A 56,538-nucleotide genomic window follows, 5' to 3' on the forward strand; every position below is an offset into this window, starting at 1 on the left:
TTTGATGTTGACTTTGACGTTCAGCCGTTGACCTTGAAGTTAAGCCTTTGAATCTGACTTTAATTCTTTAAAGCCTTTGTCTTAAAAAACAAAATAACCCAAAAAGCCCAGCCGCTCAGGCCCGCTCATCCCCATCATGCAAATGCTCAATAATCGCCGCCACCCGATCTCCAAGATACTTGTTCGCTGACAACTCCAGCGCCCGCATCATCTCCGCTTCCACCGCCACCATCGCCAGCGGGCGGATACGCCAGAGGATGTCCACCAGCCGCGGTACGTCCTGCGGCGGTGGCAGCTTGCCTTCGCCGAAGCGGTCCAGCTCGCGCACCACCATCGCCACGATGCGGTCCGACACCGCTTCGAAATGCCTGCGCGCATGTTCGATGATGGCGAGCACGTCCTCGATCGGGAAACCCGCGCGCGCGATTTCGGCGCCGGCGGCCAGCGTGCGCGGGCTGCGCGCGAGGTAGCCCATGCCGTCCGGCTCCAGCAGCCCCAGCGCGATGGCCTTGGCCAGCGCCGGGCGCGACACCGCGCGGCCGAACAGCCTGGCCAGCGCGAGGTAGGAGTAGTGCCGCGGCACTTCGTCGGTCCACGGGCTGGCGATGGCGGATTCCAGTCCGAGGATGGAGCGCAGGTCGTGGCCCTCGACGATGGCCTTGAGCAGTTCCTGGATGTTGTTGAGCGTGTAGCCGCGCGCCAGCAGGTGGTTGATCAGGCGCAGGCGGCCCAGGTGCGCCTGCGTGTAGATGCCGACGCGGCCGCGCCGCTCGGGCGGGTCGATCAGGCCGCGGTCCTGGTAGGAGCGCACGTTGCGCACCGTGGTGCCGGCCGCGCGCGCGAGTTCGTCGATGGTGTACTCGGCGGGCGCGCCGCCTGTCGCGCCGTCTTTCGCGCTTCTCGGTTTCGCGCTTCCTGGCGCGCTTCTCGGCGCATTGCCCGGCGCATTGCCCGAGGCACTGTCCGGCGGGGAACTGGAGGAGGACGCGGCGCTGCGCTTGAAGAGGGCCATGCGAAAAATTCTACCCGACTCGCGCGGCGCCCGTATGGCCCATGTATGGCGCACGTATGGCGCCCGCGCGGTGTCCAGGAGAAGCCTGCATGGTGCCGGCATGCCGCTACAATGTCCGCGCCGCTTCATCGACCGTCAACTTCACCGCACCTTCCCATGCATATCCGCTGGCTCGAGGATTTCGTGTGCCTGGCCCAGGCCGGCAGCCTCGCGCGCGCGGCCGAGCTGCGCAACGTCACGCCGCCCGCGTTCGGGCGCCGCATGCAGGCGCTGGAAGTGTGGGCCGGCGCGCCGCTGATCGACCGCAGCGTGTTCCCGGTGCGCCTGACCGACGAAGGCCGCCAGTTCCTCGAAGCCGCCGGGGACGCGCTGCGCACGCTGGACGAGGCGCGCCTGTCGCTGCGCGCGGCGCACCGCGCCGATGCCAGCACGGTGGTGATCGCCACCGGCAAGACGCTGGCGCGCTCGATGGTGCCGGCGTGGCTCGCGGGCCTGCGCCACGCGCTGCGCCACGACCCGGTGGCGGCCGGCTTCCGCACGCGCCTGTCGACGTTCCCCACGCACGACGCGCTGGCCATGTTCACCGAGGGCGACGCCGACTTCCTGCTCTGCTACAACTCGCCCGAGCAGCCGGTGACGCTGGACGAGGCGCGCTACCAGCGCTATCTCGCCGGCGAGGAGCGGCTGGTCTGCGTGAGCGCCGCGGCGCCCGGCGGCGGCCCGCAGTACAAGCTGCAGGCGCGCGGCCGGCACGCGCCGGTGCCGATGATCGCGTATGCCGAGACGCTCACGCTGGGCCGCATGGTCGACGGCGAGATCGCGCGGCGCCGGCTGGCCGCGCGGCTGGACGTGATCGCGGTGAGCGATTTCCCCGAGTCGGTGCACGAGATGGTGCGCCAGCGCATGGGCCTGGCGTGGCTGCCGGCGCGGCTGATCGCCGACGACCTCCATGCCGGGCGCCTGGTGCGCGCGGGGCTGGAGGCCGGCGGCGAGTCCGACCTCGCCATGCAGATCCTGCTGTACCGCACGCGCGCGCCCATGCGCGCGCTGGCCGAGGCCTTCTGGCGCGCCGCCACCGCCGCCTAGCTTTTTCCTTTTCCCGCGCCGCCTTGCCGATTCGGCAAGCGCCGTTGCCAAAGCCGCACGTTGCTGCGCCCGCCCGCTCTCTAAGATCGCCGCACATCGCCATATCCGCATATCCATACATGCGCACGGCGGCGAGACCACGAATCCACGAAGGGAGAGAGCCATGAACAAACTGCTGCGCGCGGCCGCCGCCGCGTCCTTGTGCCTGCTTGCCGGCGTCGCCGGTGCGGCGGGCTGGCCCGCCAGGCCGATCTCGCTGGTGGTGGGCTACACCGCCGGCGGCAGCGTCGACCTGGTGGCGCGCACCATCGCGCCGGAGCTCGGCAAGCGCCTGGGCCAGAGCGTGGTGATCGAGAACCTCGGCGGCGCCGGCGGCACCATCGGCGCGGCCAGGGTGGTCAAGGCCGACGCGGACGGCTACACGCTGCTGATGGGCTCGGGCAGCGAGGTCTCGATCGCGCGCCTGACCAATCCCGCCGTGCGCTACGACGGCGAGCGCGACCTCGCGCCCATCACCTTCGTCGGCACGCAGCCGATGGTGCTGGTGGGCAAGCCCGGGCTGCCGGCGCAGAACGCCGACGAGCTGATCGCGCTGGCGCGCGCGCAGCCGGGCAAGCTGGCCTATGCCTCGTCGGGCGTGGGCACGCCGCTGAACCTCGCCGGCGAACTCATCAAGCAGCAGGGCAAGGTCAACATCACGCACGTGCCCTACAAGGGCGCGTCGGCCATGTCGACCGACCTGCTCGGCGGCCAGATCGACCTCGCCGTGATGGTGCTGTCGTCCGCCCTGCCCCATATCCAGGCCGGCCGCGTCAAGGCCTATGGCGTGACCGAGGCGCACCGCGCCCAGGTGGCGCCCGGCGTGCCGGCGCTGGCCGAGAGCAGCGCGCTCAGGGGCGTGGACATGGGCGTGTGGTTCGGGCTGATGGCGCCGGCCGGCACGCCGCGCGCGGTCGTCGAGCGCCTCGACGCCGAGATGCAGGCCGTGCTGGCGCTGCCCGAGGTGAAGAAGAAGCTGGCCGAGGCCGGCGTGGCGGTGGCGCCGGGCGGCCCGGCGCAGTTCGCCGCCTTCGTCAAGCGCGAGACCGGCAAGTACAAGGCCATCGTGCAGGCCGCCGGCATCCACGAATAACCGCAATGCACCAATAATGGCAACGATGGCGGCAAACGGCGGCAGGCGTGCCATTTGCTTGCCACCAGCGGCGCCCGGATTTCCGGCCGCCGGGATTCCCGCTCAAACAGGCAAGCTAGCCAACCCACACACATGCATACCCAAGTCCCTACCTTCGACGCCTATCCGGTCGAAGTCGAATTCCCCGACATCCGCCCCTACGCCGCCGGCAACGCGGGCGTGCCCTACGTGCACACCTTCGACAGCGGCGCGCCCGGCCCGCACGTGATGATCAACGCGCTCACGCACGGCAACGAGGTGTGCGGCGCCATCACCGTCAAGGCGCTGCTGGACGCCGGCCTGCGCCCGCGCCGCGGCCGCCTGACGCTGGCCTTCGCCAACGTGGACGCGTACCACACGTTCGACGCGGCGAAGCCCGACGCCTCGCGCTACGTCGACCAGGACTTCAACCGCGTGTGGACCGCCGCCGTGCTCGACGACGCCGGCCGCGACTCGTCCGAGCTGCGCCGCGCGCGCGCCATGCGCCCGGTGATCGACACCGTGGACCTGCTGCTGGACCTGCACTCGATGCACGAGAAGAGCCTGCCGCTGATCGTCTCCGGCCCGCTCGACAAGGGCATCGAGCTGGCGCGCGCGGTCGGCGCGCCGGCCAACGTGATCGTCGACGAAGGCCACCCCGAAGGCCGCCGCATGCGCGACTACGAAGGCTTCGGCGACGCCGCCAGCGCGAAGAACGCGCTGCTGATCGAATGCGGCCAGCACTGGGAAACCGCTTCGGTGAGCGTGGCGAAGGACAGCACCGCGCGCTTCCTGCTCAACGCCGGCATCATTGACGCGGCCGACGTGCCCGCCGGCTGGCTGCAGCCGCCGCGGCCGCAGCGCGTGGTGCGCGTGACCGAGCCGGTGGTGGCAGCCAGCATGGACTTCCGCTTCGCCGGCCCGTACACCGGGCTGGAGACCTTCCCCGAGGCCGGCACCGTGATCGGCTGGCGCGACGGCGAGCCGGTGGTGACGCCCTACCCGGACTGCGTGCTGGTGATGCCGTCGCTGCGCCAGTTGCGCCCCGGCGTGACCGTGGTGCGGCTGGGCCGGCTGGTCGGCTGAATGGTTGGCTGATTGGCCGGCGGGATGATCGTTCGGGCGTGATCGTTCGGGCATGATCGGGCGCGGCGCGTGGGCAGGACGCGCGGCAAAATGCACCACAACGAAGCGCCGGCTGCACCGCGCGCAAGCTAGAGCCGCGCTTCTAGGCGATTTCGCCGCGCGGCGGTCAAGGCCGCGGCGCGCCCGCCGTAAACCTCCGCAATGGCGACGCGCCGCAGAGCGCGCGCCGCCCGTGCGCCAGGTGGCGCATGGCACTCATTGACGGAGCTGCTCTTGCGTTCAACTGTCACTGTCCATGCCGTGGCGGCGCCCCTGGCGCCGGCCGCCGCGCCGTCCCCGCGACCTGCCGCGCCGTCCCCCGCCTCGTCTTCCGGCAGGCCACCGTCCGCGCGCCCGCTGCGCGCGCGGCTGCACCCCGGCGCCTGGAGCATCGGCACGCGCATCGCCGCGGTGGTGCTGCTGGTGCAACTGGCGGTGTTCGGCGCCTACGCGCTGGCCCTGTCGGCCAGCAGCATGAACCTGCTCGAGGCGCAGGCGCGCAACGCCATCGTGGCCGAGGCCGACACCCTGCGCGAACTGGTGGGCCAGCTCGACGACACCATGCTGCAGGAGTCCGACCGCTTCATGCTCAGCTTCGCCGCGCAGGTGCCCGGCCCGTACACGCTGGACGCGGCCGATACCGTGGAGGTGGCCGGCCAGGCCACGCCGCGCTTCAGGAGCGGCGAGGTCACGCTCAACGGCAACTTCGCCATTCCCGACAGCTTCCAGGCCACCACCGGCGGCGCCGCCGCCACGGTGTTCGCGCGCAGCGGCGAGGACTTCGTGCGCATCACCACGTCGCTCAAGAAGCAGGGCGGCGAGCGCGCCGTCGGCACCGTGCTCGACCGCACCCATCCGGCCTACGCCGCGCTGATGTCGGGCCGCGCCTACCGCGCGCTGGCGTGGCTGTTCGGCAAGCCGTACATGAGCAAGTACGAGCCCGTGCGCGACGCCACCGGCCGCGTGGTGGGCGCGCTGTTCGTCGGCGTCAACGTCAATGCCGAGCTGGCCATGCTGAAGAACCGCATCCGCCGCAAGCAGGTCGGCGGCGACGGCGAGTTCATGGTGATCGACGCGAGCCCCGGCCCCGACCAGGGCCGCCTGATGGTCGGCCGCGGCGCCGCCGAGGGCAGCGTGATCCTGAACGCCACCGACGCCGGCGGCAAGCCCTGGGTGCGCGACATGATCGCCGGCAAGCAAGGCGTGATGACGCACACCGCGGCGCTGGGCAACACGCCCGCGGCCGAGCGCGTGACGGCCTTCACCACCTACCCGGACTGGCAGTGGATCATCGCCGGCTCGGTGCCGGTGCAGACGCTGCGCGCCGGGCTGGTGGCGAGCCGCGACCGCTTCCTGCTGGCCGGCGTGGCGCTGGCGCTGGTGGTGTCGGCGGGCTTCTGGTGGCTGCTGCGGCGCATGGTCAGCGTGCCGCTCGGCACCGCCGCCCAGGCCGCGGCGCGCATCGCCGGGGGCGACCTCGGCACGCGCATGGCGAGCCGGCGCCAGGACGAGATGGGCCGGCTGCTGCGCGCCATCGACGGCGTGGGCCAGGGTTTGTCGGACATCGTCGGCACCGTGCGCGCGAGCGCGGCGGCCATCGCCGGCAGCACCAGCCAGATCGCCAGCGGCAACGCCGACCTGTCGGCGCGCACCGCCGCGCAGGCGACCAGCCTGGAGCGCACCGTGTCGAGCATCGACGAGCTTTCCGCCACCGTGAAGCAGAACGCGGACAGCGCGCACGACGCCAACGAGGCCGTGCGCAGCGCCGCCGAGGCCGCGCGCACCGGCGGCGCCACGGTGGCGCGCGTGGTCGGCACGATGGCCGGCATCCACGGCAACGCGCAGAAGGTGGTGGACATCATCGGCATGATCGACGGCATCGCCTTCCAGACCAACATCCTCGCGCTCAACGCGGCGGTGGAGGCCGCCCGCGCGGGTGAGCACGGGCGCGGCTTCGCGGTGGTGGCGGGCGAGGTGCGCGGGCTGGCGCAGCGCAGCGCCGGCGCCGCCGGCGAGATCAAGACGCTGATCCAGCGCACCGTGGCCGACGTGCGCGCCGGCAACGAGGCGGTGCAGCAGGCCGGCGCCGCCATCGAGGACATCGTGCGCCGCGTGGAAGGCATCGCCGCGCTGATGGGCGACATCACCGTGGCCTCGCGCGAGCAGGCGCAGGGCATCGCGCTGGTCAACGGCGCCGTGAACGAGATGGACAACGCCACCCAGCAGAACGCCGCGCTGGTCGAGCAGGCCGCGGCGGCCGCGCAGAGCCTGCACCAGCAGGCGCAGGAGCTGCGTCAGGCGGTGGAGGTATTCAGGCTGGCGTAGCGGACGCGGCCGGCGCGGAAGGGGCTGCCGGGACCGACGGCGCGGTGCCGGCGGCGGCCGGCCGGGGCCGCATGCCGGGCAGCAGTTGCTCCACCACGTCCTCGATCTTCTGCCCGGGCGGGATCAGGTCGCTCAGGTTGATGCCGCCGGCGCTGCGCAGCGCGTCGTATTTCGCCTGGCCGGCGCGCTCGCCGTTGATGTAGACCACCATGTCCAGCGAGCTGAGGAAATCGCGCCAGTACGACTGCCGCTGCGCGTAGTAGGTGGCGGTATAGGGACAGGCCGCCACCGACGAGCCCGGCGCGAGCTGCTTGAACTCGAAGCCGCGCGCCTCGAGCGACTCGCGCAGCGCGCCCAGGTAGGCGTTGCCGCTGGACTGGTTGGTGATCACGCAGAACAGCGTGCCGTCGGCCGGCTGCATGGAGGCGATACGGTCGCCGCGGTCGACCGGCACGACCGCCTGGTAGGTGGCGCAGCCGGTGGCCAGCAGGCCTAGGCTGGCGGCAAGCAATGCTTTTTTCATGATGTTCCTGGGCGCATGGCGGGTGGGCGCGTGCTCCCGGCACGCGCGCCCGCCAACTTTAGGCGTGTTGCCGCGCGGTCAATCGGTGGAACAGAGCGGGAAAAACGGTCCGCCAGCCCGGAAAAACGCCAGCCGGAGACGGCTGGCGGACAGCGGGAGCTACCGTTGGCGACCCGAAGCGGCCGCGCTGGTCCGCCCGCGGGACGCGTCCCGCAAGTCTCGTGTCCGGCATTTCCGGGCCGGCGCGGGTGGCGCGGGCATCGCAAAGCCGCGGGAGCGGCCTGCCGAAGCGCCGCGCGTGCCGCTCAGCCGGCGGCCGGCGGCGTGGCCATGCTGCCGACCGCCACCAGGCAGATCGCGGCCAGGAACACGCCGACCAGCAGGATCTGCAGGCGGCCGACCGGGCGGCCCTTGAGAAAGGCGTTGCTGATGAACGGCGGCGAGACCAGGCCGACCGCGGTCACGATCAGGATGGTCAGGGCGAGGACGGAGAGCAGGGTTTGCATGCGGAAGCCGGGAAACGGGCGTGGAATCGATGGAGAAAGGCGCCGGCGCCGCTCAGTTGGCGCCGCCGCGGACCAGGCAGCCTTCCAGCAGCGGCGAGCCGTCCACCTGGCCCGCGCCGGTGCATTCCACCGCCACCTTCTGGCCGCGCCGGACCATCGTGGCGCGCGCCTCCACTTCGCAGGTGCGCCCGGCCGGGCCGCAGATCTGCTGGGGCAGCAGCCTGGCGCGCACCGCCACGGCCGGGTTGTTCGAGCGGATGTCGAGGAACACGTTGTCGCCGCTCTCGCGCCGCACGCCGGCGGCCACGCCCTCCACGATGAAATACTGGCCGCGATAGCGGTCGTTCGCGGCGCCGGGGTTGTCCTGGTAGTCGTCCACCAGCGTATCCGCCTGGTATTGCGGCAGCACGTCGGTGGAGCGCGCCGGGTCGATGCTGATCGGGTCGAGCGTGCCGTTGCGCGGCACGCCGCGCGCGCCGCTGGCCGCCTCGGTGGCGGCCGCGGCTGCGGAGGCATCGGCGGCGGCATCCGCCGCGGCCGGCTCGAGCTGCTGCTGCTCATGGTTGCCGGTCAGCCACAGCATGGCCAGCACGGCCACGGCGACGACGCCGATCAGGGTCTTCTGGGTACGGTTCAACATCCGGGGTTTCCTGCGGTAAAGAGGGGGCGGGCAAGAAGGTCGGGCGGGACGGGCGCGGCCGGCACGGGCGGGCAACGCCGCCGGCATGGTGGGGATGGCGGCGTTCGCGGCGGGTTGCCCACAACCTTGCCCACAGCTTTGCCCACAGGGTTATTCGGGCTTCTCCACAGACTTGTCCACAGGCATGGCGCGCGCCTCACAGGTCATGTGGGTCATGCGGGCCACGCCAACGGCCTCAGTGCAGCCGGTGCAGCCCCGGTTCGCCGTCGTCCTCCTCTTCCTCCTCGGCTTCCCAGTCCTCGTGCTCGATGCCGAAGTCCAGCGCCATGTCGAACACCGTGGAGTGGTGCTGCACCGTGAACCACTCGCGGAACTGCTCGAGCGTCAGGGCCGCCGGCCAGGCCGACTCCTCGAACCACTCTCCCAGCATGAACTCGAAGAAGGCGCGCCAGCGCTCCTCCACCCATTGCACGGCCTGGGCGGCGTTGGAGACCTCGTCCGGCACCAGGAAGGTACTCTGGTCCTCGCGCACGTTCTCGAGCGTGAGCGACGGTACGGGGTCGGTGTCCACGGCCATGATCCAGTCGAAGAACGGCTGCTGGGGCACCAGGATGACGAGCGAGCGATTGAGGGTATAACGCGGATAATCGGACATGGCAGTGGCTCGTTCGCTGAAACGGCCCATTGTAGCCCCTGCCGCGTTCCCCATCGCACTTCACTGCGCGGCCGTTCCCGGCGGTATGCCGGCGCGGGACGCCGCAAGGAGGGCATCCGCCATGAAGTTCAGGCTTGCGTTCGCGCTGGCGGCCGAGGCGCTGGTCTTCGCCGCCCTGCTGTTCGGCGCGGCGGGCACGCTGGCGTGGCCCGCGGGCTGGGCGTACCTGGCGCTGTTCTTCGGCGGCGCCGTGGTGGTGACGTGGCGCATGGCCCGCTACGATCCCGCGCTGCTGGCCGAGCGCCTGAAGCCGCCGGTGCAGCGCGGGCAGCCGCTGTGGGACCGCGTCTTCATGGTGGCCGTGGGCGTGGCGTGGTGCGCGTGGCTGGCGCTGATGGGGCTGGACGCGGGACGCTACCGCTGGTCGGTCATGCCGGCGTGGCTGCAAGGCGCGGGCGCGGTGCTGCTGGTGCTGTCCTATGCCGCCATCGACCGGGTCTGCCGCGAGAACACCTTCCTCGCCCCGGTGGTGCGGATCCAGTCCGAGCGCGGGCATCGCGTGGTGTCCAGCGGCCCCTACGCGCTGGTGCGCCATCCGCTCTACGCGGCCGTGCTGGTCTTCCTGCCGGCCAATGCGCTGCTGCTGGGGTCGTGGTGGGGCGTGGCGGGGTCGCTGCTGCTCGCCGCCGGCATCGTGTTCCGCACGGCGATGGAAGACCGCGAGCTGCTGCGCGGGCTGGACGGCTACGCCGCCTACGCGGCCCGCGTGCGGTACCGGCTGGTGCCGCGCGTGTGGTGAGGCGCGGCGGCGCTGCCACCGGCGCCACCGTCCGCGCCACCGTCCGCTAGTGGACCTGCATGCCGCGCATGGCGTGGATGCGCTGGTGATGCCACTGCATGCCCTCGTACTGGCGCTGCACCACCGCGCGCACCTCGGCCGGCATGTCCCCGGTCAGGGCCGCCTGGTATTCCCGCCTGGCCGCTTCCTCGTCGCGCTCGCACAGTTGCAGCACGGCGTCGTCGTTGTGCGGCGCGATCACGTGCAGCACCTCCATCCAGCCGCGGTGCAGCGCGCCGCCCATGCTGCCGCGGTCGCGCGGCTGGGCGCCGAGCGAAGTCACCAGCGCCTGCAGCTCCATCACCGAGGCGCGGCAGGTTTCCGCGGTGCCGGTCAGGATGGCGCGTATCTCGGGGCTCTGCACTTCGCGGGCGCCGGTCGTGCAGCTCAGTTCGCCGTCCTTGCCGACCTCGATCAGGTGGTTCAGGGTACCGACGAGATGTCCTTGCGCATTGGTCATGACGTTCTCCTAGCCTGGGTCCGGGCCGATGTGGATCCGCGCGTACACCAGCGCCGGCCCGTGACGCTACGCGCGGAAGGCTGTTCCAGCGGTTCCAGTATAGGAGCGCCCGCGGCGGGCATCGGCGGCGGTGCCGCCATGTACCGCAAGGAGTACGCGAGCGGGAGCACGCGCGATCGTCCCGGCGCGAGCGCGCCGGCCGGCCGCCGGTCAGTCGCGCGAGCGGACCGGCTGGATCGCGTCGAGCAGCCGGTCCCGCAGCGCCCGCCAGGCGCGCGGCACGTGGTTCAGCCCCGCGGTGAGGCCGGGATCGTAGTAATGGAAGATCAGCGAGCGGCGCTCGCCCGCTTCGACGTGCAGGTTCGCATGCAGCGTGATGAAGCCGTTGAACACGTAGACGTTGCCCGGCACGCACGCGACGCGCTCGCAGCGGCCGTGCGCGAGATGGTGGAAGGTCAGCGCCCGGCGCACGACGAACGGCAGCGAGCGCATCAGGATCAGCCGCACCTTGGTGATGACGTTCTTCCAGGCCGCCACGGCTTCGCGCGGATGCCGGTAGAGGATCAGGTCGCCGTTCTCGCGCGACGGCGCCGCTTGCTGCAGCGGAATCAGCAGCGTCAGGATATGGGAATCGTAGTGCCGCAGATGGCTCTGCCCGCGCAGGCCGCCGTTGATACAGCGCAGCACGTACAGCGGCTGGGCGCGCTCGATGGCCCAGCCCGCCTGCCGCGCGCCTTGCCGCGAACGCGCGCAGGCCTGCCGCTCGGCCAGCCGGAACGGATCGTGCCGCCGCAGCAGCTCGGCGAACTGCGCCGCCGTGTCCGTGGCGCGACGGCCATCCGCCGGCCGCCACGCCTGCCTGCAGGCGTCGACGGTCGCATTCATCTCCGCCAGCAACTGCCGGGGAACGACACCTTCGAATACTTGTAGCCGGGGCGGCTGCGCTTCGATGTCGTGGTCACGCATAGCGTGTAGCTCCGCTGGTGCACAGGCCAGGAGCGAGGCGGAGCCGGCCGAGCACGGCAAGCCGCGCTTGGCCGCTGCCGCCACCGGCGCGTCTTGCCCCTGGCGGACTGCCTCGCATCCCGTGCTACGAATCTATGGCTTGGGGCCGACATCGAACGGACAAAGTTGCTTGCGGAGCCGCCAAAACCGCACAGGCGGGGTGTCACATCGACAACGCAGCGGGATGGAGCGCTGTCCTTGCGCGGCGTGCACGGACAGCGTCAATGAAGAGCGACAACCTGCGGTGATTCTGGATGAGTCATCGTTGATACATGGCGCGGCGCACGCGGACGCCGGTGAAACATTTACGCGACTCTTGGCTGTATCAGGAGACCTCAGCCTGCCTCACTTCCCAATACAAAACCGCGTAAAAATAGTCCCCAGCAAATCGTCGCTGGTGAACTCGCCGGTGATGCTGTTGAGATGATCCTGCGCCAGGCGCAGTTCCTCGGCGAACAGGTCGAGCGCCTGCGCCTGCTGCTCGGCGCGCTCGGCGGCGAGGTCGAGGTGGGATTGCGCGTTGCGCAGCGCGGTGAGATGCCGCTCGCGCGCGAGGAAGGTGCCTTCGTTGCCGGATTGCCAGCCGACCAGGCGCAGCAACTGGCCGCGCAGCAGGTCGATGCCGGCGCCGGTGCGCGCGGAGATCCAGACCTCGGCCGGATTGGGGCCGTTGGCGGCGACCACGTGGGGGCGGTTGGCGCCGAAGTGCCGGGCGCCCACGGCGGGGGCGAGGTCGATCTTGTTGACCACGCGCAGGATCGGCGAGCCGGGCGGCAGGTGGCCGGAGAGGCGGTCGTCGATGGCGTCGTCGGTCTCGGACAGGCCGTGCTCGACGTAGTCGGCGGCGTCCACGAGGTGCAGCACGAGGTCGGCGCGGCGCACCGCTTCCCAGGTGCGCTCGATGCCGATGCGCTCGACTTCGTCGGCGGCGTCGTCGCGCAGGCCGGCGGTGTCGACGATATGCAGCGGGATGCCTTCGATCTGGATGGTTTCGCGCACGCGGTCGCGCGTGGTGCCGGGAATCGGCGTGACGATGGCCAGCTCGGCGCCGGCCAGCGCGTTGAGCAGCGACGACTTGCCGACGTTGGGCTGCCCCGCCAGCACCACCGACAGGCCTTCGCGCAGCAGCGAGCCCTGCTTGGCCTGCGCGAGCACGCCGCACAGCGCTGCGCGGATGGCGGCGAGCTGGCCGCGCGCGTTGGAGGCTTCGAGGAAGTCGATTTCTTCCTCGGGGAAGTCGAGCGTGGCTTCCACCAGCATGCGCAGGTGGATGACCTGCTCGACCAGCGCGTGGATGGCCTGCGAGAACTCGCCTTCCATCGAGCGCGCGGCCGAGCGCGCGGCGGCTTCGGTGCTGGCTTCGATCAGGTCGGCCACGGCTTCGGCCTGGGCCAGGTCGAGCTTGTCGTTGAGGAAGGCGCGGCGCGTGAACTCGCCGGGCTCGGCCAGGCGCAGGCCGGTCTCGCGGCCCGCTTCGAGGCAGCGCGCCAGCAGCATCTGCATCACCACCGGGCCGCCGTGGCCCTGCAGTTCGAGCACTTCCTCGCCGGTGTAGGAATTCGGCGCGGGGAAATAGAGCGCGAGGCCGTGGTCGATGGCCTTGCCGCGCGCGTCGAGGAATGGCAGGTAGGTGGCATGGCGCGGCTTGAGCGCCTGGCCGCAGACGGCGCGCGCGATGGCGCCGACATCGGGGCCGGACACGCGCACCACGCCGATGCCGCCGCGCCCGGGCGCGGTGGCGATGGCGGCGATGGGCGTGGCGGCGGCGTGGGAGCGGGGCTGGGATGCGGTCATGGCGATATTGTCGCAGATCAGTCCCGCGCGGACGGTGGGGGTGGCGGGGATGGCGGAGGTGGCAGCGATGGTGGCAGCGATGGTGGCGATGGCGCCTGCGCGCCCGGCGCGGGCGTGTTCATGCACTCGGCCATCAGGCGGCGCGCCACGGCGTTGTCGACGGTCTTGCCGAGCTGGCCCTGGCGCCTGACCAGCTTGTCGTGCAGGCGCTGGCCGAAGCGCTTCGGCAGCACCGGCGCCAGCGCCTCGATGGCATAGCGCAGGCGCTTGCTGCCGATGCGGTAGCGGTGCACGCGCGCCAGGTCCGCGCCGCGCGCGGCGCGCGCCAGCGCCTTCACCCGTTCGCGCGCGCGCCGGATGCGGCGGCGCGCGAAGGTGTCCAGGCGCGCCCGCGCGCCGGCGCGCGGGCCGTGCACGGTGCCGTTGCCGAGGTGGGCGAGGTCGCGGTGCAGCGCCGGCAGCGGCCAGTGCTGGTACTGCGCCAGCTGCGCCATCATGGTGGCGCGCGCGAGGTGGCGCCGCATCGTGGCGACGTCGCTCAGCGCGGCCAGCACGGGATCGCCGGGCTGCCGGTCGAGCGCGGGCCGCAGCGTCTCGCCGATGAACACGTCCCAGTCGCGCACGTCGCCGGCGGCCCGCGCGAGCTGGCGCAGGCTGTCGCGCCAGCGCGCGCGCATGGCCTTGGGCAGGGCCGGCCCGAAGGCCCAGCAGACCGCGCGCAGATGCCGCACCGCCACCCGCAGCGCGTGGACATCGTCGGGATGGTCGCGCCGGTTCAGCGCGTCGAGCTGGTCGGCGATGGCGGCGAGGCCGTCATCGGCCAGCACCACGAAAGCGTCGATGGCACGCATGCCGGCGTGCAGGCGGCTGGTGGGATTGGCGGCGGGCATGGTGGTCGGCGGTGGCTTCCGGGCCGGTGTCCAGGCGGGACGGGTATAAGCCAGTGTAGGCGATTGTGGCGGGTGCGCCGCACCTTCCGGACGGGATGCCTATGCGGCCAGTCAAAGAGTGAGCGAGGGGCCACGCATTGACAGCGCGCCGGCTTCGCGCTGCAATGGGCGCACCGGGCCGTCCGCCTGTCGGGAGCCCGGCCACCAGAGCGCGAGGAGGCGGCCATCATGTCCACCGAACAGGAACGGCGTTTGCTGCGGGATACCATCGAGGCTGGCTTCCGTGATGCCGCCTTCGTCACGGACGTGGGCATCCGCCTGGTGGACTGCGGGCCCGGCTGGTGCGAGAGCGAGCTGCTGGTCACGCCGCGGCACCTGCAGCACGGCGGCGTGGTGCATGCCGGCGTGCAGGCCACCATCGCCGACCACACCGCCGGCGCGGCGGCCGCCACCATGCTCGACGCCGGGCGCCACGTAGTTACCGCCGAATTCAAGATCAACCTGCTCAGGGCCGCGCGCAGCGACCGCCTGACCTGCCGCGCCGACGTGCTCAAGTCCGGCCGCGCCATCATCGTGGTGGAGGCCGACGTCTTCGCCAGCGTGCACGGCGAGGCGGTGCTGGTGAGCCGCTTCAACGCCACCATGAGCGTGCTCGACCTGGCCTGAACGGCCATTTTCTTCAAGGAGAAACCGAAAGATGATTGATCACACCGGCGTGGGCGTCAGCGATTTCGCCAGGAGCCGCGCGTTCTACACCGCCGCGCTCGGCGCCATCGGCATGGTCAAGGTGATGGAGCTGCCGGCCAGCGTGACCGGGCATACCGACGTGGCCGGCTTCGGGCCGCCGGGCAAGCCCGAATTCTGGATCAACGGCGGCGCGCCCAACCAGCCGCCGCTGCATGTGGCCTTCCGCGCGCAGACGCGCGCGCAGGTGGACGCCTACTACCAGGCCGCGCTCGCCGCCGGCGGGCGCGACAACGGCGCGCCGGGGCTGCGCCCGCATTACCACCCGAACTACTACGGCGCCTTCGTGCTCGACCCGGACGGGCACAACATCGAGGCGGTCTGCCACGAGGCGGAATGACGCCCGGTACGCGGCCGGGAACCCAACAAAAAGCCCGGCGCATGCGCCGGGCTTTTTGTCGTGGCCAGCGGGTTCGTCACCCGCCGGCCCGAGCCGTCTCTTCGCCTCAGGCCTTGGCGGCCGCGGCCGCCTTGCCCTTGCCGAGCATCCGGTTGATCTGCCATTGCTGGGCGATCGACAGGACGTTGTTGGTCACCCAGTACATCACCAGGCCGGCCGGGAAGAAGAAGAACATGAACGAGAACACCAGCGGCATGATCATCATGACCTTGGCCTGCACCGGGTCCGGCGGGGTCGGGTTCAGCTTGGTCTGAACGAACATCGACACGGCCATCAGCACCGGCAGGATGTAGAACGGATCCGGCACCGACAGGTCGTGGATCCAGCCCAGCCACGGCGCGCCGCGCATTTCCACCGACGACAGCAGTACCCAGTACAGCGCGATGAACACCGGGATCTGGATCACGATGGGCAGGCAGCCGCCGAGCGGGTTGACCTTCTCGGTGCGGTACAGCGCCATCATCTCCTGGTTCATCTTCTGCGGATCGCCCTTGTAGCGCTCGCGCATCGCGGTCATGCGCGGCTGCAGGTCCTTCATCTTGCCCATGGACTTGTAGCTCGCCGCCGACAGCGGGAAGAACACCAGCTTGATCAGCACCGTCAGCGCGATGATCGACCAGCCCCAGTTGCCCAGGATGCCGTGGATCTTCTCCAGCAGCCAGAAGATCGGCTTGGCCAGGATGGTCAGCCAGCCGTAGTCCTTCACCAGTTCCAGGCCCGGGGTGATCTTCTCGAGCATGCGCTCTTCCTGCGGGCCGGCGAACAGGCGCGCATCGGTGGTCACGGTGGCACCCGGGGCGACCTGGCCCAGCGGCTGCTGCACGCCCACGCGGAACAGGTTGTTGTCGATCTTCTCGACGTAGAAGCTGTGCTCCTTGCCGGCCTGCGGGATCCAGGCCGAGGCGAAGTAATGCTGCACCATCGCCACCCAGCCGCTGCTGGTGGCCGCCGGCACGCTGGCCTTGCCCTTGCCGATGTCGTCGAAGGTGATCTTGTGGTACTTGTCGGCGTCGGTGTAGATGGCCGGGCCGGTGAAGGTGCTGTAGAACTGCGACTGCTCGACCTTGCTGCCGTCGCGCGTCAGTTCCAGGTACAGCGTCGGCGAGACCGGCTTGCCGCTGTCGTTGGTCACGGCGAAGCGCGTGTCCACCACATAGCTGCCCTTGTGGAAGATGTACGTCTTGGCCAGCTTCACGCCGTCCTTCTCGCCGGTCAGCGTCACTTCCACCTTGTCCGTGCCGGCCAGGTCGCGCGGACCGGCCGAGGCGGCGAACACCGTGGTGTGGTTGGGCATGTCGCCGCCGGTCAGGCCGGAGCGGGCCAGGTAGGTGCGGGTCGCGTCGCGCTCGAACAGCACCACGGGCTGGCCGTCCTTCTCGTGCTGGTTCAGCAGCTCCAGGCGCGAGAGGATGCCGCCGGCGGTGTCGATGGTGGCACGCATCACGTCGGTGCTCACCACGATCTTCTCGCCGGCCGGCTGCACGGCGGCGGCCGGCGCGGCGGCCGGTGCCGCGGCGGTGGCGCCGGCGGCCGCGTTGGCCTTGGGCACGTCGCCTTGCGCGGCCGAGGCGCCGCCGGCCGCCGGGGCGGCCTGCTGGTTCGCGCTCGGGAAGAACATCGACTGATGACCGTTGGCGCGCTGCCAGTTGTCGTAGAGCAGCACGAGGGCCATCGAGAAGATGACCCAGAGTATGGTGCGTTTGATATCCATGTCTCGCTGTGGTCGGAGGAAATCAGGGGCGGGGTAGCCGGATCGTGACTGGCGCCGGGCCAGACGCGGCGGATCCCCGGTCTTGCTGTGTTGATGCTGCCGGTGCTGCTGGCGATGCGGGCGGCACCGGATCATACCCGCCATCCGTGAACGGATGGCAACGGCACAGCCGGCACGCGGCCATCCAGGTGCCGCGGCCCGCGCCGTGGCGCAGGATCGCCTCGCGGGCGTAGTCGGAACAGGTGGGCAGGAAGCGGCACTGCGAGCCGAAGAACGGGCTCAGGGCGATCTTGTAGATGCGCAGCAGGGCTAGCAGGATTCGCTTCATGGCGGGTCAGGCAGGGGTGCCGGAAGGCGCGGACTTCGGCGGCGACACCCCGGAAGGCGCGACGGACGGTGCGGCGGGGCCGGCGGGACGTGGCGCAAGCGGACGCGCCGCCACCTCGAACAGGCCGGTCAGCTCCGCCAGGCAGACCCGGCGGACGGCGCTGCGGCTGGCAAACTCCGCGCGCGGAAACTTGGCCTGCAGGCGCAGCAGCACATCGCGGCCCGCGAGTTGGTCCTGCCGATGGCGGAACAGTTCCCGCACCATGCGCTTCACCATGTTGCGCTCGGCGGCGCGCGCCGCGAATTTCTTGCCCACCACCACGCCGAGGCGCGCCTGCGGCAGGCCGTTCTCGCCCACATACAGCACGAAGTGCTGGCTGCGCCGGCGCGGGCGCAAAGCAAAAACGGATGAAAACTCATCCGTCTTTGTGAGCCTCGCGGCTTTGGGGTAGGCATGGGTAGGCACGCTGGGCAAAGCTAGCGGTAAAGCTGCACCTGGCTGCGGGCTCCCGGCCATCCGAAAGGCGAGGCGGTTGGCCACGACGGCGCGCTGGGCGCCCTCATGGCCGGTCGCCAGGCCCTTAGACTGCCAGGCGCTTGCGGCCCTTGGCGCGACGAGCGTTGATGACGGCACGGCCGCCGCGGGTCTTCATGCGCACGCGGAAACCATGGGTACGCTTGCGGCGGGTAACGGAAGGTTGGTAGGTACGTTTCATGTTGCACTCTCTGGTTGATCTTGGCTCGCCCGGCCTCCGGCGTGAGCCGGGGCGCCGTAGCCGCCGCGTATGGTTCGCTTGGGCTGCCGCGGATGCGGTCTTGCCGACTGCGGTGATTGTCTTGCCGCCGGCCGTGTATCTCGCGCGCCGACGATGTCGGCGCTTGCGACGCAGGTTCGGGAAGCCTGCTCGGCCCGCTGCCTGTTCCGGCCAATCCAGCCATTTCCGGTGCGCCCCAGCCGGCCGAAAGCCGCGTGGAACGAAACCGGTCTTGCACGGAACAGGTCAGACCCGGCGATGCGCATACGTGATCCCCTGCCGCATCGCAGAACCCGCCATTTAACTGATTTTCGCGCGATGTGTCAAGGCGCCATATGGTCGAGAGACTTGCGCGGCACCCCTGCCGCAAAAATACGCAGTCCGCTGTTGTATTTCATTGTCCACAATCGCCAGTGGGTAAGTTTTTTTGTATCCGTGCGGCCCGCCAGGCCCTCCGAAGTCGAGCGAAGTCTCTGTTTGGATTGGCTTTTCGGGTGTTTTGCCTACCCGGAAACCCGCGCCGGACAAGGGGTTGTGCACAACAATTCACTGCATCTCCACAACTTATCCACAGACTTATCCTTTGTGGATAACTCAGGGCGGGGGGTACAATCCGGGTCCAAACACCACACGGGCTGCGTGGCGCAAGCGCAACCCCGGACTCACCCCTGGCACGCCGGACAACGGACGCGCGGCGGGCGGCGGCGAACTCGTCTCATTCGCCGCGCGGCCCGCCGGCGGCTCCCGCTTGTCGCGTCGAGTGTCGCGTTCCGTCACAGGGGAAGCCGGGCTTGCGGGGGTCAGTTGCGGACCGCGATGCGCGGTCGCTTTATCAGGCTGAAGGGTATACAGGACAGGACCGGCGGAATGGCCGGCAGGGATGCGCCACCGATCCCTGCCGGCCGTTCCGCCGTCCCGCTGTCCTTTACGTCGCCCTTCCGGCCGGACTGTCCGCGCAACCCGTGGCGAACACCGAACAAGAAGACAATGCAAGATTTCTGGCAGGCGGCAGCCGCGCAACTCGAGCGCGAGCTGACGCCGCAACAGTTCAAGACCTGGATCAAGCCGTTGGCGCCTGTCGCCTTCGACGAGGAAGCGCATGCGCTGCGCATTGCCGCGCCCAACCGCTTCAAGCTCGACTGGGTGAAAAGCCAGTTCTCCGGCCGCATCACGGCGCTCGCCTGCGAGTACTGGGAGGCCAACGTCAGCGTTCACTTCGTCCTCGACCCCGCCGCCTCGGGCCGCGCCGCCGCCGGCTATCCGCAGGGCAGCCAGCCGGGCCAGCCCGGCATGGCGCCGCAGCAGGCCGGCCCCGGCTATCCCACCGGCCAGCCGCTATCGCAGAACTTCGGCCAGCCCGGCATGCAGCCCGGCTACGGCAACCCGATGCACCAGGGCGCCGCGCCGGCCCAGAACGGCCAGGGCGGCCAGCGCGGCGCGCAGGCGCCCTACTCCGCCAGCTACGCCGGGGCCCAGGCGGCTCATCCGGGCCACGCGGGCCATGCCGGCCAGGGCGCCGGCATGGTCGGCATGGTCGGCGAACTGGTCGACATCGACGTACCGCAGCTCGACCCGGCCGAAGCCAGTGCCCGCTCCTACCGCGTGCCCCAGCCGCAGCAGCCCATGCCGGGCGGCGGCCAGGGCGGCCACCCCGGCAATCACCCGGGCGGCCATCCCGGCAACGGGCAAGGCGGCCAGCAGCAGAACGACACGGTGCACGAGCGCTCGCGCCTGAACCCGATCCTGACGTTCGACAACTTCGTCACCGGCAAGGCCAACCAGCTCGCGCGCGCCGCCGCCATCCAGGTGGCCAACAACCCCGGCAAGTCGTACAACCCGCTGTATCTCTATGGCGGCGTGGGCCTGGGCAAGACCCACTTGATCCACGCTATCGGCAACTTCATGCTGCTGGAGAACCCGCGCGCGCGCATCCGCTACATCCACGCCGAGCAGTACGTCTCCGACGTGGTCAAGGCGTACCAGCGCAAGGCCTTCGACGAGTTCAAGCGCTACTACCACTCGCTCGACCTGCTGCTGATCGACGATATTCAATTCTTCTCGGGCAAGAACCGCACGCAGGAAGAGTTCTTCTACGCGTTCGAGGCGCTGATCGCCAACCGGGCCCAGGTCATCATCACCAGCGATACCTACCCCAAGGAAATCAGCGGCATCGACGACCGCCTGATCTCGCGCTTCGACTCCGGCCTGACCGTGGCCATCGAGCCGCCCGAGCTGGAAATGCGCGTGGCCATCCTGATGAAGAAGGCCGCCGCCGAGAACGTGAGCGTGCCCGAGGAAGTCGCCTTCTTCGTCGCCAAGCACCTGCGCTCCAACGTGCGCGAGCTCGAAGGCGCGCTGCGCAAGATCCTGGCCTTCTCCAACTTCCACGGCAAGGACATCACCATCGATGTCACGCGTGAAGCGCTGAAGGACCTGCTGACCGTGCAGAACCGCCAGATCTCCGTGGAAAACATCCAGAAGACCTGCGCCGATTTCTACAACATCAAGGTCGCGGACATGTACAGCAAGAAGCGGCCCGCCAACATCGCGCGGCCCCGCCAGATCGCCATGTACCTGGCCAAGGAACTCACGCAGAAGAGCCTGCCGGAAATCGGCGAGCTGTTCGGCGGGCGCGACCACACCACCGTGCTGCACGCGGTGCGCAAGATCGCCGACGAACGCAGCAAGGACGCGCAGCTCAACCACGAGCTGCACGTGCTGGAGCAGACGCTCAAGGGTTGAGTTGCGGCGATGTCATGCCGGTGCGTCGACGAGGCCGGCATGACGGCAGGTGTTCTCCCGCGATGTACCGCGGGGCGCCAGCATGACTGATGGTGTTCTCCCCTCTCCCACTTGTGGGAGAGGGGCCGGGGGGAGAGGGTGGGCGTTTGCGAATGGCGAAGGCCGCCACTTCGTGGAAGCTCCGCCCCTCTCCCCCAACCCCTCTCCCGCGTGCGGGAGAGGGGAGCAAAACACGGCGCGAAACCGGGCGTGAAACAGGCGCCCGGCAGCAAGGTCCGGGGCACTTTGTGCCGCAAGGACGGATTTACCAGAACCGCCACGCGGGGCTGGCATACTGTAGGGTACGCGCCGGGCACGATCCGGCGCATGAATCAATCGGCAAGCATCGCCGGGGCGTTGCCGGTCATTGGCGCGAAAGCGGCCTGGGCTAAGGCTTTGCGGTGAGTCGGGACGAGCGGGCGGAGGGTGCGGCCGGAACAAGGCCGGGCAAGCCCCAGAATTGTGCGCGATGTCGCACAATTTTTACCTCCGATCGCGCTTCTCCCGCTTCACCGCAGCGGCTTATCCTTGGTACAATGGCAAATTAACTCCTTGATTCCAAAGTAAATTTGGAGTCGCCGGGAGGAATGCGCAACCCGCGGTCGCTTACTACAAACGACGAAGGATAAATTCAATGCAATTGGTCAAAACCTCGCGAGACAATCTGCTGCGTCCGCTGCAAATCGTGAGCGGCATCGTGGAGCGCCGCCACACCCTCCCGATCCTGGCCAACCTGCTGATTCGCAAGTCCGGGGCGGGCGTTTCCTTCCTCTCGACCGACATCGAGATCCAGATCACCACGCACGCCGAATGCGGCGTCGGCAGCGACAGCGTGGCCACCACCGTGGCCGCCCGCAAGCTGCTCGACATCCTGCGTGCCATGCCCGACGGCGAAGTCGCCCTGTCGCTCAACGACAAGCGCATGACCGTGCAGTCCGGCAAGAGCCGCTTCGCGCTGCAGACCCTGGCCGCCGAGGAATTCCCGACCGTGGCCGAAGCCAGCGAGTTCGGCGCCTCGGTCAGCCTGCCGCAGAAGACCTTCAAGCACCTGCTCGCGATGGTCCATTTCGCCATGGCCCAGCAGGACATCCGCTACTACCTCAACGGCATGCTGCTGGTGGTGGACGGCAAGAAGGTCATGGCGGTCGCCACCGACGGCCACCGCCTGGCCTACTGCGGCGTGGAACTGGACACCGCCGCCACCGGCGAAGGCGCGCGCCAGGAAGTCATCATCCCGCGCAAGACTATCCTCGAGCTGCAACGCCTGCTCGAAGACAACGACGATCCCGTGCAGGTGCAGCTCGCCGCCAACCAGGTCAAGTTCACCTTCGCCAACATCGAACTGATTTCCAAGCTGGTGGAAGGCAAGTTCCCCGATTTCCAGCGCGTGATCCCGAAGGGCTACAAGAACGCCTTCGCCATCGACCGCGTGCAACTGCAACAGGCGCTGCAGCGCACCGCCATCCTGACCACCGACAAGTTCAAGGGCGTGCGCTGCATCCTCGACACGCACGTGCTCAAGATCAGCTCCACCAACGCCGACCAGGAAGAGGCGCAGGAAGAGCTGGAGCTCGACTATTCGGGCGACGCCCTCGACATCGGCTTTAACGTGACCTACCTGCTCGACGTCCTTGCCAACCTCAAGAGCGAGCAAGTGCAGGTCAGCCTCGGCGACTCCAATTCGAGCGCGCTGATCACCGTGCCGGAAGACGACAACTTCAAGTACGTCGTCATGCCGATGCGTATCTGATGATCCGGTAGAAGGTAAAAGGAAAACAACATACGCAACACCGGAACATCGAACGGCAGGCTACGGCTCTCGCCCGGCAGGCGAAAGACGCACCGCAGCACGCAGGGGCCGGATCTCTCGATCCGCCCCTTTTGCCGTTTTTATGTAACCCGCCATGCGGCCCATCCGCAGCGCGCCCGACCGGGCGCCGCGCGAAACGCCGCATTCGCCGTGAGTAAGAGAACATGACCGAACAGCAACAACCGCAACCGCAACAGGAAAACAGCTACGGCGCAGGATCGATCCAGATCCTGGAAGGCCTGGAGGCGGTGCGCAAGCGGCCGGGCATGTACATCGGCGACACGTCCGACGGCACCGGCCTGCACCACCTCGTCTTCGAAGTGCTGGACAACTCCATCGACGAAGCGCTGGCCGGCTGGTGCACCGAGATCCAGGTCACCATCCACAGCGACAACTCGATCTCCATCACCGACAACGGCCGCGGCATCCCGCCCCTGGTCAAGTTCGACGACAAGCACGAGCCCAAGCGCAGCGCGGCCGAGATCGCCATGACCGAGCTGCACGCCGGCGGCAAGTTCAACCAGAACAGCTACAAGGTCTCCGGCGGCCTGCACGGCGTGGGCGTGTCCTGCGTCAACGCCCTGTCCAAGTGGCTGCGCCTCACCGTGCGCCGCGACGGCCAGGCCCACCTGCTCGAATTCGCGCAAGGCGCGGTGCAGAACCGCCTGGTGGAAACCGTCACCGGCCCCGACGGCCAGCCCGTGGAAGTCTCGCCGATGAAGATCATCGGCCCGACCGACAAGCGCGGCACCGAAGTCCACTTCCTCGCCGACGAGGAAATCTTCACCCACGTCGAGTTCCACTACGAGATCCTCTCCAAGCGCATCCGCGAGCTCTCGTTCCTGAACAACGGCGTGCACATCCGCCTGACCGACCAGCGCACCGGCAAGGAAGAAGACTTCGCCTTCTCCGGCGGCGTCAAAGGCTTCGTCGAGTACATCAACCGCGGCAAGAGCACCCTGCACCCGAACATCTTCTACGCCAACACCGAGAAAGACGGGATCGCCGTGGAAGTCTCCATGCAGTGGAACGACGGCTACAACGAGCAGGTGCTCTGCTTCACCAACAACATCCCGCAGCGCGACGGCGGCACCCACCTCACCGGCCTGCGCGCCGCGATGACCCGCGTCATCAACAAGTACATCGAAGAAAACGAGATCGCCAAGAAGGCCAAGGTCGAGACCACCGGCGACGACATGCGCGAAGGCCTGGCCTGCGTGCTCTCCGTCAAGGTGCCCGAGCCCAAGTTCAGCTCCCAGACCAAGGACAAGCTGGTCTCCTCCGAAGTGCGCCTGCCCGTGGAAGAACTCGTCGCCAAGGCACTGTCCGACTTCCTGCTCGAGACCCCCGGCGACGCCAAGATCATCTGCGGCAAGATCGTCGACGCCGCGCGCGCGCGCGAAGCCGCCCGCAAGGCCCGCGAAATGACCCGCCGCAAAGGCGTGCTCGACGGCATGGGCCTGCCCGGCAAGCTCGCCGACTGCCAGGAAAAAGACCCCGCCCAGTCCGAACTCTTCCTGGTGGAGGGCGACTCCGCAGGCGGCTCCGCCAAGCAAGGCCGCGACCGCAAGTTCCAGGCAATCCTGCCGCTCAAGGGCAAGATCCTCAACGTGGAACGCGCCCGCTTCGACAAGATGCTCTCCAGCCAGGAAGTGCTCACGCTCATCACGGCGCTGGGCACCGGCATCGGCAAGGAAGACTACAACCTCGAAAAGCTGCGCTACCACCGCATCATCATCATGACCGACGCGGACGTGGACGGCTCCCACATCCGCACCCTGCTGCTCACGTTCTTCTACCGCCAGATGCCCGACATCATCGAGCGCGGCTACGTGTACATCGCCCAGCCGCCGCTCTACAAGATCAAGCACGGCAAGGAAGAGCGCTACATCAAGGACGACAACGAGCTCAACGCCTACCTGCTGCGCCTGGCCATGGAAAAAGCCGCGCTGATCAACCCGGACGGCAGCGAAGTCTCCGGTGACGCCCTCACCGAACTCGCCCGCCAGTACCAGCTCGCCGAAGGCGTGATCGGCCGCCTCTCCCGCATCGTCGACGCCGACGCCCTGCGCGCCATCGCCGACGGCGTGGAACTCGACCTCGACAGCACCGCCGCCGCCGAAGCCTCAGCCACCGCGCTCAAGGCCAAGCTCAGCGAAATGCACGCCAAGACCCTGCTCGGCGCCGCCGTCAACGACGACGGCACCGCGGACGTCTACGCCCAGTTCGACGAGAAGACCGACAAGCACCGCCTGATGATCGCCCGCCGCCACCACGGCAACGTGCGCCTGTCCCACCTGGACGCGGACTTCGTCCACGGCGCGGACTACGCAGCGCTGTCACTGGCCGCCAAGACCTTCCAGGGGCTGATTCCCGAGGGCACCAAGGTGCGGCGTGGGGAGGGCGAGAAGCTGCGCGACCAGACCGTGAATGATTTCCACGGCGCCATGCAGTGGCTGCTTTCCGAGGCCGAGCGTGGGGTTTCTCGCCAGCGGTACAAGGGGCTGGGGGAGATGAATCCTGAGCAGCTTTTTGAGACCACACTGGACGTGACTCAAAGGCGGCTGCTTAAGGTGCAGATTGAGGATGCTATTGCTGCCGATCAGATTTTTACTACGCTGATGGGGGATGAGGTGGAGCCGCGTAGGAATTTTATTGAATCTAATGCTTTGGTGGCTCGGAATATTGATGTTTGATCCGAAGTGTAGATAGACCCATAACCTGAGAATCTTGGACCCATAAACTGAGAAATTTATGGGTCCTTTTTATTGATAGTCCTGAATCATGGATAATTCTATGGCACGCACCGGTCCCTCCCACGTGTCGGTGAAACACGGAATCTGGCGAAGTCGGTGACGGTGGAGTGAGCACCTTCAAGCCGGCAAACCTTCTGTAGTGACTTCGATTAGTTAGTCCGACATTTCCGGAAATCCCCGCTTACTCAGTGACTTATGGCGTCGGACTAACTAACGAAAATGATTTTCAATGCACTTGTGGGCGAAACCATTTCTGCCTTTCTCAGGGCATGGTCAAGATAGCCGATGTCCGCCGTGGCGTCCCTTCCACCATCACGACGTGGCATCGCCTAGACAGCGCTAGTCGTCGCTTTACTCGACGCTGTTGCTTGATGAGGGGAAGAGATTCGAATAGTCGTTCCGCGTACGAGTACGCAATGCGCTTCACGTGGTCTTCGGTGAAATACATCCATGAAGCGAGAACCAAAACGGACACCGCCAAGGTGATGCCGCCGGCAGCGCCTGGACTCGTAACCTTGTCCGCGTGAATCTGTAAGGGTGCGAGCTGGGCCATCCCACTTTTCATGACGCCGAGCAGCATACCGACAAGGCTCGTGATGACACCCAGCGGCTTCATCGCCAGCATGTTTCGGTGGAACCCATACGCCCCCGCGCTGGCAACCGTGCTGTAGTCCCAGAAAACCCGAACAAGGCGACTGTGTCGTCCGAGTCCGTCAGCGGCTGAGTACACTGCATGCATCCCGTGGCGGGGCTGAGGCCGCCTCACGCAACCAAAACGCTCTCCTAACGCTACAGATTGCTCAAAAATAGACAAGGCGTACGCCGGTTGGCTACTCTGCAGGAGTTGTGATGGATTCCGATGCGAAAGGCAACACAAGCTCTTTTTGGAGCTACGTAGGAAAGTTCAAGACACTCGTGACAGTGTTGGCTGCCGTGGTCGGTCTTGCATCCGCATGCCTAACGATTGCTATCACGTACGGTAAGAACAAGCCGCTGATTCACGAACTGACGGACGATTTCTATTCTTGGCTGTATGCGGCGCCCGTATGGGAGGGGCTGTTCAACAACTTCCCGGAGGGTGAGTTGACTATTGAGTCTATGCACCTCACGGAGAGCACCTCGCTGCAACTAGCGCTCAGCAGCTATCGCGGAACGATTGATGGAGTGGTCTCCGAGAAGCGCTTTTGCAAGGCCGGCTATCCATATGACTACAGGCTTGTGACTGGCTCAATTTCTCCCCTAGGCCATAGTGCGGACATCTTGGTCTTCGAGCTCGTACGCGGTGAGAAAGTTGGATTGGCCGAGTTCAAGCTAAGAATGGACAACGGTGTCCTCATTGTGACCCCAAAGAACAACTCAAAGTGGTTCGGGATTGACCCCATTCGCTTGGCACGCTATCCAGGTAAGAGTTTTGAGGAAGGAATTCGAGGCCTGTCCGGAGTCTGTGATGAGGAAAAGCAGGAGTTCATGCAGTACCTTCGGGAGTCACGTGAGAAGCGTGACGACGCCGCTAAGATGAACGACAAACGACACTAACTGGCGCATTGCACGCCCATGCAGTGGTTCACATTCGTCGAACGAAGCTGCTATACCCCGAGTTACAGAGCGCTAGCCGAGAGTCTCAGAGCCGACCAGAACGTAGAGCCGGACTCCGTGGTTGAAGATGCCCGCATGCAGAGCTGGCGCGACCGCGCGAAATGGCGCAAGCCTGACGTCCGAGCGTCCCGAAATGGCAAGACGCTAGTTTTCGAGGCTCAGCTCTCGACGACGTTTGTCTCGACCATCGCTGCCCGGCGACAGTTCTACCTGGGCGAAGGGGCGTTGCTGTTCTGGATATTTCGTGACTTCACGCTGTCGGAAAGCGAGATGCGGTTCAGTGAGCGCGACGTGTTCTACAACAACAACTGGAACCTGTTTGCCATTGACGCACACAGCGTCGAGCCGCTGGACAGCAACTGAGGGTGTGCGTGCTGACGGCGCACAGACTGCTCAGCTGTTGATTCCTTTATATGATAAACCATTAAAATAATACTTACATATAGGGCGCCGGGGCCGTCGCCCTACGGTAATTGGCGGAGAGAGTAGTGCTGACTAGAACGACTGAAGGTCGCGGCAGCGAACCGGGGCAACGCACATGACGAAGGCTCATGACGGCTTTGGCGCATTGCTGGACCCGATTCAGGGCGTCGACAACGTCCTGAAGGAAGTGACGGCAACGCCGCCGCTTGAACAGCCACGGCTACTTTTCCTTCGGATGCAGGAGCACATTCCGCAAGTCGATGCGCTTGCGGAGCTACTGGTTGACCAGCTCGTCAACTACGTCATACCCCTTCGCAAACGGAGAGATGCCTTCGCCCAGAGTAGCAACTCGGCGACCGGCGGCGATATGTCAGCGATGTCACGACTTCGCCGCGAGGCCAAACGACTCCTGGTTAAGTACAACGAGAAGCACCCCGGACGCTACGGCGAAGTTGGCGAGCTCATTGCGTACGTTGTCGCGGTGAGATACCTCGGCGCGGCGCAACTCGGCGCGAAGATGGCACTCAAGACGTCTTCCGAAATGCCGGTGCATGGGGTTGACGGATTGCATGGCAGGCAAGCGGACGACGGGTCAGTTTTCTTCTACCTCTTAGAGTCAAAGCTCATCCCGAGCGCAACCGATGCGTCGCGGGAAATGGTCGATTCAATTGCGGAGCACCAGGCAGACCACGGACGGATGCTGAACGAACTTCGCCTTGTTAGCGACTTGTCTAACCTAGACTGTTTAGAGGGAGAAGCGCGAGAGGCGGCCAAGTCGTTCTTCAACTCCTACACCGGTGATGGCAGCCATCTCCGGCGTCGCGACGTCCACGTCGGCAGTCTCGTATTCAGCGAAAGCGCCTTCCAGGACAAACTGCCTCGCGACCTGAAAAAGCCGCCAGAGATTCATGAGCAACATCTGGAGAAGTTGTATGCAGCCAAGCACGAGACTTTCAGCAAGAACTTGAAAAATCAGGCGGACGCGAAAGGCGTCGACCTTGGCGGATGTATCGTCTTTTTGGTTGCTATACCTGATGTAAATGAATTCAAGCGAATCTTTGCCGAGTTGAACACATGAGCACATTCGCCACCGAAGTTGCGATTGACATCCGGCGGGAGCCGGGCTTCTGGAGCGACCTTGCCGAACTTCGAGCGGTCGGCATCCGGTCGACGGTCCTGCAGGCAAATCAACAGGTTCGCGTAGACGGGCCCGTTCTTGCCGAAAAGGCCCTGACGCGTCTGCTCAATACCGCGAGCGTGTTCGCATCTGCAGCGGACGAAGAGAGTAAGGAGCTGGCTCAGCAGATTGCAGTGTTTGCCAGCTTGGCCTCGAGCGAGGACATCGTTCATGAGGCAAGCATCCGCATTCTTTCTGACCTCGGCAATTTCCCCGGTCTCCGTAAGCTGGAAAGCGAGCATCCTGTCGACCTGGGCTTCGAAACGCACATGCGGCGTGGATTGCTCCGAGAGCTCAATACGGTCGTCATGGCTGGCGTGCGTGTCCCGCTGACAGAGTACCAGCTCGACCTCTGGCGAAGCTTAGACTCGTCCGCGGCAACCGCTGTCTCCGCACCGACCTCGGCCGGAAAGTCGTTTGTCGTGCTCGAGCATCTGTGTGAGCGCGCGATGGCCGCCGAGCGGTTTGCCGCAATCTACATTGCGCCAACACGGGCGTTACTGACCGAGATACACGGCAAGCTGGAAAAGCGCCTGTCGAGCATTTCTAAGTCCATTCGTATCACGACCATCCCGGTACCCGACCCAGAGAGCCGGCCAAAACAGATTTACGTGCTCACGCAGGAACGAGCGCAGTTTCTTCTGTCGACGGTGGCCGTTGCCGGTCTCATTGACCTTGTCATTTCCGACGAGGCGCAGTCTCTCGGTGATGACAGCCGTGGCATGATTTTGCAGGACACGCTTGAGAAGTTGCGCGAGTCAAATCCTGCTGCTCGCTTCCTGTTTTTGGCGCCGGGTGCCTCCGGCCTGCAGCTCATTGGCGACAGCATCGGACTGCCCGACATCAACGTGAAGGAAACCACCCTGTCGCCTGTTGTGCAGAACCGTATCAGCGTCGGGTTTTCGGACCTGGACGAGCACGTGGTGCGTCTCGACTTGGTCACGCCGAAAAAGCTTGAGCCAATTGGTACGTACCAGTTCCAGCGCGGGTTTGCGTTAGGCGACGACACAAAGCTCGCGGCGGTTGCGCTTGAGCTGGGCGCCTCGGGCCGGTCCCTGGTCTATGCCACCGGAGCGAAGAATGCGGAAGATTTGACGGCACTGCTCGCGCTCAATCGCCAACCCGGAACCTCGAAGGGGTTATCGGATTTGGCGAAATTCATCGAACAACATATACACAAGCAATACTCCCTTGCGAACTTTGTTCGGCAAGGCGTCGCTTTCCACTATGGAAACATGCCGAGCCTCTTGCGCGAGGGGATTGAGGCTGCGTTCAAGCGCGGCGAATTGGATTATCTCTGTTGCACGACGACCCTGTTTCAAGGGGTGAATCTTCCCGCGCGGAACGTCTTCATTGATACACCGACTCGCGGTAAGGGCGCGGCGCTCGATGAAGCTGCGCTCTGGAACTTCGCTGGGCGCGCGGGCCGTCTTGGTGAGGAAGTAGTCGGCAACGTGTTCCTCGTGAACTACGAGCACTGGGAGTCGAAGCCACTGACCGAGCGCAAGCCGTTCGCAATGAAGGCGGCTTTCAAGCAGACCGTAGAGGCGGATTTTGATGCAGTGGTTGAGTTACTGCAGGCTGCCGTGGACAAAGCTCCCATCCTTGAGCGCGACCGCGCGGCTGGGGACCGGATTACCGCTGCGGCAGGTCTAATCCTGTTTCGTTCATCCCAGAAGACATTGGATGGGTTGCTGGGACGCCGCAGCCTCTCGCTGACAACTGAGCAAAAAGACAGCCTTACCGAGCTGGCCGACCAGGCGCTTGCGAGCCTTGAGCTACCGGCTTCAGTTTTGACAACTAGCTGGATGCTCGACCCAGTAGCCCTCGCAGGCCTTCTGCAGCGGATTCGGGAGCTTGTGCGTCAGCGCGACTTCGCGAAAGTGATGCCCTCGAATCCTTCGGGCGATGCGTATACGGTGTACAACTCAATTATCCGACGGCTTTATAAGTATTTGGGAGGCATGAACCTCAAGGGCGACGAAGCTAAAGGAAATCGCGGGTTCGTCGCGCACGTGACTGTTACGGCTTTGAAGTGGATGCGAGGCGAGCCGTTGACGAAGTTGGTCGCCGAAGCTGTGAAATACAAGAAGAAGGTTGCGCAGCAAACGAACAAACGGCCACTAACTCAGGCGGCTATCGATGGCGCAATTCGGGACATGTTCACGCTTATTGAGCAAACGATTCGATTCAAACTTGTCCAGTGGGCGAAGGCCTACGTCGACCTTCTAAAGTACGCTCTTGCCCAAGAGGGGCTCGATGAGATGGTCAGTCAGGTCTACGACTTCTCATTGGCTCTTGAACTGGGCGTGTCGACTCGCACCGGTCGTTCGCTAGTCGAGTTCGGCTTGTCACGCATCACAGCCGCGGCAATGGCATCGCTGATAACGGATTCGTCGTTAAGCTCGGACCAAGTTCGTGGCTGGTTCTCGCAGCAACCAGCGTCCCTGATAAAGCAACTGTCACCGTTGGTGGTAGCTGAATTGCGTGAACGTCGTCTCGTTTCGGTCGAATACTCAGCTTGAGATTCAGGGGCTGCCAAGCTTCTCGCCGCATCGAAGCTTGGTAACCGATACTGAGAATTGCGCGTTGGGTTAGCTTCTTCGCGGCTCACATGCTCGAACGGCGCTGCATGGTGGCGTACATCGCCTCCAGGTTCGACGCGGTCGCGAAGACATCGTCGCCGACTACAACTCGATGAGCCTCACGCTCGGTCGGCATCCGCTTTCGCTGCTGCGGCCGGTTCTGCTCGAACAACGCCTCGTGCCGGCGTCGACGCATATTACATACCGCAATGGCCGGCTCGCTCGCGGATGTGGCCTGGTCACGGTACGTCAGCGACCAGGAACCGCAAAGGGGTGATGTTCGTGACCATCGAGGACGAGACGGGCAACGTGAACGTCATCATCTGGCCGTCGCTGCAGGAGAAGTTCCTGCAGGAAGCGCTGGGCGCGTCTCTGCTTGCGGTGTACGGAACGTGGCAAAGCGAGGGCGAGGTCCGCCACTCGGTCGTGCAACGCCTCGTCGACTTATCGCACCTGCTCGGTGGGCCTACGGCTGTCTGTCGCAACTTCTGCTGAATACATGCGGTCGTGCCACGACCAGAATCCGTCGAGGCCACCGCGGGAGCCGCCATCGCGCATACGATTCGAACGGCGGTCCCGCAAAATTCCCCCTTCCTACGAACTATGCAAACCGTCGGTGGATTCTCGCGGCATCTGGAACATCCCAGAATCGGCGAGTTTCTCTCCGATGTATGAGCTCAACCTAATGGCCGCGTCAACCTCAGGAGGAACGTCGTCGCCTTTGACCCTGTAATTGGAAAGCTTCCAGGAGTGATTGGGCATTGTTGTCGTAAACTGCTCAATCGCAAGCCGCTTATCGCGCTGGCGAAATGGATTGCTAAAACTCACGTTAAACGCCTTGCCAAAATCCCAGTGGTCAGCGAGCTGGTCTTTTTCGCGATAGTTATAGTGACGGTGATAGAGGTTCGTCAATAGGACAACGTCCACTCTGCTGTAATCTGACATCGGGTGGTATGAGTTCTTCGTGAAAAGACCCTGCCATCCGTACAGATAGCCGAACCACTTTTGCAAATCGCTGGGGCCGTCGCCGCAAACTGCAAGCACGTTCAGTGTATCGTCGTGGGTCGAGTCGGCGAACTTCCCGTGTGCAGATATAAGAAAATCTTTGAGCTTGTTGTCCATATGAGGCTGCAGCCGCAACGGTTGCCCCGTCGGGGCGTGCGACAAAGCTTTCTGGAGGTCCTCATGCACTTGCGCGAGGTCCGGGTGGCGCCCAAAGACCCCGAGTTGAAATCCTTTGGTTTGGTCTAACTCGTTCTTTTTCGTGTAGTCCGCGCACTTCACCTCGACATTGAATCTAAATCCACGCGATTCGAAAGCGCAGTCAACATCCTTAGGTGCCGTTATAACGGGCTCATACTTGAACGTCGACGGAAATTTCCCCGCAAAGTACCCGCAAATCGAAAGCTCACACGCTGCCTGCAGGTATTGCACCTCATTAAGAATAGGCTTTTCAAGCTGAAGTTTTCGCCCCAAATCTGCCAGTTGCTTTGGCGTGAGGAACGGCTTCAATTTCTCATAGACGGCGCGCATGCCTGCCGTGTACGGATTGGATTCACCAGGTTCTGATGCCAGGTAGGGATTGAGGATGTGGTCCTGCTGCATGCGAATGGAACACCAAATGTGGGGCGCTCATTTTACGAACTTTCTGTGACAATTGGGGCCGCTGTATTTCGGCTTGCCGCCCGCTCAAGCGTCCGCCCACGTTCGTTCTCGACCTCGATTGCTGCACTATAGGCAAGCAAAACTCATGGAAGCTCATCGTCTCGCCGCACACCACCAGTCCGCCGAAATTTTTTGCAGGAAAATCTCCTTTGCTCGCGGCCAGATTTCCGAGCACGTCCTTCCAATGCGAAATCATCACCGGTGTATCGCGGTATACATACCGCTGCCCGTTCCGCGGTGCAGCTGCGCGACTGGTCGGACATCAACGGCAGACCGACCGCAATATTCCGCCGGTCTGGTCCATCTCTGTTAGGCGGTTATGCACGTCTATGAGCGCCTCTGCGAGGGGTTGCATCAGAAACTCTTCGTCAAGAAGGCGAAAAGCGCCGACATCCACAAAATAGGCGCGGAAGAAGTGACCAGGTACGCCGTCATCTGCGGGCTTAACAGGTTGCTGAAATACCTCGCTGACGCCCCCGACTGAGGCATCGCAAGGGGTGCCTCACCCCTCGACCTCGTCGAAAGAATCGATTGTGGGCTGTTCTATGAGGTCGTCGGTTTTGCACCGAGGCTCGAAAAACAGTATTTCAGCAACCTGCTAAGGCCCACATACTCGGGGAAGATGACGCCGACAATTCCTTCTGCTAGATACTTGTCTAACCGCTCATCAAAATGCTCTAGCGCATTGCGTAGATTGCGGTCGTGCAGTGGGCTGGTCTCGTCGAGGGAGAAGGCCTCCCGCAAGAGCTGACCTCGATTCTGATGGGGCTCTTTGGCCTTGGGAACGGGCCAGAAGTAGCGTGAAAGTGCGCCTGCCTGCAAGACCATATTCTGAAATTCGTTCAGGATAATCTTCGTCGGCAATAGCTGTAGTTCTTTTTCGGTTCGGCGCTCGTTCAGGTTCTCGAAGATTTTGTCCAATCTCGCTATCGAGCGAATGGCCGACATGCTATTGAAAAGCATGCTCTGAATGTAAAAAGCTTGGTATGGCGGCCATATCGCGGATTTGTTGCGTGTCATAAGCTGGATGTATCTGCGACGTTGGGTCCGACGGGTGGCATTGAATGTTGCCTGCCCAAACTGAAAATGAACCTTGTTTCGTTTCTCTGGACGCTGCTTGCGGCAGTGCCACAGTGCGCCACTTCAACTGGATTGGAACACGTGTTTCCTGACAGAACGCTGCTAAGGCGCGCTAGACGACGGCGAAGAAGGTTTGGCGCGTGCCCGCAGCGACTCATAGAGCTGCGCCGGCCCGAGAAGAACATCTTTGAGTCCTTCTCGCACACGTTCAGACCCCAACGCCTGCGTGCTCATCGCATTGTGAGCGTCGAGCGCGTCCATGATGGCGTGCATTAGCGCATTCTTTAGGTCGGGGGAGTTGGCGAACTGCTCCTTGCTATTGCTCATGGCCTGCTGGACGAGCGTCTCGTTCTCCAGGAGCTTGCCCTTCAGCACGCCATTGACATACACGAGCTGGTCATCATCGGTGAGGTCACCCTCAAACAGCCCATTCACCTTCTGGATGACTTCGTCAAGGAAGGCCTTTTGCTTGTCCTGCACGGCTCCACTGCCGACGGCGTCCATCGGAGGCAGCTTGGGGGCTTCGCCATGATTCAGGCTCAACGGCTGGCGGCCTGTATTCCTGAGGCTGTGGTGTGTTAGCACGACCTTGGACAGGTCGACGGTATCGCGTTCTCGGCCGAACTCCAGCAGCGGGATGAGTCGCTTGTAAAACAGGAAGCGCTTCTCAATGTCCGTGTTCCCGTAATCGAAAATCTGCGACAGGAAGGCATACAAGCGCACAAACGCGCCCGTATCGTTCTTGAACAGGACCAGCGCATCGAGTGTGTCTTTAGCTGCGTGCACGGCCTTGTCCTCCTGCTTGGCTTCGGCGGCTGCCTTGTCCTCCTGCGCTGCCTTGTAACGCTTGAGCAGACGGTCGGCCACTGGCGCTATTGCAGTGCTCAACTGCGCCTGCGTGCCTTTCGGGTCCAATTCAACCTTCGCCACACGGTCGACCTCAAAGTCATCGTAGTAACCAGCGGCATCAAGCTTGGCGCGCAGGTCGTAGACATGATGCGGGTCGGTGGTGGCCTCCAATTCGGCGGTCTCATAGTAAGTCTTGAACGCCTTCAGGATGTCGCCGGCCTCGTTAACGAAGTCGAGGATGTAGGTAGTATCCTTGCCAGGATGAGCGCGGTTTAGCCGAGACAACGTCTGCACGGCCTGGATGCCCCCGAGCATCTTGTCGACGTACATACCGCACAGCAAAGGCTGGTCAAAGCCGGTCTGGAACTTGTTGGCAACGAGGAGCAGGTGATACTCGGGCTCGGCGAATGCGTCACGGATGTCGCGCCCCTTGAGGCCAGGATTCAGGTCTTTGCTGGACTCGGTGACCGGTGCTGGGTAGCTCTCAGGGTCGTCAATTTCGCCGGAGAAGGCCACCAGCACGCCCAGTGGATAGTTCTGTTTCTGGATATAGGCGCGAATCGCCTTCTGCCAACGCACGGCTTCCTTACGGCTGCCTACCACGACCATTGCTTTGGCCTTGCCTTCCAGCAGAGGTTGAACGTTCTCTCGGTAGTGCTCGACGACGATTTGCACCTTCTGCGCGATGTTGTACGGGTGCAGCCGAACCCACTGCATGATTCCCTTCATCGCGGCACTGCGCTCAACCTCCTTCTCGTCGTATTCCTGTCCATCATGGGCCAGCTTGAACGCGAGCTTGTAGGTCGTGTAGTTCTTCAGGACATCGAGAATGAAGCCCTCCTCGATGGCCTGGCGCATTGAGTACACGTGGAAGGGCTGCGGCATCCCGTCCAGGCCGGGGCGGCCAAAGAGCTCCAGTGTCTTCTGCTTGGGGGTAGCGGTGAAGGCCACGTAGGTCAGCCCCTTGGTGCCGGTGCGCGCCTCCATTTGGGCTGCCAATACCACTTCGGTGTCAATTTCACCGCCATCCTGCAACTCGGCCCATTCTTCGGCAGACAGCAACTGCTTGAGCTTGGACGCCGACTCGCCAGTCTGCGAGCTGTGGGCTTCGTCTGCGATGACGGCGAAGCGCTTGTCTTCGGTCGCCGCCAGTTCCTGAACCGCTTGCAAGGCGAACGGGAAAGTCTGGATGGTACAGACGATGATTTTCTTACCGTCCTTAAGCGCCTGGCCCAATTGCGCGCTCTTGCTCCCGTGCTCATTGGTGATAGTGGCTACCACACCGGTCGTCCGCTCGAAGTCGAAGATAGCTTCCTGCAGTTGAGCGTCGAGCACAGTGCGGTCCGATACCACCAGCACGCTGTCGAACAACTTGCGGTGCTCGGTGTCGTGCAGGTCGGCGAGGAAGTGTGCGGTCCAGGCAATCGAATTCGTCTTGCCCGAGCCTGCCGAATGCTGAATGAGGTATCGCTGACCGGCACCTTCCCCCAAGACATCGGTCACCAGCTTGCGTGTCGCATCGAGCTGGTGATAGCGCGGAAAGATGACGCTTTTCAGTTGCTTCTTGTCGTCGCGCTTGCCAATCATGTAGCGGTGCAGGATGTCGAGCCAGCTCTCCCGTGCCCACACCTCTTCCCACAGATAGGCAGTGGCGAAGCCTTCCGGATTCGGAGCGTTGCCGGCGGCACCCTGGTTACCTTGGTTGAAAGGCAGAAAATGCGTGGCCGGTCCGGCCAGCAGCGTTGTCATCATCACTTCAGCTTGGCTTACCGCGAAGTGCACGAGTGCTCCGCCAGGAAAGCCCAGCAACGGTTCCAACTGCCCACCTTTGGGCTGCGGATGACGGTCAAAGCGATACTGGTCCACTGCATCCTGCGCACATTGAGTGAAGTCCGACTTCAGCTCAGCGGTGGCGACCGGGACGCCATTGAGAAACAGGACCAGGTCCAGTGCGTCCTGCGGATGGTTTGGTGAATGCCGCACCTGACGCACCACGCGTAGACGGTTGGCGGCGTAATGCTGCAGGATGACGGGGTTGATGGCCAGGGCCGGCTTGAACTGCACCAGCGACAGCGGCTCCTTCAGTCCGAGCATCTCTACACCACGGCGCAGGACATCCAGCGTACCGCGCTCGTTCAGGCTTTTGCGCACCCGTTCAGCCAAACGTTCCTTGAGTGCGGGGCCATGAGTCTTGGTCAGCCGCTGCCACGTATCGGGCTGGGTAGCCTCAATCCACGCCAGCAGGTCAGGCAGGTAAAGTGCGCTGACGCGGTCGTAGTGTGCCGCATCGCCTTCGGCATAGAGCCAACCATTGGCCGCCAGGGACTGGCAGATTTCCGCTTCAAAGTGGTGTTCCTGGTGCAGGTTGCTCATGGTTGACCCGTACGTATTGGATATTCTTGTTTCATGAGGCAGGCCAGACGCGCAACCTAGCCTTCGGCGTAACTGTGTTCTACCAGTGGTTTGGCCCGCGCCAAGTCCGCCGGGGTGCGCAGCGTCAATTCGACGTCGCCCGTGCCCCAGTGTCCGACATGGCTTATGTCGCGGCTGAAGCCATCTTCAAGAGTGACCGACGCCGGGTCGAGCTTGAGCGTGATGAGCAGGCGATTCGGATAGGCAATGACGCAGGCGAAGTTCTTCAGACGCCGGAACGCAGTGTAGAGCTTCAGGCGCTTTTCCTGTACGTCATCGCCCAGAGTGGTCAGATAGCTCGTCGTTTGTGTGTACAGGTCGCGAATGTCGGTCGAGGCCAGTGCAAGCTGCTCTTCCAGGGACTTGTCCTTACCAGCCGGCTTCGGCTTGTCGGATTCGACGGGCACTTCAGTAGCGGCTGGCTTGGCCGCCATCGCGTCCGGGACACTCTGGGCGTTCACCAGCTCTAGCAACAGCAGGTCCTCGCCAAACAGCTTGTAGCGAATCAGCTCGATATTGCGCGGAATTTGCTGTACGGCGTGCTGGTCGTAGCGGGTGAAATCGGCGGCGATGCACAACAGACGCGTACCGGCCCACTCGATTTGCTCAGCCACATCCTTGCCGAGCTTTTCCATCACCAACCAGCGGAACTCTGCCTGATGGTCCAATAGCCAGTCCAAATAGAACAGCCCCTGGTTGATGACGTTCTCGTTGCTGTGGCGCTTGTATTCGATGATGACTGGGCAACCGTTCTCGTCGAGACCTAGCGAATCGATGCGGCCCTTGTGGGTCTTGCCAGTCGCGTATTCGCTGGCCAAGAAACGTACGCCGAGAAAAGTCGGCATGTTCGCCTCGATGAGACCTTGCAGTTGCTTCTCCAGCTTCGCTGCTTGGCTCGATAGCTCGTCTGCAGTGCCATTGGACAGGCGAAATAACTGGATGTCGCTCATGCGGCAAGCTCCTGCGGCACTGCGTCGCGCACGTCGATTTTGCCAGTGACTGCGGCGGCAATCAGGGCACTGCGGCGTTCCTTAAGGAGGGAAAGGGCGCGCTCTGTAGCGGTGTACAGGGCGTCAATTTTTCCGTTCTCAAGGTGGATGTACTCCAGAATCTGTTGCTGCTCATTCGGTGGTGGCAAGGTAACATGCAGTTCCCCAATAGATGCCATGTTTAGCCCCTCCATAGTTGTGCCTTGCGCAGCTAGCGAGAAATACCGCTGACTCGTTTGGTTTTTCAGAAAGGCCTGCAAATACCGAGGGGAAATCAGTTTTTCGAATACGCGATACAAAACCAAACGAGGGTTGATGATACCCGGCTCAACTTCTTCAGGGACTACGGCGGCCTTCCCAATGGTTCCCATGACGCTAATCAAAATATCGTTAGGCATCACCCGGTAACGCGACATTTCCCCGAACTTTGCTTCTGATATATAGTAGTCGCCCACCGAAAAATCATCAGGTATGACCTGTTGCTGGCCGTAAACGCGATAGCCAGAGTCAACGTACATTGATTTCGTCAAGGATGAACCATAGGGCCCCGCAATGCCCTCCCGAACCAGGTACTTCAGCCGTTTGACATCCCAATGCGCGGGCACCTTACGTAGCCACGCCACGCCAGAACCCTTCATCGGCGCCTCCGGGTTCAGGCCTTGCGTAACTGCTCGCGAAATGGTTGCCTGGCGCTTTTCTGCCAGCAGGGTGAGGAGTTTCTCCTGCTCGGCCAACAGGGCATCAATCTTGGCCGTCTCGCGGTCGAGGAAGGCAACGATAGCAGTTTGCTGGTCTCGGGGCGGAACCGCCAGGAGCATATTCGACAAGAACTCCCAGCTAACGCGCGGCATTTTCGAGCCAAACGTTGAGCCGTCGGCCATTGCGATGAAATCTCGGCTGAGGACCTGATATTGTAGGAAACGCGGGACCAGCTTCGCGTTAGGTCGAAGAACGTGAAAATCTCCTACGGCTTCTCCGGTAGAGTCCGCCAGGTAAGCTTTGGCAAGATATGGTCGGAGTTTGCCGAAAAGTATGTCTCCGGGTTCGAAGGCTACACCCTCACCCTCAAACTCAGTTTCGGTTGGAATGAACCTGCCAGACCACCCCGCAATGTTTTCCAACGCAACGGGATTCGAGCGACGGTCTGTTTTTTCGGTTACGAGTCGCACTACGAGTTTTGCACGACTGACATCCCAGTAGGCCGGTACCTTACCAAGCCATTCCGTCCCAGAATCCTTATATCCAGAATGCCTCGGCAAGCTCATTCCGCCAACTCCTCGAGCATCTTCATGATGTTGGCCGACACCGCCTTTAGCTCCTCATCGATGGTGTGCAAGTCGCGCGGCGGCTCGAATACGTAGAAATGCCGGTTGAACGGAATCTCGTAGCCGACCTTGCTCTTCTCGTCATCCATCCAGGCATCCGCCGCGTGTGGCAGCACCTCGCACTTGAAATAGGCGTGGATGTCCCCTAAGAGGGGCACATTCTCAGTATCGCGCAACGCGCTATCCGCCTGCGGCTTGCCCTTTTGCTTACCTTTGATACCCTGTACCACCCGGCCCTGCTCGTCGCGCAGCGGTCGCTCAACAGTAATGGTGGTGTAACCGAACTCCTCGTTCTTGAAGATGCGAGAGATTGGCACCAGCTTGACCTGACCTCCTGCAGGCGCATCAGGCCTGTCTGCTGTAGCGGGCACTACGTAGCGCCCCACTTCCTTCCCCTCGGCGTCCAGCACTGTCGCCAACTCCGCCTCAAGGAAATTCCCAAACAGCCGGGTCACCATCTCGATATGGTCGTCGCTAAGCTCCTTACGCTTGCTGCCCAAGCTCTTTCGCATCTTCTGCCAGAAGCTCGAGGCGTCGATGAGCTGGACGTAGCCCTTGCGGTCATCTGGCTTCTTGTTCGACAGAATCCACACGTACGTGGAAATCCCAGTGTTGTAGAACATGTCTGTCGGCAGACCTACGATGGCTTCCACCAGGTCGTTCTCCAGCACGTAACGGCGAATTTCGCTCTCGCCGCTGCCGGCTCCGCCAGTGAACAGCGGGGAGCCGTTCAGCACGATGCCGAAGCGGCTACCCCCGTCCTGCGCAGGACGCATCTTCGAAAGTAGGTGCATCAGGAACAGCATCGAGCCGTCAGACACGCGTGGCAGCCCGGGCCCGAAGCGCCCGTCGAAGCCTTTCTGTTCGTGCTCCTGGCGTACGGACTTCTCGACTTTCTTCCACTCGACGCCAAACGGCGGATTGGAGAGCATGTAGTCGAACTTGCGTCCGCCATGGCCGTCATCGGACAGCGTGTTGCCCGAGACAATGTTCGCGACGTCCTGGCCCTTGATGAGCATGTCCGCTTTGCAGATAGCGTAGGACTCGTCGTTGAGCTCCTGGCCAAACATGGTCAGGCGGGCTGCCGGGTTGTGCTCCAGCAGGTATTCGCCCGCAACCGACAGCATGCCGCCCGTGCCCGCCGTGGGGTCATAGATGGTGCGCACCACGGCATTGCCGGGCGTCAGCACATCGTCGTCCTCAATGAACAGCAGGTTGACCATCAACCGGATGACCTCGCGTGGGGTGAAGTGCTCCCCGGCGGTCTCGTTCGAGATTTCGGCAAACTTCCGAATCAGTTCCTCGAAGACTAGCCCCATCTGGGCGTTGTCCACGGTCGTCGGGTGTAGCTCGATGTTTGCGAATTTCTCGGTGACCAGGTAGAGGAGGTTGGCCTTGGCGAGCCGTTCGACCTGGGTGTAGAAGTCGAAGCGCTCGAAGATGTCGCGAGCCGCTGGCGAGAACGCTTGGACGTATGCGTAGAGGTTCTGACGGATGTGGTCTTGGTCGCCGAGCAGCTTGACCAAGTCAAGTGGCGAGGTATTGTAAAACTTGGTGTCGCCGGCCAAGCGCAGCAGAAAAGGCTCCGGGTTGAGGCCAGCCTTGGACTTGGAAGCGAATTCCGCAAGCACCGCCGCCTTCGTGGACTCCAGTACACAGTCCAGCCTGCGAAGGACTGTGAACGGCAGGATGACGCGACCATACTCGGATTGTTTGTAGTCGCCACGCAGCAGGTCAGCAACGGACCAGATGAATGAGGATAGTGCTTGGTGGTTCATTTATTCGGGGACGTTGTTGTCCAATTGGTCAGCGGCGTTCTATAGCCCCGCGACCGGGGTGTTGCAGCCGATTTGTGGGGCGCGGATACGCTAAGGATTTTACCTTGCCGGAGGCGCAATCGGTTTGGGGAGGGCTGAAGGCCCAGGTGGGAAGCTCATTACGGATTTGACGTATGCACAAAAGAGACACCTTCAGTGGCAATCAGTCCCAAGGCGGAAGCACCGAGGCGCCTTCCAGCGTAGTTAGTCGCGAATCGCTCTACGAACTTGTCTGGTCTGAACCGATGCTAAAGGTGGCCGCCCGGTTCGGGGTTTCGGCCGGCTATATGACCAGGGTATATGCTCCATGTACCCCGTCCAGAACGCGAATATTGGGCAAAGTTGGCTACCTCGGCTTTAGATAGAGCTGCTTTTGCGACTGACCAGGTACAGCGCGCTCTTCCGTGACGAAAATGTCCCCCTTGCCTTGACCAAATCCGACAGCTTTTTGAAACCGTAGTCTCTGGGTCGGTTGCCGAGAAGCACATAACGAGCCGGTGCAAGGCCTAACGGTCATCGGTCAGCGTCTGCAAGGAACGGCCATCAGTCTCTTCGATTCTTACTTTGCCCTTCCACCAAAGAGCGATGGTCTTTTCGCCTCGAACAATCGGGAAGCCACGAGCGACCTCACTCCCTTTGTCCATCAGCACGTAGCAAAACTCCTTCTTCTCCGCAGCCGCTTCACATCCCCGTTCGTAGACAGCCTTTTTCTCTGCTGCCGCTCGAGCACCGGCGTAGTGGCCCAAACCTGACACTGATATGAGGGCAATCAGCAAAATGACTGGCAGGTAAATGAAGAGCATGATGGCAATCGTATTGGCACTCACGAAGTGAGCAATCTTCTCAAGCCAAATGCGTCGCCTTGTTGGTGGCTTATGCAGGCCAGACCATCGTACAAGCACTTCGAGCTGTCGCAAAATGTGTGGGGCAAACCAGACGAGACTGACTGTTCCGCAGATGGTGAAGAGCGGAAGAAAGCTTCCCAACACAAACTCAACCCAGCCGGATAGTCCGTACACCGCAGCCATGTATGCACCCACGTAGAGTTCGCTGTCGGCAAAAGAGAATAGGAAAGCCTTCAGGCCAAATTCATTGATGAAAGCTTGGTTGTATGCGAGTCCGTTAATGTATGCGAATTTCAGTCCGACTCCGCTCGTGAAAATCGCCATAAGCACCCACCTCGCCCGCTGAAACCATATCCTGTTTGCGAGCTCGAGCGAATTTTCCCCTTTGTACTCAACAATATCCATGTTTATTATTTCTTATAGCTACCGCTTTTATTCACAAGAGATGCATTGCCCGGCAGCAAGAGCAGGGCACCTATCTGGCTAGCTTCTTCTCCACAAAGCAGCGCACGCGTCCATCAGGCGCTACCTCCTGGTGCACAGCAGTGGATGGTGCTGCGAGCGGCTGCAGGTTCAGCGCGGCCGACACGTACTGACCCTGGATGCGCCCAAGAATGCCATACGCTCCTGGCGCAAGTGGCTGATTGGGAGCCTCTCCCTAGATGGCACTTGGCGGCCAGGCGGCTGTTTTCCATGATGCCTCTTGCACGTAATTTTGCACCGCCCGGCAATTTTGCTTAGTTGTAGTACTTCACAAGCTCCACGAAGCCATTCGGCAACTGACGAACGTCCAAATCGCGACCGGCAAGTTGTCCAAACGTGACCCCCCCAAACTGCACGCCACCACCGAAGGTCACGCCTGGCGTCATCTTTACCCCGTTGATGTCAATCGGTAGCTTCGGGGAATAGCTGCCGTCGCTGTTGACAGTGAAGATTTCGTTGAAGTGCACGCGAATCAGTCCCCCTTCGCCCGGCGAGGGAGATGGCGGCGGAGAAGGCTGCTGAGCGCTCGCCTGTTGCCCTCGGTATTGCGGACCGTTCGTCATGGAGGACGGCGCCGTACCAGCGAATGATGCCGGGTCTGCAGCAGTTGGCGTGCTTAAACTCGCTTCAACTTCCTGATTTCGGCCACAGCCCGACATCATCGCAGAGGCGACTATTGCCGGCACCAATATGAACTTCGTAAGTCTCATCTTTCAATTCCGTTTTTTGTTAGTCGACCTGAATTACGAATAACGGCAACTGGCATGGGACTTTTAGCCAACGGACGGAGTGGCGGTCAGCACGTGCTGCAGGCGGGTGCCCTTTCATACCTGCTTCGATGTCGCGGAAGGCCCTGTCCAGTGCTTCACGAATTTTCTCGGTAGGGTAATGAGCCACCCACAGCGCGCCGTTGGCGGGAGGGTGCCCTGGTCTTCGCAGACATCAGCATCAGCCTCTGCCTGGTTCAAGCGTTCGTCGGCCATCAAATTGCTTACTTGTTCAAGAACGTCGTTGAAGCGTCTGAGAAACAAGAGGCCGAAGATGTAGTTCTTGAAGCGAAGGGGTCGATGGAGCCGCGCAGGATATTTGCGGACTCCCAGAGTCAGCACTTTCAGTGCGTCGAGTGTCAGTTGAGTGGCCATCGTGGTTTCGACCCTGAAGATGCCGCATGTGTGCTGAGCCATGAAGCGCATGCCCAAATTTCGTTGGCCCCCCTCATTCTCATGGCCTTAGCACATGGCAACGGCGGACATCCGTATATCGCTCAATGTGCAACTTGCACATGTGTGTCTTGGGGGTGAATTCTACCTTTGGTGTCATGACGGCCAGCGACGACCGCTTGGAACCCCAGCTCGCGGAGGGGCCTGGGGCTCCGCTCGCCGAGGTTGAAAATTCCCCCCGCATTGACTACGGTAATTCGGTGTCGGTGCAATGCCGACGCGCTGTTTCGAGAATGAACCTGTCTTCGCAGTTGTGACCCGCCCGCGCGGGCAAGCCCTATTTATGAGAGGGTACGACGCGGGAGGAGGCAATGAGACAGGCCATTTTCTCCAGGGTGCGGCCGGCTGTAGACGGGTGGAGCGCGATTGAGTGTGCTTGCGCCTGCAGCCCGGCGATGAGCGCGAGCCCTGGTTGCCATGAGCAGTGCGATGCCGCCGGCGGCCCGCCGCAATCAGGTCCGAGCATTGGACTTTCCGCTATCCGCTATCACCCTACGTCAGGTCTGCCTTGTCGTACAAACTTGCCTACGTTCGGCGCCATTCCCCAGTTCGACGCGTCTCATTTCAATTGGCGCCCCCAGGTCTTGCTGCGTTTTCCCACGCGGCTACGACACGCTGTAACGCTGGCGTTACACACGCGTAACGCGAAAAAAATTTTCAGTCGAACAAGGCCCCTCGAATCAAGCATTGTTTGCAATCTCGCGTGTAACGCCTGCGAAATCCACCCTATTTTTTCGGAAAGCGCTTCAGTAAGCTATGCGGTTGATAGTTCGATTGACTGCATGATGCTGAACCGGAGCCGCACGACAGATTTCCCGCACGGGCCCACCTTTGTAGGCCTCCTCACCCTCGTCCCAACGCGCAGCCAGAGCGCTCTGCTACCGCGCGCTGGACACCTGGGGACACCATGAGCCGCACGCCCCCGTCCTATGGCCGTCGCGGCCGCCTGGATGCCGCCAATACCGGCATCCGTCGCACGGCGTCTACGTACGGCAAGGCAAAGTTCGGCACGTACAGTGAGAAGGCGAGCGGTCACCTCAATGTCGAGTCCGATGCCGAGCGATTCGTTGCGCATCTGCTGGCGATTGACCCACGCGTCAGGGCGTTCCAGCCGCAGCCGTTTTGTGTCGACCTAATTGACCAGCACATGCTGTTCACGAAAGAAGCTAGCGTCCGATTCACGCCTGCGACTAGCGGTATTTGTTGGCGCCTTAGAGAAAGTGGGTTTGATTCCGCTTGTGGCGACTGTATTTGTCACGTTCGCGCAGCTAAAGTCGGGCGGGTCATATTCACTTTTTCTTTGGTACACGGCGGCGGTGATTGGAGGAGGTTTCTATCTAGTCGCCCTGAAGTTTGTGGAGGTTGCGCTTACACTTGAACGGTTCGCTGCCGTCCTCAAGCATGCAGCAGACGTACATGAATGAACTCATGTGCTGCTGACCTGATGGGTGGTGGACGTTTGTCGCGCAAAGAAGCGCCATAGGGCGTCCGCGAAATGCCGCCACCCCTCACCCAATATAAGAAACCTCCGGCAAAGCAAATCCCCCCCGCACCATCTCCGCCCGCTCCGTCACCTTGATACAAGACACCTCAAGGTGCTCCCTGAGCAAATCCGCCGCCCGCCGCGGCGCGCCACCCGCCACCGCCTCCAGCACGGCCAGATGCTCCGACATGAACGGGTCATCCGCCGGCATGGGCGTGGACACACCCAGCACGTGCTTGCTCAGCGTGAGGATGCAGCGGGTGCGCTGCAGGCTGCCGAGCAGTTCCTTATTGGGGCATTGCGAGAGCAGCCGCACGTGCAGGTCGTGTTCCAACGCGTCCATGGCGGTGCGCGATACCTTGGGGTAGATGCGTTGCGCCTTGTGCAGGGATTCGATCATGCCGCGCACTTCGGCTGGGTTGGCGTGGCTGGCGGCGGCGCGCAGGGCGGCGGGTTCCACCAGTGAGCGCAGTTCGTACAGGTCGCGGATGCGCTGGGCGTCCAGCGGGGTGATGACCCAGCGCAGGCGTTCGTCTTTTTCGATGATGCCGAGGCTTTCCAGGCGCAGCAGTACTTCGCGCACCACGGTGCGGCCCACGTTGAAGTGGCGGGCGAGCTCGACTTCGTTCACGCGGTAGCGGCCGAACACGGAGAGGTGGACGAGGTCGCGCTCCACTTCGTCGTAGATGACTTCCCAGCCCAGCGTCTTGCGGGCTACGTCGGGCGTGCTGTCCACGCCGAGCATGGCGGCTTCGAGCGGGATGCGGCGCGGCGCGGTGCCGTGCGGGCCGGCCACATAGCCGCGGCCGTCGAAGCGGCTGATCACGCCTTCGTTTTCCAGCTCGCGCAGGGCCTGGCGCACGGGCGAGCGGGTGGAGCCGAGGATGTCGGCCACGTGGCCTTCGAGCAGCACGGTGCCGGCTTCGAGCGAGCCTTCCTGGATGGCCCGGCGCAGCATCTGGTGGATCTGCGCGTAGATGGGGGCGTGGCGGTGCGCGTCGCCGCTCTCGCCGTCGTCTGCCGGCGTGAAGGGGCGGTCTGTTTTGTCTTGCGCGGCGCGAGGGCGGCCTCGTGTCGTCGTCGGACTGGTCACGGTGTCTCCGGATCGTGGCGTTGGCGTGGATGCGTGGCACGCGGTGTGGATGCGCTGCCTGGCGCCCTGCCGGGTGCGGAACCCGGGCGAACTTTGCGCCGGTTCCGCTTGCGATGATACACGGGTATCTCCGCATATTGACCATTGTCGGCATTAGTCATATATTGCGATCCATCGAGGGACGGCGCTGTGCGTTCCGCGCAAGGACGCATACGAGAGACAGGGCATCCATCCCCACGGGTGCCACGCATAAAGAGCGCATCCGATGGACTATCAGTTCGATTTCAGCTTCCTGTCCGCCAACTGGCGCGACCTGCTCGACGGGGTGTGGCTCACGCTGCGCATGTCGGTGGCGACCATCGTGTTCGGCTTCGTGCTGGGCACGGCGCTGGCGGTGGTGCGCACGCAGGGTCCGCCCTGGGCGCGCCGCTGCGTGACGGTGTACGTGGATCTGATCCGCAATACGCCGCTGGTGATTCAGGCGTTCTGGCTGTTCTTCGGGCTGGCGGCCATCCAGGTGCGCGTGCCGGCCATGGCCGCGGCGGTGGTGGCGCTGGTGGTGAACGTGTCGGCCTACACCACGGAGATCGTGCGCGCGGGCATCGAGTCGGTGCCGCGCGGGCAGCTGGAGGCGGCGTCGTGCCTGGGCCTGTCGCGCTGGCAGTTGCTGCGGCTGGTGGTGCTGCCGCAGGCGGTGGAGCGCATGTATCCGGCGCTGGTGAGCCAGTTCGTGCTGATGATGCTGGCCACCTCGATCATGTCGCAGATCTCGGCCGAGGAGCTGACCGCGGTGGGCTACCGCATCCAGTCCGAGACCTTCCGCGGCTTCGAGATCTACTTGGTGATCGCGGTGGTCTACCTGCTGCTGTCGTGGCTGCTGCGCCTGTCGATGGCGGGCATCGGCGCGGTGGCCTTCACGCGCCGCCGGCGCCTGAACACTCCTCTCTGAGCCGGAGCGCGCGTCATGAACGGTCTTTCCTTCGATCAAGTGTTGTTCATCCTGCGCGGCGCGGGCTGGACGCTGCTGCTGGCCGGCATGGGCTTCGTCGGCGGCGCGCTGGTGGGCGTGCCGCTGGCGCTGGCGCGCAGCCGCGGCGGCCGGGTGCTGCGCGCGGTGACGGGCGCGTACGTGCAGCTGGTGCAGGGCGTGCCGCTGCCGGTGATCATGTTCGTGGTGTATTTCGGCATCAGCGTGGGCGGCTTCGACCTGCCGGCGCTGGTGGCCGCGGGCATCGCCATGACGGCGTATTCCAGCGCCTACCTGGGCGAGATCTGGAAGGGCTGCATCCAGGCGGTGCCACGCACGCAGTGGGAGGCCGCGGAGTGCCTGGCGCTCACGCCGCTGCAGCGCGCGGTGCACGTGATCCTGCCGCAGGCGGCGCGCATCGCGGTGGCGCCCACGGTGAGCTTCCTGGTGCAGATCGTGAAGAACTCGTCGTACGCGGTGGTGATCGGCTTCTTCGACCTGACTTATTCGGCGCGCGTGGTCAACAACTCCACGTTCAAGCCGTTCGTGGTGTTCAGCATCGCGGCGGCGCTGTACTTCGCCATCTGCTATCCGCTCTCGTCGCTGTCGTACCGGCTGGAGCGCCGCTTCAACAAGGCGCGCGCCTGAACCACCCCGGCGCCACGACGCCATCGCAGCAACGACGCCGCACCAAAGCCGCACCAACGCCGGCACAAAGGAACATTATGGAGACAAGCGTGGACGAAGTGGTCCGCTTCAACAAGGTCAGCAAGGCCTTCGGCCAGGTGGAGATCCTCAAGGGGGTCAGCTTCTCGGTGCGGCGCGGCGAGGTGGTGGCGCTGATCGGGCGCAGCGGCTCGGGCAAGAGCACGGCCCTGCGCTGCATCAACGGCCTGGAGCGCGTGAGCGGCGGCGAGCTGCACACCTGCGGCCACGCCATGCACGCGAGCGCGGTGGACCTGGCCGCGCTGCGCCGCGAGGTGGGCATCGTGTTCCAGAGCTACAACCTGTTCCCGCACCTGACCGTGGCGGAGAACGTCATGCTGGCGCCGCGCAAGGTCAGGGGCATGGCGCGCAAGGCCGCGCACGAGCTGGCCATGCACGTGCTGCGCCAGGTGGGCATGGAAGAGCGCGCCGACTATTACCCCGAGCAGCTCTCCGGCGGGCAGCAGCAGCGCGTGGCCATTGCCCGCTCGCTGGCGATGGAGCCGCGCCTGATGCTGTTCGACGAGGTCACCTCGGCGCTGGACCCGGAGCTCACCGGCGAGGTGCTGCGCGTGATCGAGCGGCTGGCCGCGGACGGCATGACGATGGTGCTGGTCACGCACGAGATGGCGTTCGCGCGCTCGGTGGCGGACCAGATCATGTTCATGCACCAGGGCATCGTGTGGGAGGCCGGCAGCGGCAAGCTGCTGGACGAGCCCACCACGCCCGAGCTCAGGCAGTTCGTCGGCAACGGGCTGTAGGCGCCACCGGTTCCTTTTGATTCCACCCGCCGTGCCCGCTCGCGCGGGCGCGCCGGCCGCGCGCATCCGAGTGCATCCGCGCGCATCGCCACACGCATTCCCACAGAGAAACGGAGACAGATCATGACCCGCACCCACCGCCGCCTGTTCGCCCCGCTGGCCTCGCTTACCGCCGTGCTGCTGCTGGGCACGGCCCTGACCGCGTCGGCCGACACCCTCGACACCATCAGGCAGCGCAAGAAGATCCTGGTCGCCGTGGACATCGGCGCGCCGCCCTACGGCATGCTCGACGCGCAGGCCCGCCAGAGCGGCTCGGACGTGGAAACCGCGCGCCTGCTCGCCAAGGACCTGGGCGTGGCGCTGGAGATCGTGCCCGTGACCGGCCCCAACCGCGTGCCGTTCCTGCTGACCAAGAAAGCGGACGTGGTGCTGGCCTCGTTCTCCGTGACCGACGAGCGCAGGAAGGTCATCGATTTCTCCGACCCCTACGGCGTGATCCCGGTGGTGGTGGGCGGCCCGGCCAAGGCGCCGCTGAAGGCATTCGCCGACCTGTCCGGCAAGACCATCGCCGTCACGCGCGGCACCACCAGCGATCAGGAGCTGACGCGCGGCGCCAAGGAAGTGTCCGGCATCAACATCGTGCGCTACGAGGACGACGCCACCACCAACACCGCGGTGTCCACCGGCCAGCAGGACTACCTTGCCGCGGCCATCAGCGTGATTCCCGCGGTGAAGAAGGCCAACCCTTCGCGCGACCTGGAGCTGAAGTTCGTGATGAAGACCTTCCCGTACGCCATCGGTCTGCGCAAGGGCGACACCGCGCTCAAGAGCTGGCTGGACGGCTGGGTCAAGGCCAACCTGCAGAACGGCAAGATCAACGAGATCTACAAGCAGTACTTCGGTATCTCGCTGCCGGCGGACATGCTCAAGTAAGCGCGAGCACGGATTGAACGCAACGACCGCGGCAACGACCAGCGGATTTGGAGCCCATCGCATGACTTCCCCAGCCCACGCCCGACCGGGCACCAGCGACGGCGCGGCGGCGGCCGGCGCGCGCGCGATCCGCCTGCACGCGGATGACGACGTGGTGATCGCCCGCGCGCAGCTCGTCGCGGGCACCGTGCTCGCCGAAGAGGGCATCACGGTATCCGGCCTGGTGCCGCCCGGCCACAAGGTGGCCACGCGCGCGGTGGCCGCCGGCGAGGCGGTGCGCCGCTACGGCCAGATCATCGGCTTCGCCAGCCAGCCGATCCGCGCCGGCCAGCACGTGCACACGCACAACCTCGCCATGGGCGACTTCGCGCGCGACTATGCCTACGGCGCAGAGGCGCGCGCGCCGCGGCCGGTGGCCGAGCCGGCCACGTTCGACGGCATCGTGCGCGCCGACGGCCGCGTGGCCACGCGCAACTACATCGGCATCCTCACCTCGGTGAACTGCTCGGCCACCGTGGCGCGCGCCATCGCCGACCACTTCCGCCGCGACATCCATCCCGAGGCGCTGGCGCCCTACCCCAACGTCGACGGCGTGGTCGCGCTCACGCACGGCGTGGGCTGCGCGGTGGACCCGCAGGGCGAAGGGCTGGCCGTATTGCAGCGCACGCTGGGCGGCTACGCATGCCACCCCAACTTCGCCAGCGTGCTGGTGATCGGCCTGGGCTGCGAGACCAACCAGATTCCCGCGCTGCTGGCCACGCAAGGCCTGGCCGAAGGCGAGCATCTGCGGGCGTTCAGCATCCAGGACACGGGCGGCACCACCAGGACCATTGCCCACGGCATCGCGCTGATCAAGGCCATGCTGCCCGCCGCCAACCGCGTCCGGCGCGAACCCGTGCCCGCGCGCCACCTGGTGGTGGGCCTGCAATGCGGCGGCTCCGATGGCTACTCGGGCATCTCCGCCAACCCGGTGCTGGGCGCGGCGGTGGATTTGCTGGTGCGGCACGGCGGCACCGCCATCCTGTCGGAGACGCCCGAGATCTACGGCGCCGAGCACCTGCTCACGCGCCGCGCCGTCACGCCGGAAATAGGCCGCAAGCTGGTGGACCGCATCCGCTGGTGGGAAGCGTATTGCGCGCGCCACGGCGCCAGCATGGACAACAACCCGTCCGCCGGCAACAAGGCCGGCGGCCTGACCACGGTGCTGGAAAAATCGCTGGGCGGCATCGCCAAGGGCGGCTCGAGCAATTTGTCCGAGGTCTACGAATACGCGCAGCCGGTGCGCACGCCCGGCCTGGTCTTCATGGACACGCCCGGCTACGATCCGATCTCCGCCACCGGCCAGGTCGCGGGCGGCGCCAACCTGATCTGCTTCACCACGGGGCGCGGCTCGGCCTACGGCTGCGCGCCCTCGCCTTCGGTCAAGCTGGCGACGAACACCGCGCTGTGGGAGCGCCAGTCCGACGACATGGACCTGAACTGCGGCGCCGTGCTCGATGGCACGGCCACCATCGCGGAACTGGGCGAGCAGTTGTTCCGGCTGATGCTGGACACCGCCTCCGGCAAGCGCTCGCGCAGCGAGCTGCACGGCTACGGGCAGAACGAATTCGTGCCCTGGCAACTGAGCGCCATCACCTGAAAACGCCGGCCGTGTCCGGGCGAAGCTATGCGCCTCGCCCGGACAGGCCGCGGCGCATCACGCCAGCGCGCCGCCGGTTCCGCGGGACACCTGTCAAAACGGCTTGGTCGGCAAATACTTGCCATCCAGCGTGATCACCGCACGGTGGCCACCCTCGGGATCTTCCACCTTCTTGATATCAAGCCTGAAGTTGATCGCGCTGATGATGCCGTCGCCGAACTGCTCGTGCACCAGCGCCTTGAGCGTGGAGCCGTAGATCTGCACGATCTCGTAGAAGCGGTAGATGGTCGGGTCGGTCGGCACGCCGCCGGGGATGCTGCCGCGCAGGGGGATGGTCTGCAGCTGGCGCACCGCGTCGTCGTCCAGGTCCAGCCTGGCGGCCACGATTTTGGCGGCGTCGGCGGGCAGCGGGTGCTGGCCCAGCAGCGCGGCGGTGACGAAGGCCACGCTCAGGCCGGTGCCTTCGTTGATCTGCTCGAACGTCAGGCCCTTGCGGATCTTGGCGTCGATGATGCGGTCGCTCAGGGCCTGGCGCGGGGCCTGGCTGTATTGGGATTGGGTCATGGCTGTTCCTTGGGACGGATGGGAGTGGAAAACGGGGCGGGGCATTCAGGTGGCGCTCTGTGCGCGCCTGACCGGGGGCGTCGCGGCCACGTCGGGATGCGCCGCGAGGGAGACGAACTGGCCGGTGTTGCCGTCCAGCGCGTCGATCGTGCCTGTCTCGATGTCGTAGACCCAGCCGTGCAGCGTCATGCGGCCTTGTTCGAGCGCGAGCACCACGGTGGGGTGGGTCTTGAGGTTGGCCAGCTGGGCGATGACGTTCTCGCGCACCATCGAGTCCACGCGGGCGCGCGTGGATGCGTGCTCGCGCGCTTCGTTGACCGCCTTGGCGGCGTCCGCGTGATGCAGCCAGCCTTTCACGGCTGGCATGTGGTCGAGGCACTGGCACGTGGCTACGGCGGTCATGGCGCCGCAGTCGGAATGGCCGCAGATCACGATGTCGGTGACGTTGAGCCCGGCCACCGCGTATTCCACGCTGGCCGACACGCCGCCGGGCTGCACGCCGTAGGCGGGCACGATGTTGCCGGCATTGCGGATGACGAACAGCTCGCCCGGCTCGCGCTGCGTGAGCAGCTCGGGCACGACCCGGCTGTCGGAGCAGGCGATGAACAGCGTGGCGGGGCTCTGGCCGTTGGCCAGCCGCTTGAACAGGTCCGAGCGCTGCGGGAAGGCGTCACGCTGGAACTTCAGTACGCCGTCGACGATGTCTTGCATGGTCCTGCTCCATCGGTGTGTGCCGTGATTCGATGGCGCAAGGATGGCGGGAATCGGCCGATAGGTCCAAGACCGGTTTGTTATCCGGTCCATAGGCCATGTCAATAGTTTGACGGTGGCGCTCATTTTCGCGCTCGCTCTGGAGGAAAGAAGTTCAGGGCGGTTTGATATGTGACGCATGGACTATATGTCGCCATTGGCCGCGAGCAGGGCGGAGGCCGATGGCGCGTCCCGCGCGCTGCGGTGTCGTCCGATGTGCTTGCCGCGTACCGGCGCATTCCATCCATCGCGGGTAAATCCCGCCCGCGGTGCCCAATTGCGGCGACAATGCCCACGTGCGTCCCCGACAAGGCACATGACAACAAGGCCATGCCGCGGCCATGACCGGCCCCGGCTCCCGCCCGCGCCGGATTCTCCGCCCCGCCCGCGCGCGAAACCACCGCGGCGTGCAACGTCCTGCTTTCTTGGAACCTATGGTCGAATCCATCCTGCTTTCCGCGGTCCGCGTTTCGTCCTTCGACGGCCAGCAAGGCATCGCCAATGCCAGCGGATTTTTCTTCGAGCGCGACAACCACCTGTTCGTGGTGACAAGCCGCCACGTGGTCTTCGACGAGCCTTCCGGCCATCACCCGGACCGCATCGAGATCGAGCTGCACCGCGAGGCCGGCAACATGGCCAATTCGATCGGCTTCTCGATTCCGCTGTATCGCGACGGCGTGGCGGTCTGGCGCATCGGCGAGGACGGCGGCGGCCCGGTGGACGTGGCGGTGGTGGAGCTGGAGCGCGGCGCGCTGCCGGCGGGCCTGGTGTACCGCGCGTTCACGCCGGACCACCTGGTGCAGACCTCGGATCACGTGGAGGTGGGCGATTCGCTGCTGATCGTCGGTTTTCCGCTCGGTTTCCACGATGCCCTGCATCACCTGCCGGTGGCGCGGCAGGCGGTGGTGGCGTCGGCGTTCGGCCTGCGCTTCCAGGGGCAGGGCTTTTTCCTGACCGACGCGCGCACGCACCGCGGCACCAGCGGCGCGCCGGTGGTGATGCGCATGCGCGGCACGCGCGGCAAGCGGCATGACCTGCCGTGGCTGCTGCTGGGCGTGCATTCGGCGCGCTTCGACGTGGGCACGCGCGACCTCGCCGAGGACGAGGCGCTGGGCCTGAACTCGGCCTGGTACGCGGACATGCTGCTGACGCTGACCGCGCCGGCGCGCGCCGCCGGCGGCAAAATAAGATCGTCGCTGCCGCGCGCTTCGGAGTAGAGTGGGGTACTTGGGCCGGAACGTGGGCAATCCCGGCGCTTTGCGTCGCCAGCCCGTCCGGCATCCCGCTCGCGGCCAGGTGCCGTGTTGCCGCCTTGCGTGCCGCGCAGGCCCCGCTGCCTGGCGGGGCACCGTGCGAGGGGGCCTATGTTGGACCTGGTGGCTTTCATCAAGCCTGTGCTCGACGAGATCACAGGCCAGGACGTGCGTACCTGGACGGTGCGGCGGCATGTGGTCAACGCCAACTGGCAGATTCCCGATACCAGCAGCCGTAACTGGTCGGCCAGGAAGGTGGAGATCGAAATCGCGCACGAGGCCGCGGAGCAATTGCGCCACGCGGACCAGTGCGCCTTATATCAACTGCAGCGCGGCCTGGACGCGTTCCTGCGCGCACGGCTGGGCTCGCACAGCCGGATGAGCGGGGCCGACGGGGTGATCGTCATCGTGATCGATCGCCTGGTTCCGTTCTGACCCTGGCGCCGGGATGGCGCGGCCGACGGCAACGCTGCCGCATGGAGCAAACGACGTGAACAATACGCCTAGCGCGAGCTACAAGGGCTTCGATCTTTATCCGCTGGTCTACAAGGTCCAGCCCGCCCAGTCGTGGCCGCGCGCCAAGCCGGACCGCAGCTTCACCGCGTCGGTGGTGATCTGCCGCGAGGGCTACCGGCCCGGCGGCGAGCGCACCAAGGTGTTCCGCCTGGAAACCGAGGAGTGGGAGAACATCGGCACCGCGCGCCGTGGCGCGGTCAAGTTCGGCGAGGACATCATCAACGGCCTGATCGCAGGCGAATCGGTGACGGCGCTGTAGCGCGTCCTGGTCGGGATGGGGAAGTGAGGGCGGCGCCATCGTGCGCCGCTTTTGCCGTGCGCCGGTCCGCGTGGCGCGATGCGCGCGGATGGCCGGGGCAGGGCGGGGAATGCCGCCATGCCCGGGGACGGTGCCCGGGCGTGCGGGGGCCGACTGTTAGACGCTGAAGGCGGGGCTGCCGTAGCGGTCCAGCAACTGCTCCAGCAGCTCGAGCCGGTCGGTGCGCGGCGTGCGGTCCTCGATGGCGCGCGAGGGGCCGCCGTAGGTGGCCGTGACGTGGCGGCGCACCGTGAGCACGTCGTTGGCCGGCGCGGCGCGCGTGACCACGGGGCCGGGCACGTGCTGGTAGCTGCCGGCGACCCATCCGTCCGGGGTCAGGTGCATTTCTTCCCATTCTTCGCTGACTGACATGCTTTGCTCCTTCAGTGGATGCGTTGATGATGCCGGGGAGGCGCACCGGCCGCGGATGCCGGCGCCGCGGCGCGCGCGCGGGTCCCGCGCGCTGGCTTCAGAACTTGTGGCGGTAGTTGATGCGGCCCTTGGTGAGGTCGTATGGCGACATCTCCAGCGTGACGCGGTCGCCCGCCAGGATGCGGATGCGGTTCTTCTTGAGCCGCCCGGACGAGTACGCCCAGACTTCGAAGCCGTTTTCCAGGATCACGCGAAAGCGGCTGTCCGGGAGCACTTCCGAGACTTTGCCGCCGAATTCCACCAGTTCTTCTTTTGCCAAGGATGATGCCTCTCTAGGTTGGGTGGCGTGCGGGCGCGGCGCCTGCGCCGGCCGCGCGCGCCGTGGCGTTCACTGCAGGCGCATGCCCGCGGCGGCGCGTTCGGCGGCAAAGCGGGCGGCCTGCTTGGCCTGGGCTTCGGTGCCGTGGGTGGCGTGGCGCATGGTGACGTTGGCGACGACGCGCTCGGCGCCGCTGCGGTATTCGCTGATCATGTACGTGGCGAACCACACGCCGGGTTGCTGCTCGATGGGGTACACCGACACGGTGTACGGAGACGGATTGTGCTGCAAGGTATGTCCTGATCTGGGCGGACGGTCCGGGGCGCGCCGGATGCACTCACTGTGCGCGACGTGTTCTTTCGGTGATCGCTCGCCGCATGGGTTGTTCTGCGGATTTGCCGGGCGCCGCCGATGGCCGCGCGGGTGCGCGGAAAAAGGGGCCGGCGAAGGTGGACCGTGCCTGCGCAGCCGGCACACGCGGATAGCCCTGCGTGGCGCTGCGGAGCGGCCTTGTGTGCCGCGGGTCGGATGGGTGAGGGGCGCGTATCGCCCTGGTTTTGCCGGGTGCCTTGCCCGGCTGGTGGGCCACCGCGGCGGTAAGTTCGCCTGCTATCGCGGTGACGTGTCCGTCAGGCGCCAGGGCCTGTCGGCGAGCTTGCATCGACGCACGCTGGCGCATCGGCAAGATGGCGGATGATAACACCGATGGCGTTTCCCTGCCGGCGCGCGCGCTTGCCGTGGCCGCGCCGCGGGCCGGTGCGGCGCCGCCGGGACGGCGGCCCGGCACTGCTACTTGTGCGCGACCGAGGTGGACATGCCGTCGATGACGGCGCGCGCATGGGTCACTGCCAGCGCGATGGCGTCGTGCGGCGTGCGCCCGCTTTGCTGCTCCAGCGGCGGCACCAGCCGCAGCGAGCCGCTGTCGCGGCTGACCTGCGTGATGGTGACGGTGGCGAGGAAGCCGGCGGGCACCGGCGTGGCGCCGTGGCCGCCGCCGGGGGCGCGGCGCACGATGGCGGACACCTTGAACCCCTTGTAGATCGCATTGTTCTGAGACATGATGATCTCCTTTCTCCGTCGAGCATACGCTGCTTGCACGGATAAGTACGATTTAGTTTCGGGCGCG

General features: G+C 64.6%; 52 protein-coding genes and 1 pseudogene. 23 read left to right on the top strand and 30 right to left on the bottom strand.

From position 1 onward, the window contains the following. Window positions 1–115: 115 nt before the first annotated feature. The gene (locus KF708C_RS05320) at window positions 116–1,012 is read right to left on the bottom strand and encodes a MerR family transcriptional regulator (protein ID WP_059410976.1); all 897 of its coding nucleotides are present in this window, start codon (window positions 1,010–1,012) and stop codon (window positions 116–118) included. Between the two features lie 156 nt (window positions 1,013–1,168). Between KF708C_RS05320 and KF708C_RS05325 the strand changes: the two genes are divergently transcribed. The 4 genes from KF708C_RS05325 (at window position 1,169) to KF708C_RS05340 (ending at window position 6,698) form a co-directional block, all read left to right on the top strand. Next, entirely contained in the window at window positions 1,169–2,098 is a 930-nt protein-coding gene (locus tag KF708C_RS05325) for a LysR family transcriptional regulator (RefSeq protein ID WP_020204217.1), read from the top strand. Window positions 2,099–2,261: 163 nt separating this feature from the next. Continuing rightward, a complete protein-coding gene (locus KF708C_RS05330; RefSeq protein WP_059410977.1) occupies window positions 2,262–3,230 on the top strand; it encodes a Bug family tripartite tricarboxylate transporter substrate binding protein in 969 nt (322 codons plus the stop codon). A 132-nt stretch (window positions 3,231–3,362) separates the two neighbouring features. Beyond that, on the top strand, window positions 3,363–4,334 hold the full coding sequence (locus KF708C_RS05335) for a M14 family metallopeptidase (RefSeq protein WP_059410978.1): 972 nt from the start codon (window positions 3,363–3,365) through the stop codon (window positions 4,332–4,334). A gap of 273 nt (window positions 4,335–4,607) precedes the next feature. Beyond that, window positions 4,608–6,698 (top strand): methyl-accepting chemotaxis protein, encoded by a 2,091-nt coding sequence (locus tag KF708C_RS05340; RefSeq protein WP_231586390.1) that lies wholly within the window; start codon window positions 4,608–4,610, stop codon window positions 6,696–6,698. Here the strand turns inward: KF708C_RS05340 and KF708C_RS05345 are convergent. The 4 genes from KF708C_RS05345 to KF708C_RS05360 form a co-directional block, all read right to left on the bottom strand. Further along, on the bottom strand, window positions 6,685–7,221 hold the full coding sequence (locus tag KF708C_RS05345; protein WP_059410979.1) for an Sbal_3080 family lipoprotein: 537 nt from the start codon (window positions 7,219–7,221) through the stop codon (window positions 6,685–6,687). The two genes, KF708C_RS05340 and KF708C_RS05345, sit on opposite strands and share 14 nt — an antisense overlap. Window positions 7,222–7,526: 305 nt before the next feature. Then, window positions 7,527–7,727 (bottom strand): hypothetical protein, encoded by a 201-nt coding sequence (locus tag KF708C_RS05350; protein WP_020204212.1) that lies wholly within the window; start codon window positions 7,725–7,727, stop codon window positions 7,527–7,529. Window positions 7,728–7,779: 52 nt separating this feature from the next. After that, the gene (locus KF708C_RS05355) at window positions 7,780–8,367 is read right to left on the bottom strand and encodes an OB-fold putative lipoprotein (RefSeq protein ID WP_020204211.1); all 588 of its coding nucleotides are present in this window, start codon (window positions 8,365–8,367) and stop codon (window positions 7,780–7,782) included. A gap of 235 nt (window positions 8,368–8,602) precedes the next feature. Then, window positions 8,603–9,022 carry a hypothetical protein gene (locus KF708C_RS05360; protein WP_020204210.1) on the bottom strand — a complete coding sequence of 140 codons (420 nt, stop codon included), beginning with the start codon at window positions 9,020–9,022 and terminating at the stop codon, window positions 8,603–8,605. A gap of 121 nt (window positions 9,023–9,143) precedes the next feature. Between KF708C_RS05360 and KF708C_RS05365 the strand changes: the two genes are divergently transcribed. Then, the gene (locus KF708C_RS05365) at window positions 9,144–9,821 is read left to right on the top strand and encodes a methyltransferase family protein (RefSeq protein WP_020204209.1); all 678 of its coding nucleotides are present in this window, start codon (window positions 9,144–9,146) and stop codon (window positions 9,819–9,821) included. A 46-nt stretch (window positions 9,822–9,867) separates the two neighbouring features. Here KF708C_RS05365 and KF708C_RS05370 read toward each other — a convergent pair whose 3' ends face one another. The 4 genes from KF708C_RS05370 to KF708C_RS05385 form a co-directional block, all read right to left on the bottom strand. After that, window positions 9,868–10,320 (bottom strand): PA2169 family four-helix-bundle protein, encoded by a 453-nt coding sequence (locus KF708C_RS05370; protein ID WP_059410980.1) that lies wholly within the window; start codon window positions 10,318–10,320, stop codon window positions 9,868–9,870. A 210-nt stretch (window positions 10,321–10,530) separates the two neighbouring features. After that, the gene (locus tag KF708C_RS05375) at window positions 10,531–11,286 is read right to left on the bottom strand and encodes a hypothetical protein (protein WP_155888153.1); all 756 of its coding nucleotides are present in this window, start codon (window positions 11,284–11,286) and stop codon (window positions 10,531–10,533) included. A gap of 384 nt (window positions 11,287–11,670) precedes the next feature. Then, window positions 11,671–13,119 (bottom strand): tRNA uridine-5-carboxymethylaminomethyl(34) synthesis GTPase MnmE, encoded by a 1,449-nt coding sequence (gene mnmE / locus KF708C_RS05380; RefSeq protein WP_059411048.1) that lies wholly within the window; start codon window positions 13,117–13,119, stop codon window positions 11,671–11,673. A 17-nt stretch (window positions 13,120–13,136) separates the two neighbouring features. Then, window positions 13,137–14,009 (bottom strand): CHAD domain-containing protein, encoded by an 873-nt coding sequence (locus KF708C_RS05385; RefSeq protein ID WP_059410981.1) that lies wholly within the window; start codon window positions 14,007–14,009, stop codon window positions 13,137–13,139. A 228-nt stretch (window positions 14,010–14,237) separates the two neighbouring features. On the opposite strand from KF708C_RS05385, the gene KF708C_RS05390 reads away from it, so the two are divergent. Both KF708C_RS05390 and KF708C_RS05395 read left to right on the top strand, forming a co-directional pair. Next, window positions 14,238–14,675 (top strand): PaaI family thioesterase, encoded by a 438-nt coding sequence (locus KF708C_RS05390; RefSeq protein WP_059410982.1) that lies wholly within the window; start codon window positions 14,238–14,240, stop codon window positions 14,673–14,675. Between the two features lie 31 nt (window positions 14,676–14,706). Next, a complete protein-coding gene (locus KF708C_RS05395; RefSeq protein ID WP_020204203.1) occupies window positions 14,707–15,093 on the top strand; it encodes a VOC family protein in 387 nt (128 codons plus the stop codon). A gap of 106 nt (window positions 15,094–15,199) precedes the next feature. Here KF708C_RS05395 and yidC read toward each other — a convergent pair whose 3' ends face one another. The 4 genes from yidC to rpmH all read right to left on the bottom strand — a co-directional run bounded on the left by yidC (window position 15,200) and on the right by rpmH (window position 17,907). Next, window positions 15,200–16,864, bottom strand: a complete 1,665-nt coding sequence (gene yidC / locus KF708C_RS05400) for a membrane protein insertase YidC (RefSeq protein WP_059410983.1) — start codon at window positions 16,862–16,864, stop codon at window positions 15,200–15,202. A 22-nt stretch (window positions 16,865–16,886) separates the two neighbouring features. Continuing rightward, window positions 16,887–17,192, bottom strand: a complete 306-nt coding sequence (gene yidD, locus KF708C_RS34350; protein WP_081651461.1) for a membrane protein insertion efficiency factor YidD — start codon at window positions 17,190–17,192, stop codon at window positions 16,887–16,889. A 6-nt stretch (window positions 17,193–17,198) separates the two neighbouring features. Beyond that, the gene (gene rnpA / locus KF708C_RS05405) at window positions 17,199–17,657 is read right to left on the bottom strand and encodes a ribonuclease P protein component (protein WP_231401639.1); all 459 of its coding nucleotides are present in this window, start codon (window positions 17,655–17,657) and stop codon (window positions 17,199–17,201) included. A gap of 115 nt (window positions 17,658–17,772) precedes the next feature. Further along, a complete protein-coding gene (rpmH, locus tag KF708C_RS34355) occupies window positions 17,773–17,907 on the bottom strand; it encodes a 50S ribosomal protein L34 (RefSeq protein ID WP_006578231.1) in 135 nt (44 codons plus the stop codon). A 1,026-nt stretch (window positions 17,908–18,933) separates the two neighbouring features. Here rpmH and dnaA point away from each other — a divergent pair. The 3 genes from dnaA to gyrB all read left to right on the top strand — a co-directional run bounded on the left by dnaA (window position 18,934) and on the right by gyrB (window position 25,233). Continuing rightward, window positions 18,934–20,688, top strand: coding sequence for a chromosomal replication initiator protein DnaA (gene dnaA / locus KF708C_RS05410; protein ID WP_059410984.1), 1,755 nt, complete (start codon window positions 18,934–18,936; stop codon window positions 20,686–20,688). A 673-nt stretch (window positions 20,689–21,361) separates the two neighbouring features. Beyond that, complete coding sequence (dnaN, locus tag KF708C_RS05415; RefSeq protein ID WP_020204199.1) at window positions 21,362–22,477, top strand: DNA polymerase III subunit beta; 1,116 nt, start codon at window positions 21,362–21,364, stop codon at window positions 22,475–22,477. A 224-nt stretch (window positions 22,478–22,701) separates the two neighbouring features. Continuing rightward, window positions 22,702–25,233, top strand: coding sequence for a DNA topoisomerase (ATP-hydrolyzing) subunit B (gene gyrB / locus KF708C_RS05420; protein WP_059410985.1), 2,532 nt, complete (start codon window positions 22,702–22,704; stop codon window positions 25,231–25,233). 322 nt (window positions 25,234–25,555) lie between these two features. On the opposite strand, the gene KF708C_RS05425 is transcribed toward gyrB, so the two are convergent. Next, window positions 25,556–25,918, bottom strand: coding sequence for a hypothetical protein (locus KF708C_RS05425; RefSeq protein ID WP_059410986.1), 363 nt, complete (start codon window positions 25,916–25,918; stop codon window positions 25,556–25,558). A 224-nt stretch (window positions 25,919–26,142) separates the two neighbouring features. On the opposite strand from KF708C_RS05425, the gene KF708C_RS05430 reads away from it, so the two are divergent. The 5 genes and pseudogenes from KF708C_RS05430 to KF708C_RS05450 form a co-directional block, all read left to right on the top strand. Beyond that, a complete protein-coding gene (locus KF708C_RS05430) occupies window positions 26,143–26,829 on the top strand; it encodes a hypothetical protein (protein ID WP_156173738.1) in 687 nt (228 codons plus the stop codon). 18 nt (window positions 26,830–26,847) lie between these two features. Further along, window positions 26,848–27,252 carry a DUF6035 family protein gene (locus KF708C_RS05435; protein ID WP_059410988.1) on the top strand — a complete coding sequence of 135 codons (405 nt, stop codon included), beginning with the start codon at window positions 26,848–26,850 and terminating at the stop codon, window positions 27,250–27,252. A 175-nt stretch (window positions 27,253–27,427) separates the two neighbouring features. Next, window positions 27,428–28,390 (top strand): HamA C-terminal domain-containing protein, encoded by a 963-nt coding sequence (locus KF708C_RS05440; RefSeq protein ID WP_059410989.1) that lies wholly within the window; start codon window positions 27,428–27,430, stop codon window positions 28,388–28,390. After that, window positions 28,387–31,014, top strand: coding sequence for a DEAD/DEAH box helicase (locus tag KF708C_RS05445; RefSeq protein ID WP_059410990.1), 2,628 nt, complete (start codon window positions 28,387–28,389; stop codon window positions 31,012–31,014). The genes KF708C_RS05440 and KF708C_RS05445 overlap by 4 nt, the downstream gene beginning before the upstream one ends. Window positions 31,015–31,162: 148 nt before the next feature. Continuing rightward, window positions 31,163–31,569: pseudogene (locus KF708C_RS05450) on the top strand (OB-fold nucleic acid binding domain-containing protein); the annotation flags it as partial. A gap of 99 nt (window positions 31,570–31,668) precedes the next feature. Here KF708C_RS05450 and KF708C_RS35465 read toward each other — a convergent pair. The 10 genes from KF708C_RS35465 to KF708C_RS05495 all read right to left on the bottom strand — a co-directional run bounded on the left by KF708C_RS35465 (window position 31,669) and on the right by KF708C_RS05495 (window position 46,335). Continuing rightward, on the bottom strand, window positions 31,669–32,679 hold the full coding sequence (locus KF708C_RS35465; RefSeq protein ID WP_063922972.1) for a hypothetical protein: 1,011 nt from the start codon (window positions 32,677–32,679) through the stop codon (window positions 31,669–31,671). Between the two features lie 603 nt (window positions 32,680–33,282). Then, window positions 33,283–33,660, bottom strand: a complete 378-nt coding sequence (locus KF708C_RS05460) for a hypothetical protein (protein WP_156173740.1) — start codon at window positions 33,658–33,660, stop codon at window positions 33,283–33,285. A gap of 261 nt (window positions 33,661–33,921) precedes the next feature. Further along, window positions 33,922–37,041, bottom strand: a complete 3,120-nt coding sequence (locus KF708C_RS05465; protein WP_059410994.1) for a type I restriction endonuclease subunit R — start codon at window positions 37,039–37,041, stop codon at window positions 33,922–33,924. Window positions 37,042–37,097: 56 nt separating this feature from the next. Beyond that, complete coding sequence (locus KF708C_RS05470; RefSeq protein WP_059410995.1) at window positions 37,098–38,030, bottom strand: DUF5655 domain-containing protein; 933 nt, start codon at window positions 38,028–38,030, stop codon at window positions 37,098–37,100. After that, complete coding sequence (locus KF708C_RS05475) at window positions 38,027–39,334, bottom strand: restriction endonuclease subunit S (RefSeq protein WP_063922973.1); 1,308 nt, start codon at window positions 39,332–39,334, stop codon at window positions 38,027–38,029. The genes KF708C_RS05470 and KF708C_RS05475 overlap by 4 nt, the downstream gene beginning before the upstream one ends. Then, the gene (locus KF708C_RS05480; RefSeq protein WP_059410997.1) at window positions 39,331–41,172 is read right to left on the bottom strand and encodes a type I restriction-modification system subunit M; all 1,842 of its coding nucleotides are present in this window, start codon (window positions 41,170–41,172) and stop codon (window positions 39,331–39,333) included. Before KF708C_RS05480 ends, KF708C_RS05475 begins: the two co-directional genes overlap by 4 nt. Window positions 41,173–41,717: 545 nt before the next feature. Then, the gene (locus KF708C_RS35470) at window positions 41,718–42,461 is read right to left on the bottom strand and encodes a hypothetical protein (protein WP_156173741.1); all 744 of its coding nucleotides are present in this window, start codon (window positions 42,459–42,461) and stop codon (window positions 41,718–41,720) included. Window positions 42,462–42,793: 332 nt separating this feature from the next. After that, window positions 42,794–43,249, bottom strand: a complete 456-nt coding sequence (locus KF708C_RS35475) for a hypothetical protein (protein WP_063922974.1) — start codon at window positions 43,247–43,249, stop codon at window positions 42,794–42,796. 114 nt (window positions 43,250–43,363) lie between these two features. After that, entirely contained in the window at window positions 43,364–43,681 is a 318-nt protein-coding gene (locus tag KF708C_RS05490) for a type I restriction-modification system subunit M N-terminal domain-containing protein (RefSeq protein WP_197090316.1), read from the bottom strand. Between the two features lie 1,586 nt (window positions 43,682–45,267). Next, window positions 45,268–46,335: a GntR family transcriptional regulator gene (locus tag KF708C_RS05495; RefSeq protein WP_059411000.1), complete on the bottom strand. Its 1,068-nt coding sequence runs from the start codon at window positions 46,333–46,335 to the stop codon at window positions 45,268–45,270. A 265-nt stretch (window positions 46,336–46,600) separates the two neighbouring features. On the opposite strand from KF708C_RS05495, the gene KF708C_RS05500 reads away from it, so the two are divergent. The 5 genes from KF708C_RS05500 to KF708C_RS05520 all read left to right on the top strand — a co-directional run bounded on the left by KF708C_RS05500 (window position 46,601) and on the right by KF708C_RS05520 (window position 51,340). Next, complete coding sequence (locus tag KF708C_RS05500; RefSeq protein ID WP_059411001.1) at window positions 46,601–47,284, top strand: amino acid ABC transporter permease; 684 nt, start codon at window positions 46,601–46,603, stop codon at window positions 47,282–47,284. A 15-nt stretch (window positions 47,285–47,299) separates the two neighbouring features. Further along, window positions 47,300–47,950, top strand: a complete 651-nt coding sequence (locus KF708C_RS05505; protein ID WP_059411002.1) for an amino acid ABC transporter permease — start codon at window positions 47,300–47,302, stop codon at window positions 47,948–47,950. A gap of 89 nt (window positions 47,951–48,039) precedes the next feature. After that, on the top strand, window positions 48,040–48,768 hold the full coding sequence (locus tag KF708C_RS05510) for an amino acid ABC transporter ATP-binding protein (protein ID WP_269432140.1): 729 nt from the start codon (window positions 48,040–48,042) through the stop codon (window positions 48,766–48,768). A 123-nt stretch (window positions 48,769–48,891) separates the two neighbouring features. Continuing rightward, window positions 48,892–49,701 carry a transporter substrate-binding domain-containing protein gene (locus tag KF708C_RS05515; RefSeq protein WP_059411004.1) on the top strand — a complete coding sequence of 270 codons (810 nt, stop codon included), beginning with the start codon at window positions 48,892–48,894 and terminating at the stop codon, window positions 49,699–49,701. Between the two features lie 61 nt (window positions 49,702–49,762). Further along, complete coding sequence (locus KF708C_RS05520) at window positions 49,763–51,340, top strand: UxaA family hydrolase (RefSeq protein WP_082079440.1); 1,578 nt, start codon at window positions 49,763–49,765, stop codon at window positions 51,338–51,340. Between the two features lie 93 nt (window positions 51,341–51,433). Here the strand turns inward: KF708C_RS05520 and cynS are convergent, their stop codons facing one another. Next, the gene (gene cynS, locus KF708C_RS05525) at window positions 51,434–51,904 is read right to left on the bottom strand and encodes a cyanase (protein WP_020204195.1); all 471 of its coding nucleotides are present in this window, start codon (window positions 51,902–51,904) and stop codon (window positions 51,434–51,436) included. 45 nt (window positions 51,905–51,949) lie between these two features. Beyond that, on the bottom strand, window positions 51,950–52,615 hold the full coding sequence (locus KF708C_RS05530) for a carbonic anhydrase (protein WP_059411005.1): 666 nt from the start codon (window positions 52,613–52,615) through the stop codon (window positions 51,950–51,952). 473 nt (window positions 52,616–53,088) lie between these two features. Here KF708C_RS05530 and KF708C_RS05535 point away from each other — a divergent pair, with 473 nt between their 5' ends. From KF708C_RS05535 to KF708C_RS05545, 3 genes are all read left to right on the top strand, one after another. Then, the gene (locus KF708C_RS05535) at window positions 53,089–53,871 is read left to right on the top strand and encodes a trypsin-like peptidase domain-containing protein (RefSeq protein WP_020204192.1); all 783 of its coding nucleotides are present in this window, start codon (window positions 53,089–53,091) and stop codon (window positions 53,869–53,871) included. A gap of 147 nt (window positions 53,872–54,018) precedes the next feature. Further along, window positions 54,019–54,342: a hypothetical protein gene (locus tag KF708C_RS05540; protein ID WP_020204191.1), complete on the top strand. Its 324-nt coding sequence runs from the start codon at window positions 54,019–54,021 to the stop codon at window positions 54,340–54,342. Window positions 54,343–54,397: 55 nt separating this feature from the next. Continuing rightward, the gene (locus KF708C_RS05545; RefSeq protein WP_059411006.1) at window positions 54,398–54,682 is read left to right on the top strand and encodes a hypothetical protein; all 285 of its coding nucleotides are present in this window, start codon (window positions 54,398–54,400) and stop codon (window positions 54,680–54,682) included. A 156-nt stretch (window positions 54,683–54,838) separates the two neighbouring features. Here KF708C_RS05545 and KF708C_RS05550 read toward each other — a convergent pair whose 3' ends face one another. The 4 genes from KF708C_RS05550 to KF708C_RS05565 all read right to left on the bottom strand — a co-directional run bounded on the left by KF708C_RS05550 (window position 54,839) and on the right by KF708C_RS05565 (window position 56,471). Then, window positions 54,839–55,093, bottom strand: coding sequence for a hypothetical protein (locus KF708C_RS05550; RefSeq protein ID WP_059411007.1), 255 nt, complete (start codon window positions 55,091–55,093; stop codon window positions 54,839–54,841). A 97-nt stretch (window positions 55,094–55,190) separates the two neighbouring features. After that, window positions 55,191–55,412, bottom strand: coding sequence for a translation initiation factor IF-1 (gene infA / locus KF708C_RS05555; protein ID WP_020204188.1), 222 nt, complete (start codon window positions 55,410–55,412; stop codon window positions 55,191–55,193). A gap of 69 nt (window positions 55,413–55,481) precedes the next feature. Then, window positions 55,482–55,703, bottom strand: coding sequence for a hypothetical protein (locus tag KF708C_RS05560; protein WP_020204187.1), 222 nt, complete (start codon window positions 55,701–55,703; stop codon window positions 55,482–55,484). 498 nt (window positions 55,704–56,201) lie between these two features. Further along, complete coding sequence (locus tag KF708C_RS05565; protein WP_059411008.1) at window positions 56,202–56,471, bottom strand: hypothetical protein; 270 nt, start codon at window positions 56,469–56,471, stop codon at window positions 56,202–56,204. Window positions 56,472–56,538 lie beyond the last annotated feature (67 nt).

The sequence above is a fragment of the Cupriavidus basilensis genome (assembly GCF_000876015.1).
Classification (GTDB): Bacteria; Pseudomonadota; Gammaproteobacteria; order Burkholderiales; family Burkholderiaceae; genus Cupriavidus; species Cupriavidus basilensis_B.

Excerpts from the sequence above, each read along its gene's own strand:
- KF708C_RS05320 (WP_059410976.1), bottom strand. The coding sequence starts at position 1,012 with ATGGCCCTCTTCAAGCGCAGCGCCGCGTCCTCCTCCAGTTCCCCGCCG.
- KF708C_RS05325 (WP_020204217.1), top strand. The coding sequence starts at position 1,169 with ATGCATATCCGCTGGCTCGAGGATTTCGTGTGCCTGGCCCAGGCCGGC.
- KF708C_RS05330 (WP_059410977.1), top strand. The coding sequence starts at position 2,262 with ATGAACAAACTGCTGCGCGCGGCCGCCGCCGCGTCCTTGTGCCTGCTT.
- KF708C_RS05335 (WP_059410978.1), top strand. The coding sequence starts at position 3,363 with ATGCATACCCAAGTCCCTACCTTCGACGCCTATCCGGTCGAAGTCGAA.
- KF708C_RS05345 (WP_059410979.1), bottom strand. The coding sequence starts at position 7,221 with ATGAAAAAAGCATTGCTTGCCGCCAGCCTAGGCCTGCTGGCCACCGGC.
- KF708C_RS05350 (WP_020204212.1), bottom strand. The coding sequence starts at position 7,727 with ATGCAAACCCTGCTCTCCGTCCTCGCCCTGACCATCCTGATCGTGACC.
- KF708C_RS05355 (WP_020204211.1), bottom strand. The coding sequence starts at position 8,367 with ATGTTGAACCGTACCCAGAAGACCCTGATCGGCGTCGTCGCCGTGGCC.
- KF708C_RS05360 (WP_020204210.1), bottom strand. The coding sequence starts at position 9,022 with ATGTCCGATTATCCGCGTTATACCCTCAATCGCTCGCTCGTCATCCTG.
- KF708C_RS05365 (WP_020204209.1), top strand. The coding sequence starts at position 9,144 with ATGAAGTTCAGGCTTGCGTTCGCGCTGGCGGCCGAGGCGCTGGTCTTC.
- KF708C_RS05370 (WP_059410980.1), bottom strand. The coding sequence starts at position 10,320 with ATGACCAATGCGCAAGGACATCTCGTCGGTACCCTGAACCACCTGATC.
- KF708C_RS05375 (WP_155888153.1), bottom strand. The coding sequence starts at position 11,286 with ATGCGTGACCACGACATCGAAGCGCAGCCGCCCCGGCTACAAGTATTC.
- mnmE (WP_059411048.1), bottom strand. The coding sequence starts at position 13,119 with ATGACCGCATCCCAGCCCCGCTCCCACGCCGCCGCCACGCCCATCGCC.
- KF708C_RS05385 (WP_059410981.1), bottom strand. The coding sequence starts at position 14,009 with ATGCCCGCCGCCAATCCCACCAGCCGCCTGCACGCCGGCATGCGTGCC.
- KF708C_RS05390 (WP_059410982.1), top strand. The coding sequence starts at position 14,238 with ATGTCCACCGAACAGGAACGGCGTTTGCTGCGGGATACCATCGAGGCT.
- KF708C_RS05395 (WP_020204203.1), top strand. The coding sequence starts at position 14,707 with ATGATTGATCACACCGGCGTGGGCGTCAGCGATTTCGCCAGGAGCCGC.
- yidC (WP_059410983.1), bottom strand. The coding sequence starts at position 16,864 with ATGGATATCAAACGCACCATACTCTGGGTCATCTTCTCGATGGCCCTC.
- yidD (WP_081651461.1), bottom strand. The coding sequence starts at position 17,192 with ATGAAGCGAATCCTGCTAGCCCTGCTGCGCATCTACAAGATCGCCCTG.
- rpmH (WP_006578231.1), bottom strand. The coding sequence starts at position 17,907 with ATGAAACGTACCTACCAACCTTCCGTTACCCGCCGCAAGCGTACCCAT.
- dnaA (WP_059410984.1), top strand. The coding sequence starts at position 18,934 with ATGCAAGATTTCTGGCAGGCGGCAGCCGCGCAACTCGAGCGCGAGCTG.
- dnaN (WP_020204199.1), top strand. The coding sequence starts at position 21,362 with ATGCAATTGGTCAAAACCTCGCGAGACAATCTGCTGCGTCCGCTGCAA.
- gyrB (WP_059410985.1), top strand. The coding sequence starts at position 22,702 with ATGACCGAACAGCAACAACCGCAACCGCAACAGGAAAACAGCTACGGC.
- KF708C_RS05425 (WP_059410986.1), bottom strand. The coding sequence starts at position 25,918 with ATGCTGGCGATGAAGCCGCTGGGTGTCATCACGAGCCTTGTCGGTATG.
- KF708C_RS05430 (WP_156173738.1), top strand. The coding sequence starts at position 26,143 with ATGGATTCCGATGCGAAAGGCAACACAAGCTCTTTTTGGAGCTACGTA.
- KF708C_RS05435 (WP_059410988.1), top strand. The coding sequence starts at position 26,848 with ATGCAGTGGTTCACATTCGTCGAACGAAGCTGCTATACCCCGAGTTAC.
- KF708C_RS05440 (WP_059410989.1), top strand. The coding sequence starts at position 27,428 with ATGACGAAGGCTCATGACGGCTTTGGCGCATTGCTGGACCCGATTCAG.
- KF708C_RS05445 (WP_059410990.1), top strand. The coding sequence starts at position 28,387 with ATGAGCACATTCGCCACCGAAGTTGCGATTGACATCCGGCGGGAGCCG.
- KF708C_RS35465 (WP_063922972.1), bottom strand. The coding sequence starts at position 32,679 with ATGCAGCAGGACCACATCCTCAATCCCTACCTGGCATCAGAACCTGGT.
- KF708C_RS05465 (WP_059410994.1), bottom strand. The coding sequence starts at position 37,041 with ATGAGCAACCTGCACCAGGAACACCACTTTGAAGCGGAAATCTGCCAG.
- KF708C_RS05470 (WP_059410995.1), bottom strand. The coding sequence starts at position 38,030 with ATGAGCGACATCCAGTTATTTCGCCTGTCCAATGGCACTGCAGACGAG.
- KF708C_RS05475 (WP_063922973.1), bottom strand. The coding sequence starts at position 39,334 with ATGAGCTTGCCGAGGCATTCTGGATATAAGGATTCTGGGACGGAATGG.
- KF708C_RS05480 (WP_059410997.1), bottom strand. The coding sequence starts at position 41,172 with ATGAACCACCAAGCACTATCCTCATTCATCTGGTCCGTTGCTGACCTG.
- KF708C_RS35470 (WP_156173741.1), bottom strand. The coding sequence starts at position 42,461 with ATGGATATTGTTGAGTACAAAGGGGAAAATTCGCTCGAGCTCGCAAAC.
- KF708C_RS35475 (WP_063922974.1), bottom strand. The coding sequence starts at position 43,249 with ATGAGACTTACGAAGTTCATATTGGTGCCGGCAATAGTCGCCTCTGCG.
- KF708C_RS05490 (WP_197090316.1), bottom strand. The coding sequence starts at position 43,681 with ATGGCCACTCAACTGACACTCGACGCACTGAAAGTGCTGACTCTGGGA.
- KF708C_RS05500 (WP_059411001.1), top strand. The coding sequence starts at position 46,601 with ATGGACTATCAGTTCGATTTCAGCTTCCTGTCCGCCAACTGGCGCGAC.
- KF708C_RS05505 (WP_059411002.1), top strand. The coding sequence starts at position 47,300 with ATGAACGGTCTTTCCTTCGATCAAGTGTTGTTCATCCTGCGCGGCGCG.
- KF708C_RS05515 (WP_059411004.1), top strand. The coding sequence starts at position 48,892 with ATGACCCGCACCCACCGCCGCCTGTTCGCCCCGCTGGCCTCGCTTACC.
- KF708C_RS05520 (WP_082079440.1), top strand. The coding sequence starts at position 49,763 with ATGACTTCCCCAGCCCACGCCCGACCGGGCACCAGCGACGGCGCGGCG.
- cynS (WP_020204195.1), bottom strand. The coding sequence starts at position 51,904 with ATGACCCAATCCCAATACAGCCAGGCCCCGCGCCAGGCCCTGAGCGAC.
- KF708C_RS05530 (WP_059411005.1), bottom strand. The coding sequence starts at position 52,615 with ATGCAAGACATCGTCGACGGCGTACTGAAGTTCCAGCGTGACGCCTTC.
- KF708C_RS05535 (WP_020204192.1), top strand. The coding sequence starts at position 53,089 with ATGGTCGAATCCATCCTGCTTTCCGCGGTCCGCGTTTCGTCCTTCGAC.
- KF708C_RS05540 (WP_020204191.1), top strand. The coding sequence starts at position 54,019 with ATGTTGGACCTGGTGGCTTTCATCAAGCCTGTGCTCGACGAGATCACA.
- KF708C_RS05550 (WP_059411007.1), bottom strand. The coding sequence starts at position 55,093 with ATGTCAGTCAGCGAAGAATGGGAAGAAATGCACCTGACCCCGGACGGA.
- KF708C_RS05565 (WP_059411008.1), bottom strand. The coding sequence starts at position 56,471 with ATGTCTCAGAACAATGCGATCTACAAGGGGTTCAAGGTGTCCGCCATC.